Origin of the sequence: Micromonospora sonneratiae, from assembly GCF_042679305.1 — a bacterium.
GTDB classification, from domain to species: domain Bacteria; phylum Actinomycetota; class Actinomycetes; order Mycobacteriales; family Micromonosporaceae; genus Micromonospora_H; species Micromonospora_H sonneratiae.
The window spans coordinates 57,672-113,889 of the sequence record NZ_JBHTMP010000002.1; the positions used below are offsets into that span (position 1 = coordinate 57,672).

At 68.4% G+C, this 56,218-nt stretch carries 49 protein-coding genes, 1 tRNA gene and 1 pseudogene (2 of these 51 only partly in view); 31 read left to right on the plus strand and 20 right to left on the minus strand.

The window, feature by feature from the left end:
• A protein-coding gene (locus tag ACFQ4H_RS02175) for a PspC domain-containing protein (protein ID WP_377566324.1) crosses the window boundary here: on the minus strand, nt 1–171 show its 5' portion. 30 nt of this gene lie to the left of the window's left edge; 171 of the gene's 201 nt are visible here — the first part of the coding sequence; the start codon lies at nt 169–171; its stop codon lies beyond the left edge, outside the window.
• Between the two features lie 238 nt (nt 172–409).
• Here ACFQ4H_RS02175 and ACFQ4H_RS02180 point away from each other — a divergent pair, with 238 nt between their 5' ends.
• The 6 genes and pseudogenes from ACFQ4H_RS02180 to ACFQ4H_RS02205 all read left to right on the plus strand — a co-directional run bounded on the left by ACFQ4H_RS02180 (nt 410) and on the right by ACFQ4H_RS02205 (nt 10,229).
• Complete coding sequence (locus ACFQ4H_RS02180; RefSeq protein ID WP_377566326.1) at nt 410–1,864, plus strand: L-serine ammonia-lyase; 1,455 nt, start codon at nt 410–412, stop codon at nt 1,862–1,864.
• Between the two features lie 187 nt (nt 1,865–2,051).
• Complete coding sequence (locus ACFQ4H_RS02185) at nt 2,052–2,879, plus strand: ABC transporter permease (protein WP_377566328.1); 828 nt, start codon at nt 2,052–2,054, stop codon at nt 2,877–2,879.
• A complete protein-coding gene (locus tag ACFQ4H_RS02190) occupies nt 2,879–3,625 on the plus strand; it encodes an ABC transporter ATP-binding protein (RefSeq protein WP_377566330.1) in 747 nt (248 codons plus the stop codon). Before ACFQ4H_RS02185 ends, ACFQ4H_RS02190 begins: the two co-directional genes overlap by 1 nt.
• A pseudogene (locus tag ACFQ4H_RS02195) lies at nt 3,622–5,565 on the plus strand (DUF5941 domain-containing protein); the annotation flags it as partial. The gene ACFQ4H_RS02190 and the pseudogene ACFQ4H_RS02195, both read left to right, overlap by 4 nt.
• 134 nt (nt 5,566–5,699) lie before the next feature.
• Nucleotides 5,700–7,886, plus strand: a complete 2,187-nt coding sequence (locus ACFQ4H_RS02200; RefSeq protein ID WP_377566332.1) for a bifunctional glycosyltransferase/CDP-glycerol:glycerophosphate glycerophosphotransferase — start codon at nt 5,700–5,702, stop codon at nt 7,884–7,886.
• Between the two features lie 15 nt (nt 7,887–7,901).
• Nucleotides 7,902–10,229: a glycosyltransferase gene (locus ACFQ4H_RS02205; RefSeq protein ID WP_377566334.1), complete on the plus strand. Its 2,328-nt coding sequence runs from the start codon at nt 7,902–7,904 to the stop codon at nt 10,227–10,229.
• A gap of 111 nt (nt 10,230–10,340) precedes the next feature.
• Here ACFQ4H_RS02205 and ACFQ4H_RS02210 read toward each other — a convergent pair whose 3' ends face one another.
• Nucleotides 10,341–11,978, minus strand: a complete 1,638-nt coding sequence (locus ACFQ4H_RS02210) for a glycosyltransferase family 2 protein (RefSeq protein ID WP_377566336.1) — start codon at nt 11,976–11,978, stop codon at nt 10,341–10,343.
• A 376-nt stretch (nt 11,979–12,354) separates the two neighbouring features.
• Between ACFQ4H_RS02210 and ACFQ4H_RS02215 the strand changes: the two genes are divergently transcribed.
• From ACFQ4H_RS02215 to ACFQ4H_RS02225, 3 genes are all read left to right on the plus strand, one after another.
• Nucleotides 12,355–14,379 (plus strand): glycosyltransferase, encoded by a 2,025-nt coding sequence (locus ACFQ4H_RS02215; RefSeq protein WP_377566338.1) that lies wholly within the window; start codon nt 12,355–12,357, stop codon nt 14,377–14,379.
• 334 nt (nt 14,380–14,713) lie between these two features.
• On the plus strand, nt 14,714–16,018 hold the full coding sequence (locus ACFQ4H_RS02220) for an ABC transporter ATP-binding protein (protein WP_377566340.1): 1,305 nt from the start codon (nt 14,714–14,716) through the stop codon (nt 16,016–16,018).
• 92 nt (nt 16,019–16,110) lie between these two features.
• On the plus strand, nt 16,111–17,223 hold the full coding sequence (locus tag ACFQ4H_RS02225; RefSeq protein WP_377566342.1) for a hypothetical protein: 1,113 nt from the start codon (nt 16,111–16,113) through the stop codon (nt 17,221–17,223).
• Between the two features lie 163 nt (nt 17,224–17,386).
• Here ACFQ4H_RS02225 and ACFQ4H_RS02230 read toward each other — a convergent pair whose 3' ends face one another.
• Nucleotides 17,387–19,213 carry a serine hydrolase domain-containing protein gene (locus ACFQ4H_RS02230; RefSeq protein ID WP_377566344.1) on the minus strand — a complete coding sequence of 609 codons (1,827 nt, stop codon included), beginning with the start codon at nt 19,211–19,213 and terminating at the stop codon, nt 17,387–17,389.
• Nucleotides 19,214–19,377: 164 nt separating this feature from the next.
• Between ACFQ4H_RS02230 and ACFQ4H_RS02235 the strand changes: the two genes are divergently transcribed.
• The gene (locus ACFQ4H_RS02235) at nt 19,378–20,124 is read left to right on the plus strand and encodes an HAD family hydrolase (protein ID WP_377566346.1); all 747 of its coding nucleotides are present in this window, start codon (nt 19,378–19,380) and stop codon (nt 20,122–20,124) included.
• Nucleotides 20,125–20,195: 71 nt separating this feature from the next.
• A complete protein-coding gene (locus tag ACFQ4H_RS02240; RefSeq protein WP_377566348.1) occupies nt 20,196–22,577 on the plus strand; it encodes a glycoside hydrolase family 65 protein in 2,382 nt (793 codons plus the stop codon).
• Between the two features lie 72 nt (nt 22,578–22,649).
• On the opposite strand, the gene ACFQ4H_RS02245 is transcribed toward ACFQ4H_RS02240, so the two are convergent.
• The gene (locus ACFQ4H_RS02245) at nt 22,650–23,672 is read right to left on the minus strand and encodes a coiled-coil domain-containing protein (RefSeq protein ID WP_377566350.1); all 1,023 of its coding nucleotides are present in this window, start codon (nt 23,670–23,672) and stop codon (nt 22,650–22,652) included.
• Between the two features lie 207 nt (nt 23,673–23,879).
• Nucleotides 23,880–24,071, minus strand: coding sequence for a hypothetical protein (locus ACFQ4H_RS02250; protein WP_377566352.1), 192 nt, complete (start codon nt 24,069–24,071; stop codon nt 23,880–23,882).
• 237 nt (nt 24,072–24,308) lie between these two features.
• On the opposite strand from ACFQ4H_RS02250, the gene ACFQ4H_RS02255 reads away from it, so the two are divergent.
• The gene (locus ACFQ4H_RS02255; protein WP_377566354.1) at nt 24,309–24,995 is read left to right on the plus strand and encodes a dienelactone hydrolase family protein; all 687 of its coding nucleotides are present in this window, start codon (nt 24,309–24,311) and stop codon (nt 24,993–24,995) included.
• Nucleotides 24,996–25,221: 226 nt separating this feature from the next.
• Nucleotides 25,222–26,406, plus strand: coding sequence for a serine hydrolase domain-containing protein (locus ACFQ4H_RS02260; protein ID WP_377566356.1), 1,185 nt, complete (start codon nt 25,222–25,224; stop codon nt 26,404–26,406).
• Between the two features lie 108 nt (nt 26,407–26,514).
• On the opposite strand, the gene ACFQ4H_RS02265 is transcribed toward ACFQ4H_RS02260, so the two are convergent.
• From ACFQ4H_RS02265 to ACFQ4H_RS02275, 3 genes are read right to left on the minus strand one after another with little or no spacing between them, the layout of a single operon-like run.
• Nucleotides 26,515–27,696: a hypothetical protein gene (locus ACFQ4H_RS02265; RefSeq protein WP_377566358.1), complete on the minus strand. Its 1,182-nt coding sequence runs from the start codon at nt 27,694–27,696 to the stop codon at nt 26,515–26,517.
• A gap of 10 nt (nt 27,697–27,706) precedes the next feature.
• A complete protein-coding gene (locus tag ACFQ4H_RS02270; RefSeq protein WP_377566360.1) occupies nt 27,707–28,222 on the minus strand; it encodes a SigE family RNA polymerase sigma factor in 516 nt (171 codons plus the stop codon).
• Nucleotides 28,223–28,229: 7 nt separating this feature from the next.
• The gene (locus ACFQ4H_RS02275) at nt 28,230–28,490 is read right to left on the minus strand and encodes a hypothetical protein (protein WP_377566362.1); all 261 of its coding nucleotides are present in this window, start codon (nt 28,488–28,490) and stop codon (nt 28,230–28,232) included.
• Between the two features lie 151 nt (nt 28,491–28,641).
• Between ACFQ4H_RS02275 and ACFQ4H_RS02280 the strand changes: the two genes are divergently transcribed.
• Nucleotides 28,642–29,268 carry an NADPH-dependent F420 reductase gene (locus ACFQ4H_RS02280; RefSeq protein ID WP_377566364.1) on the plus strand — a complete coding sequence of 209 codons (627 nt, stop codon included), beginning with the start codon at nt 28,642–28,644 and terminating at the stop codon, nt 29,266–29,268.
• 86 nt (nt 29,269–29,354) lie between these two features.
• On the opposite strand, the gene ACFQ4H_RS02285 is transcribed toward ACFQ4H_RS02280, so the two are convergent.
• Genes ACFQ4H_RS02285 through ACFQ4H_RS02295 form a run of 3 tightly spaced genes read right to left on the minus strand, consistent with a single transcriptional unit; the run spans nt 29,355 to nt 30,689 of the window.
• The gene (locus ACFQ4H_RS02285; protein WP_377566366.1) at nt 29,355–30,209 is read right to left on the minus strand and encodes a helix-turn-helix domain-containing protein; all 855 of its coding nucleotides are present in this window, start codon (nt 30,207–30,209) and stop codon (nt 29,355–29,357) included.
• 31 nt (nt 30,210–30,240) lie between these two features.
• Nucleotides 30,241–30,483 carry a hypothetical protein gene (locus tag ACFQ4H_RS02290; RefSeq protein WP_377566368.1) on the minus strand — a complete coding sequence of 81 codons (243 nt, stop codon included), beginning with the start codon at nt 30,481–30,483 and terminating at the stop codon, nt 30,241–30,243.
• 2 nt (nt 30,484–30,485) lie between these two features.
• A complete protein-coding gene (locus ACFQ4H_RS02295) occupies nt 30,486–30,689 on the minus strand; it encodes a hypothetical protein (RefSeq protein WP_377566370.1) in 204 nt (67 codons plus the stop codon).
• 277 nt (nt 30,690–30,966) lie between these two features.
• Here ACFQ4H_RS02295 and ACFQ4H_RS02300 point away from each other — a divergent pair, with 277 nt between their 5' ends.
• Entirely contained in the window at nt 30,967–31,269 is a 303-nt protein-coding gene (locus ACFQ4H_RS02300) for a hypothetical protein (RefSeq protein ID WP_377566372.1), read from the plus strand.
• 211 nt (nt 31,270–31,480) lie between these two features.
• On the opposite strand, the gene ACFQ4H_RS02305 is transcribed toward ACFQ4H_RS02300, so the two are convergent.
• Nucleotides 31,481–32,026, minus strand: coding sequence for a hypothetical protein (locus ACFQ4H_RS02305; protein WP_377566374.1), 546 nt, complete (start codon nt 32,024–32,026; stop codon nt 31,481–31,483).
• Nucleotides 32,027–32,142: 116 nt separating this feature from the next.
• Here ACFQ4H_RS02305 and ACFQ4H_RS02310 point away from each other — a divergent pair, with 116 nt between their 5' ends.
• Nucleotides 32,143–33,321, plus strand: coding sequence for a serine hydrolase domain-containing protein (locus ACFQ4H_RS02310; RefSeq protein ID WP_377566375.1), 1,179 nt, complete (start codon nt 32,143–32,145; stop codon nt 33,319–33,321).
• A gap of 28 nt (nt 33,322–33,349) precedes the next feature.
• Here the strand turns inward: ACFQ4H_RS02310 and ACFQ4H_RS02315 are convergent, their stop codons facing one another.
• Nucleotides 33,350–34,543 (minus strand): glycosyltransferase, encoded by a 1,194-nt coding sequence (locus tag ACFQ4H_RS02315; RefSeq protein ID WP_377566378.1) that lies wholly within the window; start codon nt 34,541–34,543, stop codon nt 33,350–33,352.
• 120 nt (nt 34,544–34,663) lie between these two features.
• Between ACFQ4H_RS02315 and ACFQ4H_RS02320 the strand changes: the two genes are divergently transcribed.
• Both ACFQ4H_RS02320 and ACFQ4H_RS02325 read left to right on the plus strand, forming a co-directional pair.
• Nucleotides 34,664–35,047, plus strand: coding sequence for an ArsR/SmtB family transcription factor (locus ACFQ4H_RS02320; RefSeq protein WP_377566380.1), 384 nt, complete (start codon nt 34,664–34,666; stop codon nt 35,045–35,047).
• The gene (locus tag ACFQ4H_RS02325) at nt 34,980–35,486 is read left to right on the plus strand and encodes an SRPBCC domain-containing protein (RefSeq protein WP_377566382.1); all 507 of its coding nucleotides are present in this window, start codon (nt 34,980–34,982) and stop codon (nt 35,484–35,486) included. Before ACFQ4H_RS02320 ends, ACFQ4H_RS02325 begins: the two co-directional genes overlap by 68 nt.
• Nucleotides 35,487–35,659: 173 nt before the next feature.
• Here ACFQ4H_RS02325 and ACFQ4H_RS02330 read toward each other — a convergent pair whose 3' ends face one another.
• A complete protein-coding gene (locus ACFQ4H_RS02330; RefSeq protein ID WP_377566384.1) occupies nt 35,660–36,328 on the minus strand; it encodes an SRPBCC domain-containing protein in 669 nt (222 codons plus the stop codon).
• A 453-nt stretch (nt 36,329–36,781) separates the two neighbouring features.
• Here ACFQ4H_RS02330 and ACFQ4H_RS02335 point away from each other — a divergent pair, with 453 nt between their 5' ends.
• Together ACFQ4H_RS02335 and ACFQ4H_RS02340 are read left to right on the plus strand one after the other, a co-directional pair.
• Nucleotides 36,782–37,735: a DNA adenine methylase gene (locus ACFQ4H_RS02335; protein WP_377566386.1), complete on the plus strand. Its 954-nt coding sequence runs from the start codon at nt 36,782–36,784 to the stop codon at nt 37,733–37,735.
• A 136-nt stretch (nt 37,736–37,871) separates the two neighbouring features.
• Nucleotides 37,872–38,576 carry a S1 family peptidase gene (locus ACFQ4H_RS02340; protein ID WP_377566388.1) on the plus strand — a complete coding sequence of 235 codons (705 nt, stop codon included), beginning with the start codon at nt 37,872–37,874 and terminating at the stop codon, nt 38,574–38,576.
• Here ACFQ4H_RS02340 and ACFQ4H_RS02345 read toward each other — a convergent pair.
• Nucleotides 38,566–39,036, minus strand: a complete 471-nt coding sequence (locus ACFQ4H_RS02345; RefSeq protein WP_377566390.1) for a hypothetical protein — start codon at nt 39,034–39,036, stop codon at nt 38,566–38,568. The two genes, ACFQ4H_RS02340 and ACFQ4H_RS02345, sit on opposite strands and share 11 nt — an antisense overlap.
• A gap of 280 nt (nt 39,037–39,316) precedes the next feature.
• Between ACFQ4H_RS02345 and ACFQ4H_RS02350 the strand changes: the two genes are divergently transcribed.
• On the plus strand, nt 39,317–39,475 hold the full coding sequence (locus ACFQ4H_RS02350; protein WP_377566392.1) for a hypothetical protein: 159 nt from the start codon (nt 39,317–39,319) through the stop codon (nt 39,473–39,475).
• Between the two features lie 273 nt (nt 39,476–39,748).
• Here ACFQ4H_RS02350 and ACFQ4H_RS02355 read toward each other — a convergent pair whose 3' ends face one another.
• Nucleotides 39,749–40,402 carry a hypothetical protein gene (locus tag ACFQ4H_RS02355; protein WP_377566394.1) on the minus strand — a complete coding sequence of 218 codons (654 nt, stop codon included), beginning with the start codon at nt 40,400–40,402 and terminating at the stop codon, nt 39,749–39,751.
• Nucleotides 40,403–40,558: 156 nt separating this feature from the next.
• Here ACFQ4H_RS02355 and ACFQ4H_RS02360 point away from each other — a divergent pair, with 156 nt between their 5' ends.
• Nucleotides 40,559–41,101, plus strand: coding sequence for a hypothetical protein (locus tag ACFQ4H_RS02360; RefSeq protein WP_377566396.1), 543 nt, complete (start codon nt 40,559–40,561; stop codon nt 41,099–41,101).
• Here the strand turns inward: ACFQ4H_RS02360 and ACFQ4H_RS02365 are convergent.
• Nucleotides 41,053–41,607, minus strand: a complete 555-nt coding sequence (locus ACFQ4H_RS02365) for a hypothetical protein (RefSeq protein ID WP_377566398.1) — start codon at nt 41,605–41,607, stop codon at nt 41,053–41,055. The two genes, ACFQ4H_RS02360 and ACFQ4H_RS02365, sit on opposite strands and share 49 nt — an antisense overlap.
• Nucleotides 41,608–41,677: 70 nt before the next feature.
• Between ACFQ4H_RS02365 and ACFQ4H_RS02370 the strand changes: the two genes are divergently transcribed.
• Nucleotides 41,678–42,136: an SRPBCC family protein gene (locus tag ACFQ4H_RS02370; protein WP_377566400.1), complete on the plus strand. Its 459-nt coding sequence runs from the start codon at nt 41,678–41,680 to the stop codon at nt 42,134–42,136.
• Between the two features lie 1,091 nt (nt 42,137–43,227).
• On the opposite strand, the gene ACFQ4H_RS02375 is transcribed toward ACFQ4H_RS02370, so the two are convergent.
• Nucleotides 43,228–43,674, minus strand: coding sequence for a DUF6228 family protein (locus tag ACFQ4H_RS02375; protein WP_377566402.1), 447 nt, complete (start codon nt 43,672–43,674; stop codon nt 43,228–43,230).
• 87 nt (nt 43,675–43,761) lie between these two features.
• Between ACFQ4H_RS02375 and ACFQ4H_RS02380 the strand changes: the two genes are divergently transcribed.
• Together ACFQ4H_RS02380 and ACFQ4H_RS02385 are read left to right on the plus strand one after the other, a co-directional pair.
• Nucleotides 43,762–44,787 carry an ATP-binding cassette domain-containing protein gene (locus tag ACFQ4H_RS02380; protein ID WP_377566404.1) on the plus strand — a complete coding sequence of 342 codons (1,026 nt, stop codon included), beginning with the start codon at nt 43,762–43,764 and terminating at the stop codon, nt 44,785–44,787.
• Entirely contained in the window at nt 44,784–45,596 is an 813-nt protein-coding gene (locus ACFQ4H_RS02385) for an ABC transporter permease (protein ID WP_377566406.1), read from the plus strand. The genes ACFQ4H_RS02380 and ACFQ4H_RS02385 overlap by 4 nt, the downstream gene beginning before the upstream one ends.
• 46 nt (nt 45,597–45,642) lie before the next feature.
• Here the strand turns inward: ACFQ4H_RS02385 and ACFQ4H_RS02390 are convergent, their stop codons facing one another.
• Nucleotides 45,643–48,537, minus strand: coding sequence for a BTAD domain-containing putative transcriptional regulator (locus tag ACFQ4H_RS02390; RefSeq protein ID WP_377566409.1), 2,895 nt, complete (start codon nt 48,535–48,537; stop codon nt 45,643–45,645).
• A gap of 405 nt (nt 48,538–48,942) precedes the next feature.
• On the opposite strand from ACFQ4H_RS02390, the gene ACFQ4H_RS02395 reads away from it, so the two are divergent.
• The 4 genes from ACFQ4H_RS02395 (at nt 48,943) to ACFQ4H_RS02410 (ending at nt 51,721) form a co-directional block, all read left to right on the plus strand.
• Nucleotides 48,943–49,662 (plus strand): hypothetical protein, encoded by a 720-nt coding sequence (locus ACFQ4H_RS02395; RefSeq protein ID WP_377566411.1) that lies wholly within the window; start codon nt 48,943–48,945, stop codon nt 49,660–49,662.
• Nucleotides 49,663–50,251: 589 nt separating this feature from the next.
• Complete coding sequence (locus ACFQ4H_RS02400) at nt 50,252–50,815, plus strand: dihydrofolate reductase family protein (protein WP_377566413.1); 564 nt, start codon at nt 50,252–50,254, stop codon at nt 50,813–50,815.
• 84 nt (nt 50,816–50,899) lie between these two features.
• Complete coding sequence (locus ACFQ4H_RS02405; protein ID WP_377566415.1) at nt 50,900–51,499, plus strand: hypothetical protein; 600 nt, start codon at nt 50,900–50,902, stop codon at nt 51,497–51,499.
• 81 nt (nt 51,500–51,580) lie between these two features.
• Nucleotides 51,581–51,721, plus strand: coding sequence for a hypothetical protein (locus ACFQ4H_RS02410; protein WP_377566417.1), 141 nt, complete (start codon nt 51,581–51,583; stop codon nt 51,719–51,721).
• A gap of 198 nt (nt 51,722–51,919) precedes the next feature.
• On the opposite strand, the gene ACFQ4H_RS02415 is transcribed toward ACFQ4H_RS02410, so the two are convergent.
• Nucleotides 51,920–51,992 (minus strand) — tRNA-Arg (locus ACFQ4H_RS02415).
• A gap of 1,054 nt (nt 51,993–53,046) precedes the next feature.
• Between ACFQ4H_RS02415 and gltX the strand changes: the two genes are divergently transcribed.
• Both gltX and ACFQ4H_RS02425 read left to right on the plus strand, forming a co-directional pair.
• A complete protein-coding gene (gene gltX, locus ACFQ4H_RS02420; protein WP_377566419.1) occupies nt 53,047–54,450 on the plus strand; it encodes a glutamate--tRNA ligase in 1,404 nt (467 codons plus the stop codon).
• A 1,062-nt stretch (nt 54,451–55,512) separates the two neighbouring features.
• On the plus strand, nt 55,513–56,218 hold the 5' portion of the coding sequence (locus ACFQ4H_RS02425; protein WP_377566421.1) for a hypothetical protein. 20 nt of this gene lie beyond the right edge of the window; 706 of the gene's 726 nt are visible here — the first part of the coding sequence; it begins with the start codon at nt 55,513–55,515; its stop codon lies beyond the right edge, outside the window.

Consider the following 56,218-nt stretch of genomic DNA (forward strand, 5'->3'; position numbering starts at 1 on the left):
CATGATGATCCACAACGCCAGGTAGATGATCACCTGGCTGCCGGGAATCAGCAGGGAGAGCAGGAAGAGCAGCCGCACCAGACCGGTGGACATACCGAAGCGTCGGGCCAGCCCGACGCAGACCCCGGCGATCATCCGGCCATCACGGGGGCGTACCAGTTTGCGGCTCATGACATCTCTCCCAACTCTGCGGCATCCCGCCGCACCTGCAATCCACGTTAGGAGCGGCTGGTCGCTGCGCCCTCCGACGGCAGGGGGATTCGTCGCCCCGTTACCCGTAGGTGCCTACCCGGAACATCGAGCGACAATGTCAGTCAGGGCACCAGCCGGTAGGCTCGCCGGTCGGCAGCCGCCAGGCCGGTCCGGCGTAGAGCCCGGGGCCCGACCACGACGGCAAGGAGGCGCACTGATGATCAGCGTGTTTGACCTTTTCACCGTGGGGATCGGCCCGTCCAGTTCGCATACGGTGGGGCCGATGCGGGCCGCCCGTACCTTCGTGGCCGGGTTGAAGGCCGATGGCCTGCTCACCGACACGGTCCGGGTCCGGGCCGAGCTCTTCGGGTCCCTGGGGGCCACCGGACACGGTCACGGCAGCGACCGTGCGGTGCTGCTCGGGCTCGCTGGTGAGCTGCCGGAGACGGTCGACACCGACCGGGTCGCCGATCTGGTCGGCGAGGTCCGGACCACCGGCCGGATCGCCCTGCTCGGTACGCACGTGATCGACTTCGACGCGGACCGTGACCTGATGCTGCACCGGCGCCGATCGTTGCCCTTCCATCCCAATGGGATGATCTTTGCCGCGTACGACCGGCTCGGCGGCGAGGTACGCAGCCGTACCTACTACTCGGTGGGTGGCGGGTTCGTGGTGGACGAGGCGGCGGCCGGTGCCGACCGGATCAAGCCGGACACCACCCGGGTACGGTTCCCGTTCTCGACCGGGGTGGAACTGCTGAGCATGGCGACCGATGCCGGTCTGTCGATCAGCGACGTGATGCTGGCCAACGAACTCTCCCGGCGTAGCGAAGCCGATGTCCGGGCCGGCCTGCTGGAGATCTGGCGGGTGATGCGGGAGTGCGTCGAGCGCGGCTGTGAGCGCGACGGGGTGCTTCCGGGTGGGCTGCGGGTACGGCGGCGCGCGGCGGAACTGCGGCGCAGCCTGGAGGCGGACACCGGGCCGGATCTCTGGAGTGCCGACCGGCTGGATGTCGGCGGTGCGGCCGGACCGGACGCTCCGGGTGCGGCCGGGGTCGGTACGGGAGCCGGTGATCCGCTCCGGGTGATGGACTGGGTGACCCTCTTCGCGCTCGCGGTCAACGAGGAGAACGCCGCCGGCGGCCGGGTGGTGACCGCGCCCACGAACGGCGCGGCCGGCATCATTCCGGCGGTTTTGCACTACTACACCAGATTCGTCCCCTCGGCGTCGGAAGATGGAGTCGTCCGGTTCCTGCTGGCTGCGGCGGCGATCGGGGTGCTCTTCAAGGAGAACGCCTCCATCTCCGGCGCGGAGGTAGGTTGCCAGGGGGAGGTCGGGTCGGCCTGCTCGATGGCCGCCGCCGGACTGGCGGAGGCGATGGGGGGCACCCCGGCCCAGGTGGAGAACGCCGCGGAGATCGGTATGGAACACAATCTCGGCCTGACCTGCGATCCGGTGGGCGGTCTGGTGCAGATTCCGTGCATCGAGCGCAACGCCGTGGCCAGTATCAAGGCGATTACCGCTGCCCGACTGGCGCTACGCGGTGACGGGGTGCACGCCGTCTCCCTCGACAAGGTAATCAAGACGATGCGCGAGACCGGTGCCGATATGAAGGTCAAGTACAAGGAAACCGCGCGCGGTGGGCTCGCGGTGAATGTGATCGAGTGCTGAGCGTAGCCGCCTCGGGCGCTTACTTCCGTGCTTCACTGACTGCTAACCTATGGCGCGTCAGCGGCCCGCGTCGGCGAGTCAGCCGCCGCGACGCGTGTGCCGCCTTGGCCGCGCTTCGGCGGGGCCGTTCCCGACAGAGGTCACCAAACAGCTGGTGGTCTGACCCAATCCTGAGCTGGAGGCGGCTGTGACGTCTGGCGTCGGTGCGTTGTGGTCCTATCGCAATTCACTACGGTTGCTGGTCAGACGAGACCTTGCGGTCAAGTATCAGCAGTCGGTTCTCGGTTACTTCTGGTCACTGATCGAGCCGCTCGGCATGGGCGCGATCTACTTTTTCGTCTTCGGCCTTCTCTACCAGAACGCCACCAACAGGCACCTCGGTGACGCGGCGGAGTCGTACCCGCTCTTTCTGATCACGGGCATCTTCGCCTGGATGTGGACCAACTCGGCGATCAGCGAGGCCACCAACGCCCTCACCGGGCAGGCCCGGCTGATCACGACCATGCGGATGCCCCGAGAGGTGTTCCCGGTCGGTCGGGTCGCCGGTCGCTTCGCCGAGTACCTGGCCGGACTGCCGATCCTCGCCGTCCTGGCGATCGTCTACGCGGTCCAGGGGAAGATCAGCTTCGGTGTCTCCCTGCTGGCGCTGCCCCTGGCGGTGCTGATCCAGGCGGCGCTGCTGATCGGCGTCGCGCTGCTGCTCTCCTCGCTCAATGTGCTGATGCGTGACGTGGAGCGGCTGATGCGACTGGTCACCCGGGTACTCTTCTACGCAACCCCGATCATCTACCCGCTCAGCCTGGTTCGGGACTCGTCGATGCCCGAATGGGTCAAGGTGGCGTACGAGATCAACCCGTTGGTTGGCATCTTCCAGCTGCACCACGCGGTGTGGTACCCGAGCGAGTTCCCCGACGCCCGGCTGCTGGCCGTGTCGGTCGCCGGCAGCCTGCTGATGCTGGTCGGGGGCTGGTGGGTGTTCCGCCGGCTCGAACCCGCCGTACTCAAGGAGCTGTAGTGGGCAACCCCATCATCGAGGCGAACAACCTCGGCATCCGGTTCGTCCGCAACCGCCGTCGGCAGTTGCGGCTGCGGGAGATGTTCATCCACAAGGGCGGACGGCACCCCAACGCCGGGGAGTTCTGGCCGCTGCGGAACGTCTCCTTCCAGATCCAGCCGGGTGACGCCATGGGCATCATCGGCAAGAACGGCACCGGCAAGAGCACCCTGCTCCGACTGGTCGCCGGGGTGCTGATCCCGGACGAGGGCAACATCAAGGTGCACGGCGCGGTGGCGCCGCTGCTGGAGCTCTCCGCCGGGTTCTCCAACGACCTCACCGGCCGGGAGAACGTGCACCTGGTCGGCTCGCTGCACGGCCTCAGCCCCGCCTACCTCAAGCGGAACTTCGACGCGATCGTCTCGTTCGCCGGCGAACAGGTCGAACGGGCCATCGACACCCCGGTCCGGCACTACTCGTCCGGTATGAAGGTCCGACTGGGCTTCTCGGTGATCTCCCACCTACAGCACCCGATCCTGCTGATGGACGAGGTCATGGCGGTTGGTGACGCCGAGTTCCGGAAGAAGTGCTACGCCACCATCGAGCGGCTGTTGGCCGAGGGACGCACCCTGGTGCTGGTCTCGCACAACGAGGGCGACCTCACCCGGTTCTGCACGCGTGGCCTCTACTTCAACGCCGGCCGGTTGGAGATCGACGGGACGGTGCGTGAGGCGCTCGACGCGTACAACAACGTGGTCCGGACGTGACGCTGGCCGTACTGCTACCAGCCGACCCCGCCTCGGCACCGTTCACGCTGGCCAGCGGGGAGCCGCTGGCCGACCGGATCGCCGATCAACTTCGCCGGGCCGGTGCCCGCGAAGTGCGGGTGACCGCCGATCTCGCCGAGTTGGCGGAGTTGGCGGACACCGTCGGGGAACCGCTGCTGCTGTGCGGTGACGATCTGGTCGCTCACGCCGCCGTGCTGCGGCACCTGGCCACCAGCCCGGTGGGGCAGACCGGTGCCCTGATCCTCACGAGCCCGCCCGCCGGAGCCGACCAGCCCGCCGGAGCCGGTCAGCCCGCCGTGATCGAGGACCGGGGGCAGGTGGTCGCGGCGGGTTCCGCCGCAACAGCGAACGGCATACCGACCGGCAGCTTCGGCGGGGCGCTACGGGTCGGGGTCGAGGACCTGCCGGCGTTGGCCGGTGCCGCGCGGGTGGCCGCCGGGACGACCGATGGCACAACCGCGCTGGACCGGCTGTTCGCCGCCTTCTCCCGGACCGATACCAGGATCTTCGCCCACCGGGTACGCCTGCTGGTCGCCCACCGGGTCGCCGACCAGCCATCCGCCTTCGCCGCCGAGGCAGCCGTTGCCGAGGTCCACGAGGACCGGGCGGAACTGCGGCTGTCGGTCAAGGAAAAGGACGACTTCTTCACCACGTACGCGGTCAGCACCTGGTCGCCGTACGTGACCCGGCTGGCCGCCCGGATCGGTCTCGGACCGACCGGAGTGACCGCGATCTCGGTGCTCTTCGCCGTGGCAGCGGCGGCACTGTTCGGATACGGCGGCCGGCCCGCGCTGGTGGCCGGTGCGATCCTGCTCTACCTCGGCTTTGTGCTCGACTGCGTCGACGGTCAGTTGGCCCGGTACACCCGGCAGTTCAGCGCCTGGGGCGGGTGGCTGGACACCATGGCCGACCGGGCCAAGGAGTACGTGGTCTACGCCGGTCTGGCCGTCGGGGTCGAACGGTCCGGGCTGGCCGACGGCTGGGGCTGGCCGCTGGCGATCGCGGCGATCACCCTCCAGACCGTGCGGCACATGACCGACACCTGGTACGGCGCACTCCACGACGAGGCGGCCCGCCGCCCGAAACCGGCTGCTGCAGCGGGCGGGCTCGGTGCCCGGCTCAGCCAGGCCTCGACCCGGGTGCAGGCCGACACCGGCTCGCTGTCGTACTGGCTCAAACGCACCGTGGTCTTCCCGATCGGTGAGCGGTGGGCGCTGATCGCGCTGGCCGTGGCCCTGTTCAACCCGCTGGTCGCCCTGGTCGCGGTGCTGGCCTGGGGAGCGCTGGCGTTCGCGTACACCGGCGCGCTGCGTACCCTGCGGGCCCGGTCGATGCGGGTCTCCGTGCTCGACACGGTCGACACCACGCTCTACCGCGACGACGGTCCGTTGGCCAGCTGGCTGGCCCTGGCCGGTCGCCGGCTGCCCGGTCTCCCGGGACCACTGATCCTCGCCGTCCTGGCGGCCATCGCCAGCGCCGCACTGCTCGGGGCGGGCGTCGCCGGTTTTCGGGTGGCCGACCTGCGCTGGTGGCTGATCGGCGTGGTGCTGGTCGTGCTGCTGGCCGGACTGCCGGCCGCCAGGCCGCACACCGGCGCGCTGGACTGGCTGGTGCCGGCGGCGCTACGGGCCGCCGAGTACCTGTTCGTCATCGCCGTCGGTGTGATCGCCGACGTGCCGTCGCCGGTGACCTTCGCGCTGCTGTTCGTCCTGGCCCTGCACCACTACGACCTGACCGCCCGGTTGGAGAAGCGGGAACGTCCGCCACTGCTGCACTCGTTCGGGCTCGGTTGGGACGGGCGGCTGGCGTTCCTGACCGCTGCGGTCGTGGTGGGGGCCGGGAGTCTGGCGGCCATCGGTACGGGAGAGCTTGCCGCGTACCTCTTCCTGGTGTTCGCCGTGAATGCGGTCGGTGGCTGGACCTCGGTCTCGGTTGGCAGCCGGCGACGCTCCGACGATAGTGTCAAAGTGCCCGATAACCGGATAGGTCCGCCAGACGTGGCAGACCGACGAGAGGCAGCGGCGACCCCCGGGGCAGCCGAGGAACGGAACACATGACCCTGATCAGCTTTGTCGTGCCGGTCTACGGGGTGCAGGGCTACCTGCGGGAGTGCCTGGACTCGATCCTCAACCAGTCGTTCACCGATCTCGAAGTGATCGCGATCGACGACTGCTCGCCGGACAGCAGTGGCGAGATCCTCGCGGAGTACGCCGCTCACGACGCCCGGCTGCGGGTCATCACACTCGACCAGAACGAGGGGCAGGGACCGGCCCGTAACCGGGGTGTCGCCGAGGCAACCGGCAGGTACGTCTGGTTCCTCGACAGCGACGACTGGCTGGCCGACGGGGCGGTACGGGCGGTGGCCGACCGCCTCCGGGAGACCGACGCCGAGGTGCTGATCGTCGACCACGCCCGGGTCTACTGGGACAACCTGGTCGATCCCAGCGTGATCGGTCCCAGGTTTCACGAGGCGCCAACGGTCTTCGCGCTGCGCGACTGGCCCACGGCCATCGACATCCTGCACGTCCCGTGGAACAAGGTCATCCGACGTGACCTGCTGGACCGGCTCAACTTCAAGTTCCGCTCCGGCTGGTACGAGGATGTCCCGTTCACCTACGGGCTGCTGATGGCCACCGAGCGGATCACCCTGCTGGACCGGATCTGCGTCTACTACCGGCAGCGCCGGGCCGGGGCCGCGACCCGTACGGCCGGCGACGGCCACTTCGCGATCTTCCCGAACTGGGCCCAGGTCTTCGACACCTTCGACGACTCCCGGCCCGGGGCGGAGCAGTTGCGCAAACTGCTGTTCCGCCGGATGATCTGGCATTTCCTGATCGTGCGGGGCAACGACGAACGGATGCCCCCGGAGCTGCGCGGCCGGTTCTTCGCCGAGATGACCCGGCACTATCGCCGCTACCTGCCCCCGGGTGGCTACCCCGTACCGGGCGGGTCGGAGGGCCTGAAGCACCGGCTGGTCGCCGATGGTCGTAACGGGATGTTCCAGGCGCTGCGTCTCGGCTTCCGGGTCGCCGAAACCGGCCGCAAGGTCGCCCGCGCGGTTGCCGGGCGCGGAATTCGTACCGCGCGCTCGACGGTCCGGCTGGCCCGCGAGGCGGTCTTCCGCAGCTACTACCGGTTGCAGTTGCGACTGCCGATGGACCAGTCCCTCGCGGTGTACGCCGCCTACTGGTACCGCGGCTACGCCTGCAACCCGGCCGCGATCTACGACAAGGCCCGGGAGTTGTCGCCCGGCGTACGGGGGGTCTTCGTGGTCCGCCGGGACCGGGTCGGCACGATCCCGCCCGGGGTCGACCACGTGGTGGCCGGTTCGCTGCGCTACTACCGTACGTTGGCCCGCGCCAAGTGGTTGATCAACAATGTGAACTGGCCCAACAACGTGGTCAAGCGGCCCGGGTCGGTGCACGTGATGACCCACCACGGCACACCGCTGAAGGTGATGGGCCTGGACCAGCAGGCCTACCCGGGAGGCGTGCAGGACGACGACTTCGCCGGCCAGATGCGCCGGGCCGACCGGTGGGACTACAGCATCACCGCCAACACCTTCACCACCCAGATGTGGGAGCGGGCCTACCCGTGCCGGTACGAGACGCTGGAGACCGGCTATCCCCGTAACGACCAGTTGGCCACCGCCACCGCTGAGGACGTCGCCCGGATCCGGGCCAAGCTGGGCCTCGCCCCTGAGGATCGGGTCGTGCTCTACGCGCCGACCCACCGGGAGCACCACCCCGGCTACCACCCGCCGTTCGAGCCGACCGAACTGCTCGACGCGATCGGTCCGAACGGGCGACTGCTGATGCGCAGCCACTACTTCCACGACCGGGCCCACGCACCGGGAACCGCCCGACTGGCCGACCGGGCCCGGGACGTCTCGGCGTACCCGAGCGTGGAGGAGCTCTATCTGGCCGCTGACGTGCTGGTCACCGACTATTCGTCAGTCATGTTCGACTACGCCATCCTGGACCGCCCGATCGTCGTCTACGCTCCTGACTGGCAGGCTTACCGGCTCGTGCGGGGCGTCTACTTCGACGTCACCACCGAGCCGCCCGGGGCGGTCGTCACGACCTTCCCGGACCTGCTGGATCTGTTCCGCACCGGGGCCGTCGACAACGACGCCGCGGCAAAGGCCCGTGCCCAGTTCCGGCGTAAGTTCTGTGCGCTGGCCGACGGCCGGTCGGCGGAGCGGGTCGTCCGAAAGGTGTTCCTCGGCGAGTCCGGCTAGCAGATGGGGGCAGGTATGGGGTCGGTCATCACCGTCGTCGTGCCGATCTACAACGTCGAACGCTACCTGCCCGAATGCCTTGCCTCGCTGGCCGGCCAGACGTATCCGGACCTGGACATCATCCTGGTCGACGACGGGTCGACGGACGGCAGCGCCGCGCTGGCACAGCAACAGGTGGCCGGTGATCCCCGGTTCCGGTTGATCCGTCAACCCAACCGGGGACTGGGCGCGGCCCGGAACGTGGGCATCGACTTCGGCACCGGCGACTATCTGACCTTTGTGGACAGCGACGACGTACTGCCGCCGTACGCCCTGGAGGTCCTGGTCGGCGCGTTGGAGCAGACCGGCTCCGACTTCGCCTCCGGCAACGTCGCGCTGATGACCTCACGTGGGCTGCGCCAGTCGCCGCTGCACCGGGGCACCCACCGGGACACCAGGCTGCACATCAAGCTCAGCGACCAGCGCAACCTGGTGTACGACCGGCTGGCCTGCAACAAGGTGTTCCGCCGATCGTTCTGGGAACAGCACGGCCTGCGGTTCCCGGAGGGCGTGCGCTACGAGGACATCCCGGTCACCATCCCGGCGTACGCGTTGGCGGAGGCCGTCGACGTCATCGACCTGCCGGTCTACTACTGGCGGCAGCGGGAGGCCGGCGAGGCGTCGATCAGCCAGCGCCAGACCGAGGTGCGCAACCTGGTCGACCGGTTCGCCGCCGTGGACAGCGCCAGCCGGTCGCTGGCCAGCTACGGCGACCGCAAGCTCAAGGACTGGTACGACGAGACCGCGCTACAGAGCGATCTGCGGATGTTCCTCGACCTGCTGCCCGACGTCGATCACGCCTACCGGGTGCGGTTCCTCGACCTGACCGCCGACTTCCTCAGTCGGGTCGACGAACGGGTGATCGACCGGCTGGTGCCCCGGTTGCGCATCGCCTGGCGGCTGGCAATGGCCCGGGCCCTGTCCGAGCTGGTCGCGGTCGTGGCCGCCGGCCGTAACGGTGCCACCCCACCCCTGGTCCGCCGGGGCCGGGGCCACTACGTACAGCTGCCACTGCTCGACGACCAGCACCCGGCGGCACCGCGCCACCTCTTCCAGGCGCCGGAGGGTATCCGTACCGAGGTGCACGAGGCCCGCTGGACGGGCGGCCGGCTGCACGTGCGCGGGCTGGCCTACGACGTGGTACGGGGAGCGGACCGGCCCTGGCAGTCGGTGCGCATGCTGTGGCTGCGGGAGAACGCCGGTCGACGGCGGATGGTGCCGTTGCCGACCCGTCCCCGCCACGTCGCACAGGGGCCGAGTTCCGTGCCGTACGGCTGGGCCGGCTTCTCGGTGCTCGTCGATCCGGCACGGCTGCGTGGCCGGGACGGTTGGCGGACGGGCGAGTGGACCTTCAACGTGGCGCTGTTCGGGGCCAGCCGTCCCCAGCGGCGGATCCTGGGGCAGGGGGAGGCCCGACCGGCGCTGCCGGCCAGGTGGGTCGCCGACGGGGTGCGGGTCGTGCCGTTCGTACGGTCCGGCCAGTTGCGCCTACGCGTGGAACGCCCGCCGTACTGGATCACCTCGACCCGGATCGACGGCGACGCGTTCCTGATCGAGGGCGGGGCGTCGACCCGCCCGGCAACGGCGATGCTGCGGCTCACCCGGGTGTCGGGTGTGGTGTGGCGGTCGTATCCGGTGGACCTGCCGGAGCACGGTTCGACCTGGTCGGCCCGTATTCCCCTGGCCGACCTGGTCGCCGGCAGCGGCCTGGGCGGGCGGCCGGTGCTGGTCGGGGAGGCCGGGGCGGCCTGGCGGGTGGCCCTCGCCGACGCCAACGGTACGACGCAGGACCTGCCCGTCCCGGCCGACTACCCCGGCGTACGGCATGTCGTCGACGAGGTGGAACTGGTGGCCCGGCCGGCGGACGACGAGGTGCTGTGGCTGCGCGCCCTGCCCCCCGGTCCGGTGGTCGACGGGGCGGACCTTACCGACGGGGTGCTGTCGTTCACCGGGGACCTGCCGGCGGGACAGCCAGGTTGGGGAGAGCTGCGGATCGCGCTGCGGCGACGGGAGGGCAACGATCCGTCCGAGGTCCCGCCGGCCGACATCGAGGTGCTGGCCGAGGTGGCCGACGGTCGGTGGACGGTACGGATTCCACTGGTCGGCGAGGCCGCGCCGCCCGACGGGGACTGGCTGCCGCTGTACCGGCGGGATGCCGACACCGCAGCACTCGACCTGCCCTTCGACACCGTGGCCCGGCGTGCGTTGCCCCGGGACGTGGAGGTACGCCATCGGCGGCTGGAGCTGCTGCCGGAACGCGGTCGCGAGACCCTGCGGATGGGACCGACCGTCGGCCGACGCTGACCCGGCCGGCGGCGGGGTGTCGAAGAGCTGCGCGTCGACGAGTCGATACGCAGCTCAGGAGCGACGGACGTACGGCTCAGGAGCGACGGACGTACGGCTCGGACGTACAGCTCAGGAGCGATGCATGCGCCGCTTTACCTCGCGGGCGGCCCCGCCGGCGTACCGCCGGGCGACGAAGCGGGTGGCGTTGGCCAGGGACCGGATGCCGCCGACCGGGATGGTGTTCCCGGTCACGGTCTGTCCCTGCTTCCTGCCGGCCTGGACCAGGCGCGGCTTGGGGGAGACCAGTGCCTTCTCCGGCAGTGAGGTCAGGTCCACGACGCTGAAGTCGTCACCGCTGACCCAACGTTCCCCGGCCACCTCGGTGACCACCCGGTCCAGCGGCTCGCCGGGGCGTTGCACCCGCAGTGCCCGGCTGACCGCGGAGGTACGCCACAGGGCCAGCGCCTCGTGTGGTGACTTGGCCCCTACGGGCAGCAGGCGGACTAGGCCGACCTGCCACTCGTCGGCGACCTGTAGCAGCCGCCGTACGGTGTTGACGTCGACGCCCAGGCGGGACGGGATCTGGAGCAGGTAGGGCGACGGGAAGGCGCTGACCGGGGCGGACTCCACCATGTCGACCCGGGGCTCCGAGCGGTAGGTGGCGGCCAGCAGCCGGCGGTCGAGGATCGGATCTTCCAGGATCTTCCGACGGTGGTCGGTGATCTCGCCCCAGTTGGCGACCAGCTTGACCCGTAGGTCGGTCTGGTCGCTGGCCAGCAGCCGGTCCACGCAGGTACGGACGAGTTCGAGGCTGCCGTCGGCCGGGACGACCGCGGTGACCAGCGGAACCGCCCAGGAACGGTTGGCCGACGGGCGCAGGTAGCGGGGTTGGGGCATCAGGTCGGCGAGGTGCGGATGGTTGTACCGCCGTAGCGCGTCGCCCTTGGTCATCATGTGCGATGCGCCCATGTGCCAGCTTCCCGCCAGGGGTTCGGGGACGAAGACGGCACCGGCCTGGGCCAGCCGGTAACCGAACTCGGTGTCCTCGCCGAGCCGCAGGTCGGTGTTGAAGCCCCCGGCCGCCTCGTAGAGCGACCGGGGCAGCGCGGCGGTGGCGCTGACGTGGGCACGGAAGTTGAGGTGGTCACCCTGCCGGAGTTGGCCGCTGTCGTTGATCAGCTTTTCGATGTACTCGTGGGGCTCGGTGTCCTCGATCCGGAAGAGCGTGTCGATGGTGCCGGCGGCGCAGTGCTCGGAGATCTCCTCCGGCGTGGACCAGCCGTTGCCGACGAACCGCTTGTAGCCCAGGGTGACCGCCTCGTCGCAGACGTGGTGCCAGCGGACCTGGGCCTCGATGTGCTGTGGGAAGACGACCATGTCGGAGTCCAGCCAGTGCAGGATCTCCCCGGTGCTGACAATCGCTCCGACATGCCGGGCACTGGCGCTGCCCCAGCCGGTGGAGTGGTCGGAGGTCCGGACGAGCCGGCAGTTGGCGGGACGGATCTTCGGCAGCTCGATCGGCGGTTCGCTGCCGTCGTCGACCACGACCACCTCGAGCAGTTCGGCCGGGTAGGTCTGGTGGCTCAGCGAGGCCAGGGTGAGGTCGAGCTTCTCCTGGCAGTTGTAGGCGGCGACGATCACCGAAACGGACCTGGTCGGCCGCCACTGCCCGATTTCGGGGGGTGTGAGCCGGCTCCAGTCGTTACGGAACAGCCTGATCTGCTCAGAGTACGTTCCCGATACGGCGGCGCTATTCCAGCTCGACACGAAACACAGTGTATCGAGAGGTCTGGCGAATGCCTGGTCGGTGCTGAGGCAAGGTACGGCCGGACATGGCGGGTACGCTCACCGGCCGACCGGTGGCCACGCCGAAACTCCCGGCCCGGGAGTTGGCTGGGCGCTGGGCGGTGTGGTCGGCCCGGTGGTAAATGTCGACACGTAGGCTTGGAGCGCCACTCCCGTACCCGGACACCTGACGGGCACGGGCTTGGGAAAACTGTGCCCGGACACCTGACGGGCACGGGCTGGAGCCTGCACGGTCAGATCTTCGCGACGGTCACATCTCCCGACGGGCGCGGCACCGCGTTCCCGACGGGCGCGGCATCGCGGCGATGGTCAGCACCAGACGTAGAGAGGGATCGGGTTGTCGAGCCAGGACACGACGCAGAGGTACCTCCGCTGGCGGGTGGTCGTCGGCGACCGGAACGGCCGGTGGCGTCGCCGCGGCCCGGTCAGCCTGTTGGGCGCGGGGGTGACCCAGGTGCCCGCTCAGGGGTCCCGCAGGTCCGGGCCACGACCCGGTGACCGGGTCTATCGGATGGTGGTGGCGGCCCAGTCGGTCGACTGGTTGCGACACCTGCTGACCGACCCGGCGTCACTGGTCGAGGTCACCCGGGTGTCGATCATCGTCGAGTCCTGGTCCATCCCGCAGGGCGGCTGGTCGGGACGGCTCGGCCCGCTCACCCACGTGCTCTTCCACCGGCTCCGGCTGCCCCGGGTGGGTCAGGGGCGGGCGGTCGTGGAGATCGGGCTGGAATGGCCCCGGCAGCTTCGCAAGGTCATCACCGCGGTCCTTCCGTTGCTGACCCCGGTCCGCCCGATGCCCCATCCGGCCAGCGCGGACATCACCGCCCAGGACGTGATTCCGGACTGGCTCGGTACCGCGCAGAACGACGCCGTGGTCACCGGTGCGCTGACCCCGAACGAGGACGTCCGGCCGTACGACATCGTGCTCACCGCCACGGGCGCGCCGCAGCCACCGGTCGAGCCGGACCAGCCCGCCGAGGCGGAGCAGGCCGCTTCCGCCGTCGACTACGGCACGATTCTCGCCGCCGACGCGTACGGTGCCGGCTTCGGGGCCCGACCGGAGACCGTACTGGTCGATCTCGAACACGTCACGGTGGGTGGCCGCTACGGACCATTCGGTCCGTCGGCCGGTCGCGCCCAACTCGCCTTCACCAACACGGCCGACGGACGGGGCTGGCAGATCACCGGTCCCAAGGGGGTGCTCTGCTCCGGCCGGATCGACCGGCCCTGGCTGTCGCCGGAGGCGCGGGCGGCACTGGACGAGATCGGGACGGTGCACTGCGCCGCCGTACCGGCCAGGTATCCGATCGAGGAAGCTGCCTTCCTGGTCCACCTGGTGCTGAGCGGTGTCCTGGTGCACGTGCCGGACCTGCCGCCGGCCGTCTCGGCCTACCTGGCCGACGAGGTACGGGACCTGGTCACCGCACCCCTGCCCGACCAGGCAAAGGGGGACCTGGAGTGGGAGATCCGTACGGTGGCGCAGCGGCGGGCGGCGATGCGTCAGCACGCCACCGGTCTGGTGCTGCCCCGGCTGGCCTCGGCGGCCTTCCCCGCGCTGGCCGAGCCGCCCTCGGTGAGCGTCGTGCTGGTCACCAAGCGGTTCGAGTACATCTTCGACGTGCTGGACGCCATCGAGGCGCAGACCTACCCGAATCTGGAGATCGTGCTCTGCCTGCACGGGGTGGAACCGTCCCCGTCGTTGCAGGCCCGGGTCGCCCGGTCACCACGCCCGATCGAGCTGGTTTCCCTGCCCGCCGGGCACGGCTTCGGTGAGGCGATCGGGGTGGCCACCGCCAGGTCGCGGGGCACCCTGGTGACCAAGTTCGACGACGACGACACCTACGGCCCGGAGCACGTCTGGGACCTGGTCCTGGCCCGGCACCACTCCGGTGCGGCGCTGGTCGGCAAGGGTGCCGAGTTCGTCTATCTCCAGGCGCTGGACACGACGGTACGCCGCGACGTCGGCCGCACCGAGGTCTACGTCTCGGTGGTGGCCGGCGGCACGATGCTGATCAGTCGGGGTGACCTGGAACAGGTCGGGGGCTGGCGGCCGGTGTCCCGCTCCATCGACCGTGGTCTGATCGACCGGATCCGGCGGTCCGGTGGGTTGATCTACCGGACCCACCCGCTCGGCTACGTCTACCACCGGCGATCGGATGGCCACACCTGGGATCCCGGGTCGGAGTACTTCCTCCGGGGCACCGGGGTGCAGTGGACCGGGCTGCCCCGGCACTACGAGTTCGGCACCGCACCCGCATCCAGTGGACGGCCCGGCGATGCGTTCCTGATCGGCGGCACCGGTTCGTCCGCCGTGTCGCTGGCCGGCTCGCTACCGGCCGGACGCACCGAGTTCGGAGCCTGAGGCCCACCTTCCGGACCTCACCCCGGAGATTCCGGACCTCACCCCGGAGAGCGTCGTCTTCACCCGTGGTGCTCGGCATCGCGACCCCGCCCAGGCCGGCGTCTGTCCGGACGCCAGCCTGGTACGTCGAGTGGGCCGGTCCACCGGGTGGACGGCGGCGGCTGTCCGGGGTGGTTCGGCTGCGGCAATTGGGCTGACTGGTCGGAGCACATCCCCCTTGCCGGCACGTTACCGGCTAATCACGGTTTGAACATGGAACGTTTACCCGATGTGCGAGGTGGATGATCCTGGCCACAGTCATGTCCTGGATCGCGACCGAGCTGGGGAGGTGACGGTGAGTACCGTCGCGCTCAAAGACGTCACGAAGGTTTTCCCGGATGGGACAGTGGCGGTCGACAACATAAGTCTCGACGTCAACGACGGCGAGTTCATGGTGTTGCTCGGTCCTTCGGGATGTGGGAAGTCCACGGTCCTGCGGATGGTGGCGGGGTTGGAGCAGCCGAGCAGGGGGGCGATCCTGCTCGACAACGAGCTGGCCAACGACCTGCCGCCCCGGGACCGTCGGATCGCGATGGTCTTCCAGGACTTCGCGCTGTACCCACACATGACGGTGGGCGACAACATCGCATTTCCGCTGCGACTGTCCGGCATGGAGCAGGAGCAACGTACCGAGCGGGTCGCGGACGTGGCCAACGCGCTGGGTATCGGCGACGTACTGGGCCGCAAGCCCAGCCAGCTCTCCGGTGGCCAGCGCCAGCGGGTGGCGATGGGACGGGCGATCATCCGCCGTCCCGGCCTGTTCCTGATGGACGAGCCATTGTCCAATCTGGACAGTGGCCTGCGGGCCGAACTGCGGGCCGAGATCTCCGCGCTGGTCCGCGAGCTGGGTGTCAGCACGATCTACGTGACCCATGACCAGGCAGAGGCGCTGACCATGGCCGATCGCGTGGCGATCATGCGGAAGGGCGTCCTCCAGGACGTGGGCACGCCCACCCAGGTGTACGGGCGGCCGGCGACCCTGTACGTCGCGGCGTTCCTCGGCAGTCCCCGGATGAACCTGTTGGAATCGTCGGTGTACGTACATCTCGACCGGTACGTGGCGCTGCACCTCGGTGACCAGGCGCTCTATCTGCCCTGGGACGACATCCGGTCGCGGGCCGTCGCGCACTACCACGGTGAGCGGATCGTGGTCGGCATGCGGGCCGAGGCGCTGACCCCGGTCGCCCCGGACACGCCGGGGGCGGTGCTACAGGGACGTATCCGCTATCTCGAGCACCACGGTCACGAGTCGCTGGCCTTCGTCGACATCGGGGCGACCGCGATCGTCGTCGACGAGATGGGAACCCCGGTGGCCGACGGGGAGTCCGACCGGGGACGTCGGTCGGGGCGGCTCGGCAAGGTCATGCAGCGGTTCGCCGGGCGTGCCGGCGTACTGCCGGCCGACGCGGACACCATCGGCGGGCAGTCGGGCGTGCTGACCGAACTCGGTCGGCACCGCCGTCGTCCGGCGGAACTGGCCGTACGCCTCGCGCCCTATCCCGCCGTCTCGGCCGGACACCCGATGGCCATCTCGGTACGCCTCGACGCCCTGCACTTCTTCGACGAGCGCGGCAACCGTATCGACGTGGGGTGGCGGTAGCAATCGACGTGGACTAGGGTCAGCGGCCTGCCCGCACTCCGTCTATTTCGGACAGACGATCGGGTGCGGATCCCCTCCAGAAGGGACACGTCGTGTCGACCAACGGCCCTGGTCTGCTCGTCATAGAGCGCATCCTGCGCGATCGACAGAGCATCTGGCAGCAGATCGTCGAAGAGCGTGACCTCAACCGGCTGACCGGACAGATGCTGGCCAGCTCCGCGATCGCCCTGGCCGGCTACGGTGCCGTGCTCGGTGCGTTCCACAGCGTGCTGATGGCACTCACCTCGGCGGTCAAGCTGCCCCTGCTGTTCCTGATCACGCTGGCCATCTGCCTGCCCACGCTCTATCTGTTCAACCTGGTCTTCGGGGCACGGCTGTCGGTACGCCAGGCGCTGTCCCTGGTGATGGTGGCGGTGACGGTCACCGCCATGCTGGCCGTGGCGTTCGCGCCGATCAGCCTGTTCTTCCTGATCACCGCACCGGACTACGCCTTCTTCAAGCTGCTCAACGTGGCGATCCTGACCCTGTCGGCCACGGTCGGCCTGCGGTTCCTGACCGGAGGCATGCAGGCGCTCAACGCGCACGGGCTGTTGGCGCCGGTGTCGGCCCGATCCGTTCCGGCCGCACAGCCCGTCGCGGTGCCGGTCGCAGCGGCCCAGCCGGCGCCGGTAGCTGCCCCGGCGGCGGCGCAGGCGGTGCCGGCCGACGGTGAGGTGCCCACCCCGGCGAACGGTGACGCTCCCGCGCCGGCATCCGGCGAGTCCGCTGCTCCAGCGGCTGCGCCGGCGTCGAACGGTGTCCCGGCCGTGGGTGCCCCGGTGCCGGTACTCGTCGCCGCTGCGCCAGCGGTTCCCATGCCGGTGGGGATGGCGGGTCCGGGCATGCCCGGACCGGGTGGCATGCCCGGACCGGGTGGCATGCCGCCGGGTGGTGTGCCCGGGCCCGGTATGCCGCCGGGGCACCAGCCGATCCATGCGTGGAACCGGACGCTCGGTCCCCGGCCCGCACCGCAGCCCAGTGCGGAGCGGCCAGCCAGCATGACCCTGCTCTACATCTGGATCCTGCTCTTCGGCTTCGTCGGCACCCAACTGGCCTGGACCCTGCGGCCCTTCTTCGGCAGCCCGGGCGAGGGTTTCGCCCTGTTCCGCAGCATCGAGGGCAACTTCTACGCCGAGATCGTACGCACCCTGGGGGATCTCTTCTGAGTACCGGACGGGCGGGCCGGGGATGGCCACCCGCACAACCTCCGGCCGGTCGTCCGGTGGCGGTGCCGCCGGCAGCCACCAGCATCACCACGGCTGACCCGGCCGGCTCGGCCCCTTCCGCGACACGGAAGGGGCCGAACGGTTCCGCCCACCGGCGGCACGGCTACCAGACGATCAGGTTGTAGGTCGCCCCGACGGCGAGGAGCGAGACCGCAGCGGCGGCGGTGGCCGTGTATCCGATGCGACCGGCCCGGCTCCACCAGCGGCGTACCCAGGCGACGATCGTCCCGGTGAGCATGCCGAAGGTGGTGACCGCCGCGACCAGGAACAGCACCAGCGCCACCGTCAACGGCACCGAGTCGTCGAGGAAGATGTGGTCGTTGAGCGCGGCGCCGTCACCGAGGACCACGGCCAGCAGCACGGTGAACCCCAGGAACGAAGCGGCGGTCAGCCAGCCGGTCAGGGTGGTCAGTCGGGCGGCGGCGCTCGATACCGCCCGACGGCGGCGCACCGCGGCGATCGGCCACCAGAACAGCCCGACCAGCAGCGCCAGCAGGGCGACCATGGCCACCACCAGGTGCAGCGTCGGTGTGGCGTACCACGGGAGTTTCTCGTACGCCACGCTCGGGCTGACGGTACTGAACAGGAGCCCGTCCCGGAACAGGATCTTCTGCGTACCGTCGGTGAAGAGGCCCGGTGAGATCTGCCGCCAGCGTTGGGTGGGGTTGTTCGGGTCGTCGGACAGGCCGGTCGTGGTCAGCCCACCGTCGGCGACACCCACCGTCACCGCCGAGGTCAACGTGGCGAACTTCGTGAAGTCCCGGTGGCTGTAGCGGGTGGTGCGGTAGGTGCCGGTGAAGGCGTCGAGACCGGTGCCGGCCGTGGTCGGCACCGCAGCCTGGTTCGGGTAGAGCCGGTCGATGATCCGGTTGGCCAGATCGTGTCCGGCGAAGGTGGCCGAGCCGTCGCTGCCGTCGCCGTCGTAGGCGACGTAGATCCCGATTCCGGCGTCCGGCAACAGTACGAGGTTGTCGTGGTAGCCGGGCACGTCACCGTCCTTGGCCACCACCCGCTGGCCGGAGCGCACGTGGTGCTCGTAGGCGTAGCCGATGCCGGGCAGTCGCGGATCGTGGGTGAACCGCTCGGCCGTGAGCGGGTTACCGGGCCGCAGTTGGGCCAGCATGAACCTGCCCATGTCAGTCGCCGTCGTTACCGCACCGGCACCGGTAGGCGCCATCGCTCCGTACTGGCCACGGGCCTCGACACCATCGGCGCGGTAGCCCCGGGCCAGCTTCGCCGCCACCGGAGCGGGGGATGGTTGAGCGAAGGAGGTGCTGGTCATGCCGAGTGGTCGAAGGATGTGCTGGTCGACGTAGTCGGGGAAGGACTGTCCGGAGACCGTCTCGACGAGGTGGCCGGCGAGGGCGAAGCCGTAGTTGTCGTACGACGCGAGGGTCCCGGGCGGGCGGACCCGGGGCGGTTGATGTCTGCGGAGCCAGGTGCCGAGCGGTTCCACCTCGGCAGGGTGGGCGACCGCGACGCCGAGTGCGGTGTCGGAGAACCCCGCCGTGTGGGTCAGCAGATGGTGCGTGGTGATCGGGTGACCGGGATGGGTGTCCCTGATCCGGAAGCCGGTGAGGTACCGGTTGACGTCGGCATGCAGATCGATCTTTCCCTGGGTGGCGAGCTGGTTGACCGCCTCGGCGGTGAACAGCTTGGCGACCGAGCCCATGAAGAAGCCGGTGTCGGGCGTGACCGGGGTCCGGGTGGCGAGGTCGGCGACACCGTACCCCTTGGCGAAGAGTTGCCGGCCACCGGCGACGACGACCACCGCGGCGCCCGGTATGTCGTAGTCATCCAGCTGTCGGGTGATCACCTCGTCCGATACGGCGGTGACGGCTGAGGTCGGGTCGTCGGCGCGGGCCGGGGCGTCGAGGAGCATCGCTGCGACCAGGGCTGTCAGGGATGCCGCCAGTAGGCGTCGGAACATGTCGCCAACGCTATTTCTGCACCTTGCGACAGGCGATCCGGTAGACCGGAGAGTGCATGGGAGGGTTGGCCCTACCGGTCGGGTTTCGCCTGCTCGGGGCAACCCGCTGTCGACAATCGGCGAAATGCCGTTTGCCTGAGGGGCGCCCTGGATAGGTTGAGGTGATGTTGGGCCTACCCGATCAGGTGACCGCGTGTCTCTTCGACCTGGATGGAGTGCTGACCCAGACCGCCCTGGTGCACAACGCGGCCTGGGCACAGACCTTCGACGCCTTCCTGATGGACCGGGCAGCGATCACCGGCGAACTGTTCCGCCCCTTCGACCCGGGACCGGACTACCACCGGTACGTGGACGGCCGGGCCCGGGCCGACGGGGTCCGGTCGTTCCTGGCCTCGCGCGACATCGAACTGCCCGAGGGCACGCCGGACGACCCGCCGGACGTCGACACCGTCCACGGCCTCGGCAACCGTAAGAACGTCGTCCTGCTTCGACTGCTGGACCAGAACGGGGTTCAGGTCTACGAGGGTTCGGTGGTGTATCTGCGTGAGGCGCAGCGGGCCGGACTGCGCCGGGCGGTGGTGTCGGCCAGCGCCAACTGTGCCGCGGTAGTCGCCGCCGCCGGGCTCGAAGATCTGCTGGAGGTACGGATCGACGGGGTGGTCGCGCGGGAACGCGGACTACGAGGCAAGCCACACCCCGACACGTTCCTGGCCGCTGCCCAGTTGTTCGGAGTGGAGCCCGACCGGGCCGTCGTGTTCGAGGATGCCATCGCCGGCGTCGAGGCGGGCCGGGCCGGTGGGTTCGGTTACGTCGTCGGCGTGGACCGGGTCGGTCAGGCGGACGAGTTGTTGGCCCATGGGGCCGACGTCGTCGTGCGTGACCTGGCAGAACTACTAGTGACGAAGGGGTAGACCGTGAGCGTGTCGGCCCTGCGGTCGCGAACGAAGAGGGAAAAGGCAGTGAGTGACTCGACGGTGTCCCGGTGATCCGGGAACGCGCGTACCCGGTCGAGCCGTGGTGCGTCCGGGAGACCCGGCTCGACCTCGACGTGTTGGCTCAGTCGGAGTCGGTGTTCGCCCTGTCCAACGGCCACGTCGGCCTGCGTGGCAATCTCGACGAGGGTGATCCACATGGTCTGCCCGGCACCTATCTCAACTCGTTCTTCGAGCTGCGACCGTTGCCGTACGCCGAGGCCGGCTACGGGTTCCCCGAGTCGGGCCAGACCATCGTCAACGTCACCAACGGCAAGATCATCCGCCTGATCGTCGACGACGAGCCGTTCGACGTGCGATACGGCGACCTGATCTCCCACGAACGGCAGCTCGACCTGCGGGCCGGCGTCCTGCACCGGTCGGCACAGTGGCGTTCCCCGGACGGCCGGGGCGTACGGATCCAGAGCACCCGGATGGTGTCCTTCCGGCAGCGGGCCATCGCCGCGATCAGCTACGAGGTGGAGCCCCTCGACGTACCGCTGCGCCTGATCATCCAGTCCGAACTGGTCGCCAACGAGGAACTGCCGAAGCACGGTGGGGACCCCCGGGTGGCGGCGGTGCTGGAGCAGCCGCTACAGGCCGAGGAACGCCTGGTCCAGGACGCCGGTGGCCTCCTCATCCACCGCACCAAGGCCAGCGGGCTACGGGTGGCCGTGGCGATGACCCACGATGTCGAAGGGCCGGAACGGACCCGGATCGGCACCGAGGCGTACGAGGACTGGGCGCGGACCAGCGTCGCCTGCGAGCTGAAACCGGGCGAGCGGCTGCGGGTGACCAAGCTGATGGCGTACGGCTGGTCCAGTAGCCGGTCGTTGCCGGCGCTGCGTGACCAGGTCAGCGGCGCGTTGGCCGGCGCCCAGCTTTCCGGCTGGGATGGACTCCTGGTCGAGCAGCGGGAGTACCTGGACGAGTTCTGGGACAACTCCGACGTCCGGCTCGAAGGTGATCCGGAGGTGCAGCAGGCGGTCCGGTTCGGCCTGTTCCACGTGCTCCAGGCGGGTGCCCGCGCCGAGGCGCGGCCGATCGCGGCCAAGGGGCTGACCGGCCCGGGCTACGACGGCCACATCTTCTGGGACACCGAGTCCTTCGTGCTTCCGGTGCTCACCTACACCAACCCGTCGGCCGTCGCGCCCGCCCTGCGCTGGCGCCACTCCACCCTCGACCTGGCCCAGGACCGGGCACGGACGCTCGACCTGCGCGGTGCCGCCTTCCCGTGGCGGACGATCCAGGGACAGGAGTGTTCGGCGTACTGGCCGGCGGGCACGGCCGGCTTCCACATCGCCGCCGACATCGCCGACGCGGTACGGCGCTACGTGATGGTCAGCGGGGACCAGACCTTCGAGCGTGAGGTGGGCCTGGATCTGCTGGTGGAGACCGCCCGGTTGTGGCACTCGCTCGGGCACCACGACCGGAACGGGCGGTTCCACCTGGACGGGCTGACCGGGCCGGACGAGTACACCGCCGTCAAGGACGACAACGTCTACACCAACCTGATGGCCCAGCGGAACCTCGAGGCGGCTGCCGACGCCGCCACCAAGTACCGCGAGGAGGCGTGGCGACTGGGGGTCGACGAGGAGGAGATGGCCGCGTGGCGCGACGCCGCCCGCGACATGTACATCCCGTACGACGAGGACCTGGGTGTGCATCCACAGGTGGAGGGGTTCACCCGGCTACAGGAGTGGGACTTCGCCAACACCCCGCAGGACAAGTACCCGCTGCTGCTCAACTACCCGTACGTCGACCTGTACCGCAAGCAGGTGGTCAAGCAGGCCGACCTGGTGCTGGCGATGCACTGGCGCGGGGACTACTTCACCCCCGAGGAGAAGGCCCGTAACTTCGCGTACTACGAGCGACGGACGGTACGGGACTCCTCCCTGTCCGCCTGTACGCAGGCCGTGCTCGCCGCCGAGGTGGGATTCCTCGAACTCGCCCACGACTATCTGGGCGAGGCGGCGTTGATGGATCTGCACGACCTCAACCAGAACACCCGGGACGGGGTGCACGTGGCGTCGTTGGCGGGGGCCTGGATCGCGCTGGTGGCGGGCTTCGGCGGGCTACGTGACCACGACGGCACCCTCTCGTTCGCGCCCCAACTGCCGAGCCGGCTTGACCGTCTGGAGTTCTCGCTCCGGTGGCGCGGCCACCGCCTACACGTCGACGTACGACGCAACGAGACCACGTACGCGATCCGTGACGGTGACGCCGGGGTGAGCATCCAGTTGCGTCACCACGGGGAGACCGTACGGGTCGACGCCGGTAAGCCGGTGACGCTGCCGGTGCCGCCGCCGCATCCGGTCGGCCCGCAGCCGCAACAGCCACCCGGCCGGGCGCCGGCCCGCAGGGCCACCGAGACCGGAGCCCAGGGCAGCTGAGCACGGCCGGCTCCAGCACGGCCGGTCCTGCCGGCTGACCGCACGGTGTGGTGAGGGACGGCGACGCCCCGGTCAGAGCATCGACAGGTGCACGTGGTTGGTGTGGTCGCTGGACGGGTCGCCGTTCGCCCCGCTGTACGACTTCCAACCGGTGGCGGGGAACCAGACCTGCCGATACCAGATGACGTACAGGATGCCGAGTTGGTCCGCGTTGCGGACCAGGAACGCGGCGAGGTTGTTGCCGTAGATCTTGTCCGCTCCCGTGGCGTCGCCGCCGAAGCCGCGTTGCTGCATGGAGAAGTCGCAGGCCCGGCCCTTGGGGTGCTCGTACGGGCCACTCGGCCGGAAGCAGGCGACGTACCGGGTGAAGCCGACCCGCTGGGCTTCCTGCAACGCATGCAGCATCCGGGGTGTGATGCAACCGGAGGTGGTCGGGTCGTTCTGGCTGCACGACTGCCGGGGCCAGGAGCCGTCCCGGCCGCGTGGTGCCGGTCGGGCCACCGGTGAGGTGGCGCTCACCCAGCCGCCGGTGGTCCTGCCGCCGACGAGGGCGAACGCGCGTTCGGCTTCCTGCCGGCGCTTCATCATGATCTGGAACTGCTTCTGTTCCTCAGCGAGTTCGGCGTCGATCGCGGCCTTCGCCTGGGTGGCCCGGGCGTGGGCGAGACTGAGTTCGTGCAGGCGACTGTTGTCCCGTATCGCCAGTTGGTCCAGGGTTTCGGCCCGCCTCAGGTAGATGTCCGGTGATCCGCTGCTCACCAGCACCGCCACCGGTGCGAGGCGGCCGATGCGGTAGGCGTTGGCGGCGATCCGGGCCGCCTCCGGCCCCAGGTCGGTAATGCGCTGTTCGATCATCCGTAGTTCGGCGGCCAGTCGTTCCTGGCGCTGTTTCGACCTCGCCACCAGGTTCTTCGCCTCCACGTAGCCGCGCCCGGTCGATTCGAGCACGTCACGCAACATGGGGCTGCCGCCCTCGTCGCCGGGTGTCGGCGCGGCCGACCCGGTCCCGGGAGCCAGCGTGACGCCGGCCAGCAGGATCGCGGCACAGAACAGCGCCCGGGCCAGCGGGAACCGGAGACGTTCGCGTAACGCCATACGTGGTCCTCCCGTCGGCCGCCCGGCAGGGCCAGGTGCCCCTGCTCGCCCTCGCCGAGGTCGCCCTCGCAGGAAGGACCGGACGGCAGCCACCGCTGCTGGGCGAGAAGACGCCCACGGGCGACGACCGCAGGTCAGAGTATCGGACCGGTTACGCTGAGCGCTGGGAAATGAAGAGGAATGAGTGGTCCGGAAGAGAGTCGGAGGTCAGAGCGGCTCACCCTGGGACGGGGTGCCGGACCGATCCCGAGGGGCCACCGCCCGTGGATCGTCCGCCGTACGGGCCTGGGCGGCCTCGTCGGCCCAGTCCTGCCGCTCGGCACGTTCCTGGACCGGATCCTTCTCCGGCTTGGTGCGGGTCGTGGTCGAGTCGGCTCGGTTGGACTTCTTGCTGGCCATCGGCGTCCCTCACGATCATCGACGGGTACGGCCGGACGCGTCGGCCCCGCGTCCCCCGGGTGCCGATCGTCTCCTCCGTACGGTCCTGCCCGGCTTCCCGTCGCGGGCGGTGGCCAAACCCGGCGGGCGTCGTAGGCGCGGCCCGCCCGGCAGGACTGGCTCCGGTGCCAACGGGTAGTCCGCCCGCAAGCAGGAAGAAGCACGTTTTCCAGGCCGGCGGATGCGGGGGTGCTGAAAATGGGTGCTGGTTCGACCGAGACGGTTTCGACCGAGACCATGATTCCGACCGCCGGGGTACGGCTACCGGCGGACCTGACGACACCGGCGATGGCGGAGGGAACCGTGCTGTTCGCCCACGGGAGCGGCAGTTCCCGGCACAGCCCCCGCAACGTAGCGGTGGCCGAGAAACTCAACCAGAACGCCCTGGGTACCGTGCTGGTCGACCTCCTGACACCGGAGGAGGAACTGCTGGACGAGCAGACGGCCGAGCTTCGTTTCGACATCGGACTGCTCTCCGATCGTCTCGTCGGGATCGTCGACTGGCTCCGGTCCGGACAGGAGATGGCACCGCTGCCGATCGGACTCTTCGGGGCCAGCACCGGCGCGGCTGCCGCCCTGGTGGCCGCTGCCGCCCGTCCCGACGACGTACCGGCCGTGGTGTCCCGGGGCGGACGTCCGGACCTGGCCGGTCCGGACCTTCCCGAGGTACGAGCCGCGACCCTGTTGCTGGTCGGTGGCTGGGACGAGCAGGTACTGGAACTCAACGAGCGGGCCTGCGAGGCGCTGGGTGGCGTCGCGGAACTGCATGTGGTGCCGGGCGCGACGCACCTGTTCGAGGAACCGGGAAAGCTGGAGCAGGTGGCCGACGAGGCCGCAGGCTGGTTCGCCGAACACCTCCCACCCGGTCCGCCGTCCCGTCGGTAGACCCCCCGTGACGGCCGGGGCCGGCGGTGACGGCCACGGACCCGGCTGACGGTGTCCAGGCCCATGGCTGACGGGTGTCACGCCCATGGCTGACGGGCGTCACGCCCATGGCTGACGGTGCCACGGCCTACGGTGTCCACTCAGGGCGATCCCGGGAGGATGATCAGGGTAGGAACGGGCGGATTCCCGGATGTCCGGCGGGGCGACGCCCGGCAGGCTGAAGATCATGAAAACGCCCCGCCGTACCCTCGCCGTACTGGCCGCGACCACGGTCGCCACCCTCTCCCTCGCCGCGCCAGCGGCGGCCGAGCCGAGAGCCCGCTGCTCGACCACCCCGTCCGCGCCGACCAGCCTGCCTCCACTGTCCGCAGCGAAGCTGTCCGGGGCGATCGACAACCTGCCCGACGACGAGGTCACCGGCGCGTTGGTGCAGGTACGCGGCTCGGCCGGCTGCTGGCAGGGCACCTCCGGGGTGGCGGACCTGCGTACCGGACGGCCGGTACCGCAGGACGGGCGGTTCCGGATCGGCTCGATGACGAAGGTCTTCACCGCCGTCGTCGCCCTGCAACTGGTCGCCGAGGGGCAACTCGACCTCGACCAGTCGGTGCAGCACTACCTGCCCGGGTTCCTGCCGGCCGACTATCCGGTGATCAAGGTACGGCACGTCCTGAACTACACCAGTGGGATCAACGGTGTCGGCGTACCGCACAAGGACCCGGCCTGGTTCTTCGTGCACCGCTACGACCACTGGGCGCCGGGTAGCCAGCTCGACCTGACCCGGCCGCTGGCGTTCGAACCCGGCACGAAGCAGCGGTACGGCAACGCCGACTACTGGCTGGCCGGTCTGCTGATCGAGAAGGTCACCGGGAACACGTGGGAGCGGGAGGTCACCAACCGCATCATCCGCCCGCTGCGCCTGACCGGCACCACCGCTCCGGGTGCCGACCCGAAGATCCACGGCCCGCACGCCCGGGGGTACGAGGCGGTGGAGACTGCCGAGGGCACCCGCTGGGTGGACATCACCGAGGCGAACCCGTCGTTGCAGTGGTCGGCCGCCTCGATCGTCTCCACGGCGGCGGACCTCGACCGGTTCCTGGTCGCGCTCTTCGAGGGCCGGTTGGTGCCAGCGCCGCAGTTGGAACTGATGTTCACCGTTCCGGACGTGCCGCTGTACGACGGTGACGACGACCCGACCAACGACCAGCCGGCCGCGCACAGCTTCGGGCTCAGCCGGATCCCACTCGGCCCGTTGACGCTGTGGGGCAAGAGCGGCGACCGGCCGGGCTACAACAACGGAATGGGCGCGACCCGGGACCTGTCCCGGCGCCTGGTCTACTCGGTCAACACGATCCACATGGGTGGTGAGATGCCCGCCGCCGCGCAACGGATCATCGGCGCGACGTTCTCCTGAACTTTCCCGACCTGCGCGGTGAAGCGCTGCTGAGACGTACCAGGGGGTAGGGGGTGTGATGGCCCGCCGGTGTCACCCGGCGGGCCATCACCGTGTTTGTCAATCGGTTCAGTTCTTCAGATGGCTGGACCAGTTCGCCGGATCTTCGACCAACTTCAGATTCCGGTACGCGGTCAGCGCCCCGTCCGGCCCGAGCTGTCCGAGCATCGAGTCGTCAGTGGTCACTTCGACCAGAACGCCTCCGCTCTTGCCGATCCGAACGGTCGTGGCGGGACCCTGGAGGGGGAACAGGTAGGCCGGCTGCCCGTCGACGGCCGTGTTCGGTGCCGGAGCCATCCTCTCCCTGTCGCTCCGATCCTGTTCCTCCTTGTACGGGGAGACGCTGACGTCGACCGTGTTCGTGAACGCCCGCGCCGGGTCGATCGTCGGGCTCAGCGTGACGGAGACATGCCAGGAGCGGGGGGTCCGTACGGAGTCGGAGAGGTTGACGTTGATCGGCTTGAGACCGGCCGGCAACGAGGCCGCCTGGACTGGCAGCGGGACCTGCTCGCTGCTGCTCAGCTTCATCGAACTGGCGATCCGGCGTGCGGTGGCCTTGACGTCCAGACTCGGGTCGCTGCCCATGAAGCGGAGTTGGGCCCAGCCGTCGGGAGCGTACCGCCAGCGTAGGAACGTTTCCTGCCCCTCGCCTCCGCTGTAGGTGATCCACGAGGCGGCGTTGTCGTTCACCGACCTGGCGGCGGTGGCATCGAGTTCGATGCCGCGGCTAGCGTCGTCACGCTGGGGCGCATCCGGGGTCACCCCCCTGGGATAGAGGGTGACCGAGAAGTTCCCCCTGGTGGAGTTGGCATCCCGGTCCTGATCCGCCGACAGGTAGGCGACCGAGCCGGTCCGGCCGGGAACGAACCCCGCCTGGTATTGCCGGTGGTCGTAGCCGTCGGGCAACCACCCGAACTTGAGGTACAGCCCCATCGGGTCGATCACGGCCGGGGCCTCGGGCAGGGTGGCCAACCCGGACGACTCCGCAGCCAGCACCGTGTAGCTACCCACCACGAGCATGTTCGGGCCGCCATCTCTGGCGGGTTCGTTCCCGAACTGACCGGGTACGACGGCCCCGCCGACGGCGAGGGCGGCAACCAGCGCGGCGGCACCGGCGGTAGGGCCGTACCAGCGTTGGCGGCGGCCGGTACGCATCGCCCGGTCCACGTCCAGGAACTTTGAGCGAGGTGCCTCGATCGCCTCGATGTCGACGTGCATGAGACGCGCGATGTCCCTGTCTTCTTCGATCATGTCTGGCTCCTCAGCGCGCGTTGACCGGTGAAGGAAGTAGGCGGCGCAGTTTTTCCAGGCCTTTCAGGGTCTGGCTCTTGACCGTGCCGGGTGAGCAGTTCAACGTCCTAGCCGTTTCCTCGACCGACAGATCGTGGAAGTAGCGCAGTACCAGGACCGCGCGTTGCCGGGGGGCCACCTTCCGCAGTGCGGCCACCAGGTCCAGCCGGTCGGTGGGATCCGGCTCAGTCGCCGCGACCCGCTCCGGTAAGTCGGTGCCGAGCCGGACCCGGGCCCACCCGAGCCGCCGCCCGTCGATGAATCGACGCACCAGCATGGTGCGGACGAGTGCGTCGACGCTGTCCGCCTGCCGCGCTCGGCTCCACTTGCGATAAAGCTCGGTCAGCACCTGCTGTAGGACGTCGTCCCCCCGGTCCCAGTCACCGGTCAGCAGGTACGCCACCCGACGCCAGCGGTCCATCGTGGTGCGGACGTACTCGGTGTACTCCTCGTCAGCCGCTACCTTGTCGCTCTTTCGGAACAGCATCCGTGGGTCATCCCTTCAGTCGGTACGCATCCGGGCCGGGCTCCACGGAGAAGCTGCCGATGCGTACCCGTACCCGTGCACGTACGCGGTCGCCGGTCAGCCATGTCACGGTCCGCCCGCCGGGAACTGCGCCCGCCGCCAGGCGGAGGACCCTCGGGTCGTCGCCCGCCTGGGGGGTGGCAGCCGCCGGCACGGTACCGCCCATCGCCAGGGACAGTGCCAGCGTGGGAACCGACCCGCACCGGACCGTCCGTCTTCCTCTCGTCATCCATCTCTCCCTACCGAAGGGGCGTTCGAGAGAGGGTCGATGTCGGGACCGGGTCGCGTTGCCCGGTGCGTCGATGGAATTCTGACCGGAGCGGATCGCGTGATCCGCTCGGCGTGCGGTTTGCCGTACGGAGGACCGGGTAGGCGGACCCATGCGGATCGGCATCATCGGCGCCGGCCATGTCGGCGGCACCCTGGCCCAGTTGCTGGCTAAGCACGGCCACGAGGTCATGGTCGCCAACTCACGGGGCCCGCAGACCCTGCACGGGTTGGTCGACCGGATCAGTGGTGAGGTCAGTGCCGGCACCGCCGCAGAGGCTGCCGAGTTCGGCGACGTGGTCGTCACCTCCGTGCCGTTCGGGCGCTATCCCGAGTTGCCCACCGGAGGGCTGGCCGACAAGACGGTCGTCGACACCACGAACTACTACCCGGAGCGGGACGGGCACTACCCGGACCTCGACCAGGGCAGTACCACCTCCAGCGAGCTGGTCCAGGCCCACCTGGCCGGGGCTCACCTGGTCAAGGCCTTCAACACCATGTACTGGGAGCATCTACGCGACTACGGTCGCCAGTCCTCGGCCCAGTTCCGCTATGCGCTGCCGGTCTCGGGCGACGACGACCAGGCGAAACGTACGGTGCAGGACCTCGTCGAGCAGCTCGGATTCGAACCGGTCGACACCGGTACGCTGGCCGACGGTGGCCGCCGCCAGCAGCCCGGTTCGCCGATCTACGGCGCCGACCTGAGCGGTGACGAGCTGCGGAGCCGCATCCGCCACTGAGCAGAGGCGGGTCTTGCACCGGGGTACCGTGGACCGTCCCGGCCACCGGTGGAGTGGGTGCTACCGGGTCCCAGGCTCCTGCCGGATCAGGCCGGCGCGCGCAGGTGGGTGAGCGCGTCGAGGATGATCTGACGCGCCCCTTCGCCGTGCCGCGCGATCCCGCTGAGTCGGTTGAAGATGCCCCGGAACCGGTTGGCGTCGGCGGGCGTCTGGAGCAGCTGCTCCTCAGCCCAGGTGGCGATGGTGATCGAGTCATCGAACATCACGAAACCGTGCAACGGGGCGACCGGCATCAACGCACCGGTGGGAATGACGCCCAGGTCCACGTTTCCCATACCGATGAGGGTGGCCAGGCGGTCGAGTTGGCCCCGCATCACCTCGACCGGACAGAGCAGCATCCGTAGGACGGACTCGGTCACCACGAACTGGAACCGCTTGGTCGAGTCGTAGAGCACCTGCTGCCGCTGTAGGCGGCGGAGGAGGTTGTCCTCCAGGGCCTCGTCGGGGATCCGGTCCGACCCGACGTCCTCGGCGAGGCGTACCCGGGCGTAGTCGGCGGTCTGTAGCAGTCCGGGCACCACGCCGACCTCGAAGTTCCTGACCAGCGTCGCGTCGGCTGCCAGCTCCAGCATGGAGGGTGCCGCGCCGGTACGGACCGGGTCGCTGGCCCGCCGACGCCAGGGTACGTGTGCCGTACGGAGGATCCGGAGCTGGTCCAGCAGTTCGTCGACGGTGGAGTCGTCGGTGTTCGTCGCCGCGCCCCAGGCCCGGATGTCCAGGTCGGTGGGGACCTGTCGGCCGGTTTCGATGCGGGACACCTTGGACTGGACCCAGCGTAACTCGGCGGCCAACGACACGCCGGACATGCCTTCGCGGGCACGCAGCGCCCGTAGCCTGGCCCCGAGTGCTGCTCGACCCCCGCTGGTTTGATTCCCGGACATCGCCTGCTCCTAGGCCGCCGTCAGCTAGGCGTCACGGTACATCCCAATAGACATCGATTTCTGTACCCCAATTGGCTGAACCTCTCTGGCTGAACCTGTTGCCAACGGCCGGCTCCACAGTATCCAGGAGCAGGTTGATCGGCTCACCGGCCAGGACATGGCGCACGGTTTCCCGCTTTCGGTGGCGTCCGCCGCCGGATTCGAGCTGGAAAGAGGTGTGCCGGTACGACGCAAACAGTTGCTCGCACTCCTGATCGGTGAGCCGATCAGCCATTGTTACAGCGACTTTGCGATCTCGATCAGGACGTCGGTCGGGACCTCGACCACAGTTTCGTGCGAGGGGATGTCGAGCTGGGCCAGCGCCTCCGGGTCCGACACACGCCATCCCTGCACGACGAATGTGTCACGATCCGTACGGTAGAGCGACGGGCAGTTGTTGACCTGAGACAACGCTGTCTTACGGACGAAGGTGAGCTTCATGGCTCCACCTTTCACTTCTCGGATGTCGCTTTTGGCCCAATGCCTGGCGACCTGTGTTGCATTATGCAGCGCATTGGCGATTGCGTGGTGCAAGCAACCGCAAGACACGGGCATAAAGCGAATCGTGTCGCCGCTATTCCTAATCTGTTTCACATTCCATGCGTGATCTATGTTGGTAGCCATGATCAATTTCGGGCGGCTGTCGGTGGCCGTCCGGCGCGGTGCGTCGCCGGGGTGGCGGCTGGATTTCGTACATGTGTTCGATTAGAATCTCGGCGTGAGCAGTAGAGGAGAACTGGCCGACCGGCGGGCCGCCGTCGCGGAGCTTCACGGGATCGCCGCTGGTCACGCCGGGGGTTATCGCGAGGGACTGCTCCGCGCGGAGGCGCTGACCGAACTCGCCACCGTGTCCACCGACCCCGACCTGCTGGCCGAGGCGGCGGCCATGCATGCCGTCGCCGACAACTGGTACGCCATAATCGCGGTCGACCTGCTCATCGAGGCCGGCGCGGACCGGTCGCTGATCGACTGGCACATCAACGAACGCGGGCCTTGTCAGGCTGAGGCGACCCGGATGTGAATCCGCCCGGCGTAATCGAATTTCCTTCGCGTCACGGTGAATTTTCCGCCGCCGGATAATCCCATTGGCCGACGTGGCCGATGTGGCCGATGTGGCCGGCGGACGGCGGACGGCGGACGGCAGGTGGCACGTGCAGTGGGATGCATGCAGCGAGGTGCGTCGGCGTGCCGTGGCCCGGTCCGCGACGGGCGTCTGCGTCCGTATCGGATCGTCAGTCGGGCGATGTCCTACGTACAGCGGCATTGAAACGTTCGTGGGCCGACTGCTTGGTGATGCCCAGTGCCGTACCGATCTCGGACCAGGAGGCGCCGGCTTCCCGGGCGGCCACGACGGCCCGTTCGATCAGTGGTTTCTGCCAGCGCTCGACCTCGGCCAGTACGCCGAGCGCCTGTAGCGGCCAGGTCGTCGTCAGGTCGGCCACGCTGTCGCGGAGGGTGTCGGACCGGTTCAGTAGCCAGGCCGGCGCAGCCGCGGCCCACAGCGGCTTCATGTGCTGGCTCCACTCGGAGGTGACCGACCAGGTTCCCTCCTCGGTCGGCGGATGGTCACGACTCCCGGTCCACCCGCACGAGCACATCGCGCGGTAGGCGGTCGGTGTCGGCGCATGCTCGTCGGTGGCTGCCCCGGTCCGCCCGGTGCGTGGTGTGTCGGCCGGCTCGTCGGGTTGCGCCTCAGGGGCAACAGTCAGCGACCCGTCCGGCATCCGCAGCCCGACGAGGCCCTCGTGTCCGGGCAGGTCTTCGAGCCGAATCCGCATCCGGCCAGGATAGTTCGTCAGGGTTGCCTGACATATTGCGTCTGGATATCCTGACGGCCCTGCCGGGCGTACGGGAGAGCCGTCCCGATGGCCCGCGCTGCCGCGAAGGAGAAGTGATGGCCGAGATCGTCGGCACGGTGCTGCCCGGATTCGAACCGGTACGTGACGCGTTCCTGACGAACATGCGCAGCGGCGCCGAGATCGGCGCGGCGGTCTGCGTCTACCACCACGGACGGAAGGTGGTCGACCTGTGGGGCGGGACGGCCGACCCGACCGTCGGCCGGGACTGGGAACAGGACACGCTGCAACTCGTCTACTCGTGCACCAAGAGCATCCCCGCAGCCTGTGCACATCTGCTGGTGCAGCGTGGTCAACTCCGGCTCGACGCGCCGGTCGCCGACTACTGGCCGGAGTTCGCCGCTGCGGGCAAGGAACGCATCCCGGTCCGCTGGCTGCTGTCCCACCAGGCCGGTCTCCCGGTGCTCGACCAGCCGATGTCGACGGCCGACGTGCTGGCCTGGGAGCCGGTGGTCGCCGCCCTGGCCGCGCAGTCGCCGGTCTGGGTGCCCGGCAGCCAGCACGGATACCACTCGCTCACCTACGGTTGGCTGGTCGGCGAGGTGGTCCGACGGGTCTCCGGCCGTAGCCTGGGCAGCTTCTTCGCTCAGGAGATCGCCGAGCCGCTCGGGCTGGACCTCTGGATCGGACTGCCGCTGGCCGAGCGACCCCGGGTCAGCCGCATCGTCGAGCCACCGGCCATCTCGGCCGACGACATCGACCTTGCTGCACTGCCCGAGGAGATCCGGGAGGCGCTCGCGCCGTACCTGGACCCGACCTCGCTGGTGATGCGATCGGTGACGGTGACGACCACCCCGTTGGACATGAACGATCCGGCGGTGTGGGCGGCGGAGATACCGGCGGTGAACGGGATCTGCACCGCACGGGCGCTGGCCCGCTTCTACGCCGGCCTGATCGGCGAGGTCGACGGCGTACGGATCCTCGACGCCGACACCCTCGCCGCCGCGACCGCCGAACAGGCCAACGGCATCGACCGGGTGCTGCGGACCCCGACCCGTCCGGCGCTCGGGTTCGGCCTGCCGCTGCCCGACATGGCCTGGTGGAGCCCGGCCGCGTTCGGGTTTCCCGGACATGGCGGGTCGCTCGGCTACGCCGACCCGGCCACCGGGATCGCCTTCGGCTACCTGATGAACCGGATCGAGCCGGCACCGGCGGACCGGCGGGCGGCGAGTCTCGTCGAGGCGCTGCACGTGTCGCTGGCGAGCACCACCCGATGATCACCCACGGCACGGCCCTCCACCTGCACTAACCGGCGGCCGACTCACCCGCCACCCGGACCGGACCGTGCTCGGCCGACAGTCGTTCCAGCAGCGTCACCGCGTACTCCGGTCCGGGCAGGTCCGCGATCTCGGCCTGGACGACGGCCGCCGCCTGCCGGTACGCGGGATCGGCCAGTACGGCGGCCACCGCCGTACCGGCCTGCTCGGGCGTGACCCGTACGGCGTCGAGCACCTGCGCGACGCCGAGGTCGGCGCAGCGGACCGCATTCGAGGGCTGGTCAGCACCCATCGGCACCAGGACCATGGGTACGCCGTGCGCCAGTGCGCCGAGCACGCTGCCCGATCCACCGTGCGAGACGACCAGGTCGCAGTACGGCAGGATCGACGCCTGCGGCACGTACCGTTCGATGCGTACGTTCTCGGGTTGTGGCCCGAACTCCTCTGGATCGATGTGCGGGCCGACCGTGACGAGCAGGTCGACGTCCAGTTCGCGTACCCCGGTGAGAATGCGGGTGAAGAGGTCCCCGGATTCCAGGTTGAACACCGTGCCGAGCGTGAAGTAGACCTTCGGCCGGTCGGTACGCCGGTTGAGCCAGTCGACGATGCGACCGTCATCGTCGGACGGGGCGGGCAGCAACGGACGAAGCGAGTGGGCGGTGGCCGGCAGCGGATACGCGGGGTCGCGGAAGCTGGCCGGACCGGGGGACAGGACCAGGTGGCGGCTGAGCATCGTCAGCTCGGGATCGGGCGGCAGGTCGTGGTCGGCGCGGAGCCGGTTCAACGTGTCGGCGAGGAGTTCCCGGCGGGCGAACGAGCCCGCGACCAGTACGAGCACCGTGGCGTACGGCAGTCCCAGGCGTTCGGCGGCCACCACCGCCCCGTAGTCGGCCTCGTCGCACACCAGCAGGTCCGGCTGCCAGGTGGCGCAGAGGTCGAGTACACCCGTGGCTCTGACCCGGGCCATTTGATCGGCGAAGCCGTCCCGCAGGTCACGTTCCTCCCGGTCGGCGTCCAGTTCCAGTAGTGGCCTCCGGACGGGTGCGCCACCCTGCTCGACCTGCGTGACGAAGGCGGTGAAGCCTTCAGCCTCGACCACGGAGACCATCGAACTCCGGCAACCGACGGCGACGACGTGCCCCGCGACCTCGGCGGCTCGGGCGATCGGAACCAGGGGGTGGAAGTGGCCACTGCCACCGGCGAACGTGAAGAGGATGCGCACCGGGACATCCTGCCGGCGTTCCGCCCGGCCACCAACCGAGATTGGCACGTACCCGTCCCGTGGGGTGTGGATGGCTGGCCTTCCTTGACATGTGACCTTTTGGTCACCTATTTTTGCCTGGTGACGGACGACGACCGCGTGTTCAAGGCGCTCGCGGATCCGACTCGACGGTTCCTGCTCGACCTGCTCTTCGCCCGGGACGGCAGAACGCTGACCGAGCTCGAATCCGAGTTGGAGATGACCCGCTTCGGTGTGATGAAGCACCTGCGCGTCCTCGAGGACGCGGGTCTCGTGGTCACCCGTCGGTCCGGCCGGGAGAAGTTGCACCACCTGAACCCCGTGCCGATTCGACTCATCCACGACCGGTGGATCGACAAGTACACCGAACACCACGTCACGGCGCTGACCAATCTCAAGACCGAACTGGAGACAGGACATGACGAGCACGACGCAGAGCGGACCGACGGTCCAGGTCTACCGGGTGTACATCAAGGCGACGCCTGAGGCGATCTGGGAGGCGATCACCCAGCCGGGCTGGACCGAGCAGTACCTCTACGGATCGCGGGCGCGGTACGACCTGCGCCCCGGCGGGGCCTACCAGGCGCACGGTCTCGCCTGCCAGGGGGACGAGGCGGGGGTCGCCGACGAGGCCGCCGAGGTGGTGGTCGACGGCGAGGTCATCGAGGTGGACCCGCCGCGCAAGCTGGTCCAGACCTGGCGCGCCCTCTGGACGGGGGAGGGCTTCACCCGGCTGACCTGGGAGCTCAAGGAGATCGAGGGCGGTGTCACGGCGCTGACCGTGACCCATGACGTCGCCGGTGCGCCCGGTACGGCAGCCCAGGTCGGCGGCCTGCTGGAGGACACCGGTGCCGGTGGTGGCTGGGCCGAGGTGCTCAGCAGCCTGAAGACCCTGGTGGAGACCGGTAAGCCGCTCCGGAGTTGATCGCCGGACCGGGACGGACCCGGGACGGAACCTGGGGCGGTGGGGATTCCTCAGCGGGAATCGCCGCCGGCCCCGGTTCCACACCGGCGGGCGGTACGGCTGTGGCCCTGCCGGCGGTATGGCTGTGGGCTGCCGGCGGCCCGGCTGCGCGGGTTGCCGGTACGCCGACCCGGTCAGTGCCCGGCATCCCCGCCCTGGGCGGCGGCCAGGTCGGGAACGTAGAAGCCGGTGGTGTTCCCGACCGCGCTGGCCACCTCGGCATCGGTCGCGCCGGCGGCGGCGTACGCGGCACCCCACGCCTGGCTGCTGCGGGTCATGAACTCCCTGGCTTCGGCGGTCTCGCCCCACGTATCGGGCTCCTCGATCGAGCCGCCCCGCAGGTGCAGACCGAGGCCGAGCAGGGTCAGGTCCCAGCCGACTCCGGTTGCCCCCGGGCCGTACTGTGCCCACTGCTCCTCCGGTACGACCGCGGAGTGCACCAGTTCGAAGTCGGTCACATCACCGGTGCCGGTGGACAGTCGTACCTCGACCTCGCTGATGTCAGTTGCGGCCGGGTCGTCGCCGCAGTACCAGCTCACCTTCAGCAGGTGGGGTGGGTCGCAGTGCAGGATCTCGCCCTGCGCGTTGCCCTTGAGTCGGAAGCTGCCGCCCAACCGGAGGTCACCACTGATCGGAAGGAACCACCGGTTGATCCGATCGGCGTCGGTGATCGCGTCCCAGACATCTCCGATCGGTGCGTTGTACGTCCGACGCAATACGACGGTACGCCCCTCACCTGCGGGAATCCGCCGGTGCCCGGTCTCTCGACGAACGGCGCTGAGCGCGTCGACGATGTCGTTCATGGAAAAGTTACCCCTCGTGTTTGGCTGTCGCCCGTATCGAAATCGGGCCGTGTTACCAATAGGGCGCTTGGTGGTCGCCAAGTTGTCTGTGGAGTTTCCTCGTACGGGCCACATGTCGTCGAGGACGCGGGATCAACTGCGTACCGGTGATGGGTGCACAACTCGATCGGCCGATCGGCGACATTGAGTGCGTACCCGGATCATCTTCTCGGCCGAGCTTATATAAGTCAAGCCTGAATTTTATTGACGTGGTGTCAGTGCGCCGGCTGCCCTGCCGGAACGATCGCTGGCAGGTGTCGCCCACGGTCCCGCCGCAGCCCCGCTCGCAGTCCGGCCGTAGACCGTCCCGGCAGCCCGTGGGTCGTCCGCGGCCTGCCCATGGATCGTCCGGCCTGGCCGTGGGTCGTGCGGGCCGCCGCAGGCCCTACGGTGTGGTGCGGCAGACTGTTCGACATGACACCGGCTCCGATAGCTCCGCGGAGATTGGCATCCCTCAACCGCGTACCACATGCCATTCCCTATCAGGGCAGCAAACGGCGGTTGGCGCACGCCATTGTTCCGCTTCTCCCGAAGGAGACCGAGAGTCTGCTGGAACCGTTCGCCGGATCGGCGGCCATTTCCATTGCCGCCACCCACCTGTCGATACCGAAAATGGCCGTGATCAGTGACATCAACGAGCCGCTGATGGCCCTCTGGCAACGCATCCTCGACGGGCCGACCGCCCTGGCGGACGATTACGAACTCCTGTGGGAAGCGCAGCACGCCGACCCCCGTCGGTACTACGACGAGGTGAGAGCGAAGTTCAACGCCACCCGTGAACCCCACTTCCTGCTGTATCTGCTGGCCCGGTGCGTGAAGTCGTCCGTTCGGTACAACCGTCAGGGAGAGTTCAACCAGGGGGCGGACAACAGGCGGTTGGGTGCGAGACCGCAGATCATGCGGAGGCGGCTGGAAGGGACGTCGAAGACCCTCGCCGGGTCCACCGCTCTTACCCGGGACTACCGCGCAGCTCTGGAAACGGCAGGGGTCGACGACGTCGTCTATCTGGATCCGCCGTACGAGGGGGTCTCGAAGGCGCGGGACCACCGTTACATGGCCGGTCTTTCCCGCGCCGAATTCGTCGAATGCCTGCGGGGTGCCATCGAACGTAGCGTCTCGTTCATCCTTTCCTACGATGGGACCACCGGCACCAAGCGGTACGGAAATCCACTGACGGAAACGTTGGACCTGACCCACCTGCACCTGTACGCGGGAAAGTCGTCGCAGGCCACGCTGAACGGCAGGACCGCCCACACCGTCGAATCCCTCTATCTGTCGCCGGCACTCGTCACCAGACTCGGGGGCACCGACGCGGTGACGGCGCTGCTGGGTCCGACGCCGGCCGACGCCCCACCGGCCCGAGCCTGACCGCCCTGCCCCTCGATACGGAAGGCGGACAGCCGCCCTGCCCCCTCGACGGGGAAGGCGGACAGTCGACCGGGGGCGGTCGGTATGACCCGAACTGCATGTACCGCCATCGATTCGGACTGGCTACGCTCGCGCCATGTCGCGCAGGTCCGTCACCGTCCTCGTATCACTGCTGCTTGCCCTGGTCGCGGTGACACCGGGTGGCCCGGCTGTGGCCGCCGAGCAGGACCAGCCGGACCCCGGCCGGGCCGGGCCGGCCACCGCAGGCGTGGTACGCGGTGGCGACGTCTTCCGCTCGCCGCTCGGCGGAACGTGCCTGGTCAGCTTCACCGTCCGGGCCGCCGACTACGACGGCTTCGTCACCGCCGGCCGATGCGGACAGGTCGGCGCGCCCGCGTACACGGTGGACGGCGTCCTGCTCGGCACGTTCCATCGGGTCACGTTCCCCAACAGCGACTACGCCGTGGTACGGCTCGCCCCGGGTTGGGTGCCGGTCGGCGAGGTACGGACCAGCCCGAACGCCACGATGGCCGTCAAGGGGTCGACCGAGGTGCCGCTCGGCGGCAGCGTCTGCAAGTACGGACCGCAGACCTACCTGCGGTGCGGCGTGGCCCAGGCCAAACAGCAGACGCTCTACTTCGGCACCTATGTCCTGTATGGCCTCACCCGGACCAACATCTGTCCCGGCTACAACGAGGTCGGTGCCCCGATCATGGCCGGCGACCAGGCCCAGGGCATCACGATCATCGGCTCCGGGGACTGCACCTACGGCGGGACGACCTACTTCCAGCCGGTGAACAAGGTGCTGACGGCGTACGGCCTCACCCTCATCACGTCGTAGAACGGTTCCTGTCGGGACAGTCAGCCTCGGCCCAGGACGCCTCCAGATCGCGACAGGCGATCAGTACCGTTCCGGCGAGGCAGTCGATCTCATGGGTGCAGCCGCCGGGCGCGGGCAGGATCTCGTCCAGAACCACCTCGCGGAGCAGCCGCCAGTTCGGCTCGTTCTCCGGTAGGTCCAGGGTGAAGCTCCGGATGCCCTGGTAGCGGATGGTCAGATCCTCCTCGTGCTTCCAGCAGTTGTGCCGGAACCCGAGCAGGAGGTCGACCTCGCCACCGTTGTCCGTGAACTCCACCCGGTCGAGGAGCAGGTCCTTGACGCACCGGCGGCTGAAGAAGTCATAGTGGTCCGGGTCGGTAGCGAACGCCCGCGCCCCGGCCGGCAGGGACTGGGCGATGGTGGGGAGGCGCTTTACGTACGCCGTGGGGTCGAGGTTGTTGCCGTATTCGTCCTGGGTCACGCTGACGTACCGCACGAGTGGGCCTTCCTGGGAGAGCGGGGGCGGGCCTCCACCCCGGCGGCTGCCCGCCACAGCAGAGTGCCGACGTGGTCTGTCAGGCACGGCAACGGGGTGCCGAGAGCGTGGCGACGCCAACACCGGCGCCGGAACCGAACAGCTCGTCAATTCCTGGTCCAAGGGGGCAGCCGCCGCCGACCGGCCGGGTGCCGACGCGGAGGGTACGAGCGGGAAGCACTGTTCGGGACAGCGCCCGCCCACCCCGCCGGCCTAGGGTTGAGGCATGACTTCCGGCAGCACATTCCCTGCCCTGTTCTTCAGTTTTGCCGTCACGTGTGCACTGTCAGCGATCATGTTCGGGGTGCTCTACTGGGTCGTACGCCTGGCCGTACGCCATGCGATCGAGGATGCCGACCGCCGCCGCGCCAGCGAACACAGATGACGCGGTCCGGGCCTGGCCCGATCACCATCGGCTGACGTGTTGCGGCCGGTAGACCCGACGAGTAGTTTTCCAGGCACGCCGTCGAGCTGGGAGGAGGTCAGAACCGTGTCCGATGTTCTGCGCCCCCTCCGCGTTCCGGCGTCTACGCGGATCTGACCCGGGGCGCCCGCTGTCCGGAGGGTCAACCCATGACCGACCTGGTCATCCGTCCGCTCGTCGCGGGCGAGGAAAGCCTTTTCGAGCCCGCCGCCAGTTCACCGTCCGGTTCGGCCGTCACGGCTGACTCCGACGGGGCCGCAGGATCACCTCCGAGCCGATCGGGGTGAATCCCGTGGCGAGGAACGCGCGTAGCGATCGGGCGTTACCCGGGGAGACAGCAGCGAAGACGGGCTCGCCTTCCGCAACGAGGGTGAGCGCGTCGGAGATGAGGGAGCGTCCGTGTCCCCGGCTGCCGTTCTGCGGGTGGTGCAGTTCGATGCTGAGCTCGGTACGTCCAGCCAGCCCGGCTGCGAGGGTGACGAGACCCCGTTCGTCGCCGAAGACCCGTACCCGGGTGCGTAGCTCTCGCGCGTGCTGAACGCGAGGATGATCGTCGGCACTGGTCACCGGTCGTAGGCGCGGAGGGCCGCCGACACCACGGTGGGCGAGGGTGGCGTCGATGACACCGATCCATCCGGTGGGGCCGGCGAGGTACCGCAGGAAGTCCGGGGCCAACGACCCGCCGAAGCCGTCGGGCTGGCAGGCGTGAGCGTCTACGGCGGGCAGTGCGGTGGCGACGAGCGCGTGCCCGGTGAAGGCGACCGAACATTCCAGACCACCGGGTAGGGCCGGTACGAGTGTGACGGCACCGTCGTCGGGTGGAAACCTTCCGTGTACGGCGTCGAGGAAGTAGCCGAGGAGCGGATGCGGGTCGACAGCTGTTGGCACGGCCCCGACTCTATTCGGCATACTCGGCGATCCCCTCAGATGACGGTCGTGGGTGCGGCCCGCGCCGGATGCGGACCGGCCCACAGCCGAGCATTACGAACGACCGTCCTAACCGGACGTGGAAAACTCGTTTTGCGCCGGTGAGACCATGCCCACATGAACAAGATTCCCACGGTGTTCCGCCGCGACCCGGACGACCGGAAGCGCATCCTGCCCGAGGCCAATCCCGTCTGCCAGTGGGTCCTCGACGGTGAGGGAACACCGACGCGGAAGTACGACGGCACCTGCGTGATGCTCGATGAGAACGGCACCTGGTGGGCACGGCGCGAGGTCCGCCCGGGCCGTCCGCGACCGGTCGACTACCGGCCGGTGATGACCGACGAGGTCACCGGCAAGACCGTGGGCTGGGAACCGATCGAACAGTCGCCGTACGCGAGGTACCACGCCGAGGCCCTCGCCAACTCGGACGAACAGCGGCGCGTCGGCACGTACGAGCTGATCGGCCCGAAAGTCAACGGGAACCCCGAGGGCGTGCAGCGCCACGAACTCGTACCACACGACGACGCCGAGCAGCTGGAGGTGCCACGTGACCTGGACGGGCTGCGTGACTGGCTACTGGCGCATCCTCGGTACGAGGGCATCGTCTGGCATCACCCGGACGGTCGGCGGGCCAAGTTGAAGTATCGCGACTTCGCCTGAGCCGGCGGCCCTTCGGCCGGGGACGTAGGGCTGTTCAGCCAACCGATGAGCGACAGGTACGGCCGGAGTTCGTCCGGGATCGGCCCCGGTTGGCAGATCCATTCGTCGGCCAGGGTCGCGACGAGCAGTTCGGTCCGCTCGAAGCGGAACAGGACCCCGCCGACAGTCGGAAGCGTGCTGTACCCCTGGATCAGGCCAACGTCGACGAGGCACTGCCCAACCACCTCGCCGAGCAGGTCGGTGGGGTGGACCGGTCCGACCACGGTCCGTCCGTACTCCTGCATGTCGTACGACGGGTAGGGCTCTTCCTCGGTGAGCATCAGCAGCTCACCGCAGCCGTGGGCCATGATGGCTGGCGCTCCCTCGAAGTGCAGCCAGAAATGCAGTAGGCCGGGAATTCCCGGCACTGGCCGCTCGTCGAACCAGTGCCGTGCCTCGGTCACCGCGAGTAGGCGTCGACCCGGGAGCGGGCGCAGCAGTGCGGCGGTGGTCACGGGGTCCGACACCTGCGCACCATAGCAACGCCGCACCGCCAGGTTGGAAGATCGTGATCGGTGGCCGATTACGCTGCTTGCCGTGCCTCGTATCGACCTGGTCACGGTGGTCCCCGCCAGCCCGGACTCCGTGTTCGCGGCCTGCCTCGATGTCGGCGTGCACACCGTGTCCATGGGCACCAGCGGCGAACGGGCGATCGATGGAGTCACCAGCGGCTGCCTCGGCCCCGGCCAGACGGTGACCTGGCAGGCACGGCACTTCGGCCTCCCGTGGCGGATGACCGTGCAGATCACCGAGTACGAGGCACCGCACCGGTTCGTCGACGAGCAGGTCGACGGGCCCTTCCGTCGCTGGCGTCACGAACACATGCTCAACCCTGACCCGGACGATCCGACCAAGACGGTGATGCATGACGTCGTCGACTTTGCCGCGCCGGGCGGTCCGGCCGGTGCCCTTGTCGCGGCGGTGGTCCTGCGCCCGTACCTTCAGCGGCTGATCGGACGCAGGAACCGCTTCCTCGCCCACAGCCTCGCCGGCTGAGACCTGCGACGAGCCTCGCTGGCACCCTGTTGCACTCTTACCTGCGATCACCCACCCTTTGCGGAGCGGACCGGCTACGGGGCGTACGGCGTCCGAGCGAATGCGGACCTCATCGTCCAGCAGTCGGGGGGACCGTCCGGGGCCGGAGCTTCCGATCAGGATCCCCGGCGGGCTGAGCCCAGAGCCGTCCCACGAACACTGATCTGGATCATGCACGTACCTCGTTCCGGACCGAGGTAAGCGTGATCGATCCTGATGTCCGTGTCGGCAATGCCAGCGGCCCAGAAGTCACGGTAGGTCGGCCGAGAGCGTGGCGGCAGATCAACGCCAAGATCAGCCAGGCCCCGCCACGCCTGAGCCACTGCGGCAACCCGGTCATCGGCCGACCCCAGTAGGACCCAGTCTTCGTCGTGCTGCTCCTTAAGGCGCCGTCCAATCTCCGCCAGACGCTTCCGTTTATTGCTCCTGCCCACGTTGCGACTGTCGTCCATCGCACGGGCAGAAACAAGAACGATGCGCGCCGCCAGCTTCGCGGTCTGTTCAGGCTGACCTGCCGGTAGCGCCTGGCCAGCGCGGTGTGCCGGTGCCCGTTACCTCCCCCTAGGCTGGGCGGCCGTACGACCTGCGGCACGCGGCGGTGTCGCTCTGGCAGAACTCCGGTCTTCCGGCAACGGACGTTGCCGTGCCTGCCGACCACTCGGTCGTGCGCCGGTCGAGCTCGGGCTACTTTTGCGCGGTGGTCGACGACTTCACGATCAAGCTGACCCGGGATCAGGCACTGGTCCTCGCCGACTGGCTCGACAGGGTGATCGGCACAGAGCGGTTCGATGCCATAGCTGACGAAGATGTCGCTGTGTGGTCAGCGCTGCACAGGATCAGCGGCACCCTGGACAAGTCGCTGGCGGAGGTCTTCATGCCGGACTACGCGGCACGTTTGACCGCTGCCCGTGCGCGTCTCCTCGCTGACCTCGGCGACTACTTCGTGCAGGAGCGAGCGGCACAGCGGAACGTCGGGCACCACGACAGCAGCCACCGCGACGAATCCAGAATTACGGCCTTCGACAACGCCCCGGCACGGTCAGGGACAGCTCCTAGCCGGGCTGCGGCCGGAGGAAGTACGTCAGGTCGGCAGCCAGACGCGTCATCTCCTCACCGGCCTCAAGCTTGAAGACGGTTCGCGCAGACCAGCGAGTGTCGTCCAGGTCGAGGCCCGATGCTCGGAGTGTCACCCCGAGCGATACGTAGCCCCGCCCGTCGTGGCGTGCGTCGAGTTCGAGTTCCTCTTCGAGCGACCACCAACGGCGGACCCCGTCCCAGCCGGACCAGCCGGCCGCGAGCGCTTCGACGAACTTCGCCATGTTGACATGGTGCTGCCCGACGAACAGACCCTCGAACTTCGCGACGGTCGAGGCCTTCATGTCGTCATCGTGCAGCTCGGTCGCGGCGGCGTAGACGTACCCGTCGCCGTACAAGTCCTCAAGCGGGTGAATGACCCATCGCGGACCGCTGGGCGGTGCGAGGACGAAGGGTTCGCTCATAGCGAGGAATATCGCCGGTTTGCGGATGAAGGCCCGTGAAACCGGTGTGATGCCGGGGTGAAGGCGGGGTGCGCCAAAGTTTTGGCCATGAACCTCACTCAGGCCATCGCCCGCCCGGCCATCGCCACGGAAGCCTCCCCGCCCGGGGCCGATCTGGCCGTCGAGGCCAGCGGACTCGTCAAGCGTTTCGGCGACGTCGCCGCCGTCGACGGCATCGACCTCACCGTCCGTACCGGGGAGGTCTTCGGCGTACTCGGGCCCAACGGGGCGGGTAAGACCACGATGCTGCGCATGTTGACGACGTTGCTGCCGATCGACGGTGGCCAGGCCAGCATCTTCGGCGTCGATGTGGCGTCGAAGCCCCACCAGATCCGGCAGCTCGTCGGCGTCACCGGGCAGTACGCCTCGGTCGACGATAACCTCACCGCAGCCGAGAACCTCTGGCTGTTCGGTCGTCTGCTCGGCCTGCGGTCGAAGGCAGCGAAGGCGCGCGCCACCGATCTGCTCGGCCGGTTCGGCCTGGAAGACGCCGCCGGCCGTCAGATCAAGACCTTCTCCGGCGGTATGCGGCGCCGGCTCGACCTGGCCGCGTCGCTCATCTCCCAGCCACCGCTGATCTTCCTCGACGAGCCGACGACCGGGCTCGACCCCCGCACCCGCGGGCAGATGTGGGACACCATCCGCGACCTGATCCGTGACGGTGCCACGGTGCTGCTCACCACTCAGTACCTGGACGAGGCGGACCAGCTTGCCGACCGGGTGGCGGTCATCGACCGTGGTCGCAAGGTGGCGGAGGGCACACCGAACGAGCTCAAGGCCGGCGTCGGCAACTCCACTCTCTACGTCCAGCTCACCGACGCCAGGCGTACGGCGGAGGCGGCGGGGCTGGCGGCGCAGATCCTCCACGAGACTCCAGCGCTCACGCCCGAGGCGGGCGGCCTGTCCATCGCCCTGCCCGACCCGAACCGCGCCGCCGACGTGCTGATCGCGCTGCGTACGGCCGAGATCGGCATCTCGACCGCGTCCGTCCGCCAACCCACCCTCGACGAGGTCTTCCTCGCCATCACCGGCCACTACACCGAAACCAACTCTGACGCGCAGGAGTCCCGATGAGCACGCTGATCATCCCCGCGGCGGGACGCCGCCTGAACCCGTACACGTCTCTGCGCGAGACGGCCAGCCACACCTTCTCCATGGCCTGGCGCGCGCTGAAGAAGATGCAACGCAATCCGGAGCAGTTCTTCGACGTCGTCGTCCAGCCGCTGCTCTTCACGGCGATGTTCACGTACATCTTCGGCGGCGCGATCGCGGGAGACGTGAAGAGCTACCTGCCCACGATCATCACGGGCATCCTTGCCCAGACGTCGCTGACCGCCTGCATGGCCACCGGCACCCAGATGCGGGAGGACATGGAGAAGGGCGTCTTCGACCGGTTCCGGTCACTGCCGATGGCGCGTATCGCGCCCCTGGCCGGGCCCATGGCCGCCGACCTGCTGCGGTACGGCATCGCCGCGACGTTGACCATCATCACCGGCCTGCTGATGGGTTACCGTCCCGGCGGCGGGTTCGTCGGCGTCGCGGCGGGGTGGACCCTCGTGGTCATCGCCGGATGGTCCCTGTCCTGGATCTTCGCGTGGCTCGGCACGGTGCTGCGGACGGCCCAGGCAGTACAGGGGGCCGGCATGATGATCATGTTTCCGCTGACCTTCCTGTCCAATGCGTTCGTTCCGGCTGACACCCTGCCCGGCTGGCTACAGGCCTTCGTGAAGGTCAACCCGGTTTCGCTGGTCATCAACGCTATCCGTGACCTCATGAACGACGGCACCCTCACCCGTGACGTCGCCTGGGCACTGCTGGGCTGTGCCGTGGTTGTCGCGGTCTTCGCACCGCTGGCCGTACGGTCGTACAACCGCAAGGTCTAGCTGTACTGACCACCGCAAGGTCTTGCCCGTCGTACCACCGCAAGGTCTAGGCCAGGCCCCGGAGCAGGGCCTGAAGTGGCTCGCGCAGTTGGACCGGATCGCCGGGTGCGATCTGGGCCGGCTGCGCGAGCGAGGTCGCCCACGACCAGTCGAAACTCGGCAGCATCCGGTTGAACGCGAACCGGTCGGCGTAGGCGAGTAGCGTCGCGCCGGCACCCCGGTCACCGAAGGTGAGTTCCCACACCGAAAGGGCAAAAAGGACACCACCGAGCACCGGTACGTCTAGAAAGCCCTCCTGCCCGAGGACGGCCCGGGCGTCACGGACGAGTGTGTCGCGGTCGCCGCGCGCGGACCGCCCGTACCGGGCAAAGGCCGTGACCAACGCGGCCCGGGAGAACATCACCCACGGTGCGAAGGCGACGGCCTGCAGGCCCGGCATCGCGCGTTCGCTGATCGCTGTCACCGCCGCCGCGTACGCCGCCAGCCCGGCCTCCGTCTCCCCCCGGGCGAGCAGCAACTCGGCCCGGCCACACATCAGTTCCATCGCACCGCTGAACAGGGCCTGTGCCCCGTCCTCGCTCGCGACCTCGTCGAAGATCCGCTCAGCCTCGTCGAGCCGGCCCTCGTGCAGGGCCAGCATCGCCAGACCGGCCCGGATCTGCGCATGGTCCTCATAGGCACCCAGCGCCCTCAACACCGGCAGCGCCGCCCGGGCGTAAGCCCCGGCCTCGACGAGATCACCGGTCTGGAGCGCCAGGCCGCTGACCGTCGCCGACAGGGTGCCGCGCATCCACGGCCCGTTGGCGTCGTCGCACAGGTCGAGCGCCCGCCGGGCGGCGGAGCGGGCAGCGGCAAGATTGCCGAGGTTCTCGTAGGCGTGCGAAGACCAGAGCAGGGCCAGCCGCGCGACGGTCGGGTCAGGGTCATCGCCCAACGCCGCCAACCGCTCGGCCTGCTGGTCCGCAGTGACACCGAACTCCACCAGTAACCGGACCATCGACGCGACCTGTGGCTCCGGGCCCGGGCCGAGCTCGCGGAGACGGTTCAGCACGGGCTCGCTTATCGCCCGGCGAAGGATCATCTCGTTGGTTCCCGCGATGCCCAGGCATACCCGGGTACCGGCAACGAGCTCCGGCGGAGTCGGCGCCGACAGCAACAGTTCCACGACAGCGGAGCCGAGGCTCAGCACCTTCGCATGCGAACCCTCGATCACCCAGAAACCGGCCAGCACCCCGTACAGCACCGTTACGGTCGGAACGTCACGCTCGGCGAGACTGCGGCGCAGGACGTCGACGAGATTGCCCTCCTCCTCCCGTACCCGGGCCATCGTCTCGACCTGGTCGGGGGTGTGCAGCCGGTGACCGGCCTGCGATGCCAGCTCGGCCGCCCACGCCGTCAGCGCCCGGTCCGCCAACGCGTCGTCACCGGCGTCGACAAGTTGCATACGGCCGAACTCGCGCACCGTCTCCAGCAGCCGGTATCGCACCGTCGAGGTCTCCCGGACCACCACCAGCGAGTGCTCCACCAACCCGGCGACGACCTCACGAGCATCGTGTCCCAGCACCGCCGTGGCCCCGTCCAGGGAGAATCCGTCCCGGAAGACGGCCAACCGCCGCAGCGCGACGCGTTCCTCCTCGGTGAGCAGATTCCACGACCAGTCGATGACCGCCAGCAGGGTCTGGTGGCGCTCGGGAGCGGTCCGGCTGCCACCGCGCAGCAGGGCGAAACGGTTGTCCAGCCGCCGGGTGATCTCGGCGACGCTCATCGATCGGACTTTCGCCGCCGCCAACTCCAGCGCGAGCGGCAGCCCGTCGAGCCTGACCACCAGGTCGTGGACCTCGGCCGGGTGCAGAACCACCCCGGGCCGGGCCGCGGTGGCCCGCTCGGCGAACAGCACGGCCGCCTCGTCCGGGGGGAGCTCCGGCAGCGGGTACGTGCGTTCCGAGGGCAGGCCGAGCGGGATCCGGCTCGTGGCCAGCACCGTCAGGTTGGGGGTACGGGTCACCAGCGCGGACACGAGGTCGGCGGCGGCCTCCACCAGGTGCTCACAGTTGTCCAGCACCAGCAGCCCCGGTACGGTCCCGACCGCGTCGACCAGACGGGTCAGCAGGTCGGCTGGACGCATCGTGACCGCCCGGCCGGATGCCGTGTCGCGTACGCCGAGCGCGTCGGCCACCTCGATCGCGACCCCCTCCGGCGAGGTGACGCCGGCGAGTTCGACGAAGTGGACGACGGGCTGCTCTGCCAACCGGGCGACCAGATGGGCCAGCCGTGTCTTGCCGAGGCCGCCCGAGCCGACGATCGAGACCACCCGGTGGGTACGAACCAGGACGCGCAATGCGGCGGTATCGGCCTCCCGACCCACCAACCGGTCGGCGTCGAAACGCAACCCGTTGCGCACCGGCCGATCGGAGGCCAGCAGTTCGGCGTGTAATGCCCGCAGCTCGGGCGACGGATCGATCCCGAGCGTGTCAGCCAGCCGCCTCCGGTACTCCTCGAAGTGGGTCAGCGCGGCGGGCACACCCCGTACTCCCGCGAGGGCTCGTAGCAGGGCGGTGACGACCTCGGTGTCGTCGTCGCGGACCGCCCGTTCCAGAAGCGGCAGGGCGTCGGCATATCGGCCCTCGGCGGCCAGCCGCAGCCCCTCCGGCCGCAGCGCCCAGGCGTCGACCTCACTCGCGGCGAGACTGAGCCGGTAGCCGCTCCGGGTGCGCTCGATGACGTCACCCGAAGTTGCGGACCGTGCTCGCGATACCACTACCTGCAATGCTTTGCGGGGGTTCGCTGGGACACCGTCGTCCCACACCTGGTCGACCAACGCGTCCTCGCTGAGCCCACCGGGCCCGGCACCGACAAGCGCCCGCAACAATGCGGCCGTACGGTCACCTGGGAGCTTTCGGCCCTCCCAGGCCACCTCGTCCAGAACGGTCAGACGGCTCATCTCGCACAGCACCCCCCGTCGCCTCACCCAAGCGTAGAGCCCGGTCCGGGGGCCTCGGCGGTTCGCGTGGTCGACACCTCCGTCTTACCGGTACCCCCCGGCCAGCCAGGGCGTCCTTCTCGGCGTCGTAGGCATGTATCCAGCCGAAACAAGCCCCGTGGTCGCAAGAAGGCGGGGCGGCCGTACGACCTGGGCGTCTCGCTCTGGCTAAACGGTGGCCTCCCGGCTCCGGACGTCGCGGAGTGGGCGGGGCACTCGGTCGATGTGCTGCTCAAGGTGTACGCGAAGTGCCTTGACGGGGACCCTGGCCGGATGAACGAGCGGATCGAGGTGGCGCTGAGCCAATGATGATCACGGGTAGGGCGCGGAGGTCATGGCTGATGCGTGGACATGGATCATGAACGCATGCGACACATCTTGGATGATCCGACAGGGCTGTCTGAGCGGGCACAGCGGTTTCTGGCCGATCGGGCCGACAGAGTGCCGTTTGATGTAGCGGAGGGGCCGACTGACGCCGAGCTTAGGTCGACGCTTGGCGGGCTGCCGGGAGTGGACGTCGAGCCGGCTCTGGAGTTGCTCCGACGAATTCAGGCACGGTACGGAGGGCTGCGGTTCCGTAGTGTCGCATGGTCTTTCGACGAGGTAGTCACGCTGGGGCCGTGGCCGTGGGATGCGGGTGACTATGACTCGGACGATGTGGGGCCGATGTCGGATCTCCTAGAACACAGCGTGGCGCACCCGCACCAGGTCTGGCTTCGGGGCAGTGGCGAGGTTTCGTATTTTGCATACGACTTCACCGCTTCTGATGTGCCCGTGTTCCCATCGGTCGATGCGTTACTTGAGGCCGAGGCCATCTACCAGGAGTGCACCGCGTGGATGCGCGTGCGGCCTGACGAGCTTGTGTCTGTGGATGCGATCGAAGCGGGCACAGCCGGGTTGACCCTGTTGTCGGAGGCGTCCGGGCATACGGAGCAGTGGTGGGAGCAGGAGGGGTTCAGAGTGCACGTCTGGCACACGTTCGCTGCTGTCTATAAAGGTGCTGCTCGCAGCCGTTGGGGCATTTGGGCCAAGGATCAAGCCGGGGAACAGGCTGCGCGGAAGTTCCTGGCCACGATTGCCGAGTGAGCGAGCGGATCGAGGTGGCACTGAGCCGATGACGATTACAGGTAGGGTGCGGGAGGTCGTGGCTGACGCTGCGGCCTCGTTGCATTTGTGTCGTCTGACCTGCGGAAACTCGACCAAGATCGTTGCATGTGTTTTGCATGACTGGCGACAAGCGGCGGCTGAGGGCGGCCTACGGCTGCCTACAAGGTCAAATCGACTGGGAAGCTGATCCGCTGGTCAGGTGGCGTTTTGCTGATCTTCGAGGTGCCCCCGGCAGGATTCGAACCTGCGACACACGGTTTAGGAATAAAGTACGGCTCTGCCGATGCGTGGCCTCTGACCTGCTGAAACGGCAGCTTGGGAAATCGAGCGAAGTCATCATGAAGGCATCTTCGCCGCGGGTAAGTGCCTCGACCAATGCTCGCGAGTGACCGTGGTTTACCCGCCCTAATGGCAGGCTAATGGCACGAACAAGGTGTACGGGACGAGCGGCTTGGAAGTCTTGAGCGAGGGTCAGCAGCCGGTCCGTACGAACAGATTGCGCGCCGATCAGTTTCCTCCGCTCGATTGGTCTAGTCTTCCGAGACCGACTGACGGAAGGCATGGCGCTATGCGGAAACTGATCTACGGCATGAACCTGACCCTGGACGGCTACATTTCCGCGCCCGGCGACGACCTCGGCTGGGGCGAGCCGAACGATGAGCTGTTCCAGTGGTGGCTCGATCAGGAGCGGGTGATCAGCCTGTTTCTGTATGGGCGCCAACTGTGGGAGAACATGAGCGCCTACTGGCCGACCGGCGACCAGCAGCCGGGCGCCACCCCGGCGCAGATCGAGTTCGCGCGGAACTGGCGGGACACGCCGAAGGTGGTGTTCTCCTCAACGATCGACAAGGTCGACTGGAACGCTCGCCTGGTCACCGGCGACGCGATCGCCGAGATCACCCGGCTCAAGGCCGAGGACGGCGGGCCGATGAGGGTCGGTGGCGCAACGCTCGCCGGGGCAGCCATGCGGGCCGGGCTGATCGACGAGTACGAGATCGTCACCCATCCGGTCCTCGTGGGCGGCGGCACGCCCTTCTTCAGTGCGCTGGACGGCTGGGTGAACCTGAACCTGGTGGAGACGCGGACGTTTCCCGGCGGCGTGATCCTGACCAGGTACGAGACGAAGCGCTGAGCGCGACCGAGGTGGGCCAAACGGCCACGGTACGGAAAGCGCTGGACGCCGCTGGCGTTGAAACTCGATGGCCTGTTGGCGGCTGTGACGACGGTTCGGCGTAAGCGGTCGGTGTTCTACAACGTTTTTCAGTACGCGGTGGAGCTGGGCGCGTTGGAGTTCAATCCGGTCGACAAGATCCGGGTACCGGCGCAGCGAACGAAGGTCGCCGAGTCGGTTGATCGGCGGGTGGTGCTCAACCGTCGTCAGGCGCGGGAGTTGTTGACCGCTGTTTCGTACGTGGGGGAGCGGGGTCGGGTCGGTCGGGGTGTGCGCCTGGTGGCGTTCTTCGCCTGTCTGTACTTCGCCGCGTTGCGGCCCAGTGAGGCGCTGGCGTTGCGGGAGCAGGACTGCCACCTTCCGGCAACCGGGTGGGGTCGGCTGACGCTGGTCGACAACCGGCCCCAGTTGGGCAAGCGGTGGACGGACAGTGGTGAGGTGCACGACCGGCGGGGCTTGAAGCATCGGGCTGCGGCGGAGCCTCGGGGCGTACGATTCCGCCGGAACTGGTCGGCATGCTGCGGCAGCACATTGACCGGTTCGAGGTCGCTGAGGATGGGCGGCTGTTCCGCCGTGAGCGCGGCAGCATGGTGGCCTCGTCGACGTACTCGCGGGCGCGGAAGGCGGCACGGAAGCTGGCGCTGACTCCGGCGCAGGTGACGTAGCCACTGGCCGGGCGTCCGTACGACCTGCGGCACGCGGCGGTGTCGCTCTGGCTGAACTCCGGTGTTCCGGCAAACCGACGTCGCGGCACGTGCCGGCCACTTGGTCGACGTGCTGTTGAAGGTGTACGCGAAGTGCATCGACGGCCAGGAGGCGACGGCCAACCAGCGGATCGAGGACGCGTTGGGCGGTCCGGATACGTAGCCTCGCTGATGCCGTCACTAATCCGGATCTTGGCCGGAACAGCGGGTGCGACCTGGGAAAACGTCTTCAAGATCAATCCGTGAATAGTCCGTGGATGGAGACAAACGGCGGCTTCGGGTGGCATCTGACTGCACAGGTCGACCGATTGACGCGAGAGCGTATTTGCTGGTCAGGTGGCGTTTTTGCTGATCTTCGAGGTGCCCCCGGCAGGAATCGAACCTGCGACACACGGTTTAGGAAACCGTTGCTCTATCCCCTGAGCTACGAGGGCGCGAGTGCCCAGCTTACCTGCCAGCGGTTACCCGCGAGCGCCCAGGAGTGCCCTCCCGTGCCCACCGATTTTCGTCGCCGCTGCTCCGACCGGCGGAGCACACATCGGGCAGCCAGCGATGCTTGGGTACGCACGAGTACCCGCTCCTACCTATAGCTGCCTATCTGTGTCCACGACTCACCGAGCAGCTTTCAAGCGGACGCGCCCCACTTCCATCCCGACCAGAGGGTGTCTGATTCACGTTGTTTGTGAGCGATGTGCATTTAGGTGTCTCGCCAGGTTGGGGGCGGTTTCGTCGGTGAGGCGCTTCGGCAAGGTTGTTGGTCATGGCGAAGGTGATCATGCTGGCGGAGTTGTCGGACCGGGCTTCCTAGTCGCGCACGAGCCAGCGGTGCTGCATGAGCCAGCCCAGCGCGCGCTCGATGCTTGACGACGCCGAAGTCCTTGACCGTCTTTGGTGGCGATCTCGATGTCGACTCAAGGATTCGCAACCATGCACGAGGTCGTTAGACAAGAGGTCCTTTGTTGTCCTGACCAGTGCGCGATCAGCGCGGGTGCGATCGGGCCACCGCAGTTGCCGCAGCCGCGCCCAGCATCGATTCGGCGACCAGGTAGTGCATTGGCCGGCTGACGCGGTCCGGGGCCGCATCGACTGGAAATACCTGTTGGATAGCTCAGCGATTGCGCACTGTCACTGCGGGCCACGACGAACAGGGCGTCAAACACGCGGATCGCGACCAGATAGATCAGTTGGAACACCATGACCACGTTGATCTGGTCAAGGTGCGATGCACGCGACGTGGTACTCACGTGCGACCTGCGGATCGTTCGCGAGCGTCAGCCTCGGTGCCCGGGGCGGACGAATTCGTCCTGTCACTGTCGGTGAAGGGTCTGAAGGCGATCGGCAGGACCAATCGCGGTCCCGGCTGTGGGCATTTGAGCTGGTGAGAAGAACGAGATCGAGGATGGGGAGCCATTTGGTTGTGACTTGATTGAAAGCCTCGACGTCGATATTGCCAGGCATGATCATCTGACAGTCGGTAGGCTGCGTTGTGTGACTAGCTCCAGCATCCGAGTTCGATTCGCACCATCACCTACGGGTATGTTCCACGTTGGTAACGCCCGATCGGTCCTGTTTAACTGGGTGCTGGCCCGACAGTCGGGCGGAACGATGGTGCTGCGGATCGAGGACACGGACGCGGCGCGGAACCGCCCGGAGTGGGTTCAGGGCATCCTCGATGCGATGGAGTGGCTTGGCATCGGCCCGAGTGAGTACGAGGGTCCGCTGTTCCAGTCCGACTATGCCCAGCACCACCGCGAGGCCATCGGCCGGCTTTTCGCTGCCGGGCGTGCCTACTACTGCGACTGCATTCGGGATCAGGTCATTGCGCGTACGGGCAGCGAGCACAAGGGCTACGACGGCTTCTGCCGGGACCGCGGCCTGCCCGCTGGGGAAGGCCGGGCGTTGCGGTTCCGTACGCCGGACGACGGCTCGACTGTGATTGTCGACCTGGTACGCGGTAAGCCAACATTCGACAACGCGCTGATCGAGGACTTCGTGATCGCCCGTGGCGACGGGTCGCCGGTGTTCCTGCTGGCAAACGTGGTTGACGACATGGTCATGGGCATCACCCACGTGATCCGGGCTGAGGAGCATCTGCCCAACGCGCCGAAGCAGCAGTTGCTGTGGGATGCGTTGGGTGCTGAGCCGCCGGTGTGGGTGCACGCGCCAATTCTGGTCAACGAGAAGCGGCAGAAGCTGTCCAAGCGCCGGGACCGGGTGGCCCTGGAGGACTTCCGCGCTGAGGGGTACCTCGCTGAGGCGATGCGGAACTACCTGATGTTGCTCGGGTGGGCGCCGTCCGGTGATCGGGAGATCCTGCCCTGGGGTGACATCGTGGCGGAGTTCCGGCTGGAGGACGTCAACCCCTCGCCAGCGTTCTTCGACGTGAAGAAGCTCCGGGCCTTCAACGGGGACTACATCCGGGCGTTGTCGGTGGAGGCGTTTGTCGAGGCGTGCCAGCCGTGGCTGAGCGGTGAGACTGCACTGTGGCGGCCGGAGGCGTACGACGCCAGCGCGTTTGCTGCTGTCGCTGAGCTGGCGCAGACCCGGATCGCGGTGCTTTCCGAGATTGTTCCGATGGTCGACTTCCTGTTCCTCGATGAGCCGGCCGCCGATGAGGCAGCGTGGGCGAAAGCCATGAACGCTGACGCCCCGGCCCTGCTGGCCGCCGTGGTCGAGGCGTATGAAACGTGCGAGTGGCAGGCCGAGGTGCTCAAGTCGACGCTGGAGACGATCGGCGTCGAGCGGGGGCTCAAGCTTGGCAAGGCGCAGGCACCGGTACGGGTCGCGGTGACCGGCCGCACCGTCGGGCTGCCGCTGTTCGAGTCGATCGAGATCCTCGGACGTGAGCGAACCTTGGCTCGCCTGCGAGCCGCACTCGACCGCCTGAGCTGACACCCCTTTGCGACCGGCGGATCGATCCGTCGGTCAACCTGGTCGTCGATCGATCCGCTCCCCGAGCGTTTTCCGGAAGATCCGCCTCCCTGTTCGGGGCGGATCGGCATCTGTGGAAGATGGCGTCATCCCGGCTCCACGTACCCGTCTCTCGGCGGCCGATCCACGTCCCGATGCAGAAAGACCCGAGGGGCAGAGCAGTTAGCTGGAAGGCGGGATGTGGTAGGGGCCGAGGGCTTGGCTCATTTTGCGAACGCGCTGCCAGGACGAGTTGATCAGCGGACGTGGCGTTCTAATTTATTGAAGAGGACTACGAGGGCACCTTGGCCAGATTGCAGGACGTGCGCGGCCCGTAACGGTATCCAGAAGCACGCAAAGCGGGTGGGGTCCTGCTCGCCGGTGCGGTCGGGCAGGATGTCGATCGGCGTCAACAGCAGCTGCCTGCGGCGGACGTTCGTCGAGCAGGTACTCGGGCTGACCCGCAGGCATGCCCGTCACGCGGTCCTGGCCGCGGGTGACTTGGAAGCCGTCGCGGTGACGCGTCGCATCAGCTCCGTCGACCTCCCGCATCAGGTTCGGTGGTCCGGCGTCAGGTTCCTTGAGTTAGGACACATGGGCAGTCGAACCCGTCGAATCTTTACGCTGTCTAGACATCATATAAGCGGAATTTAGATGTACGCATCAATATAGGTAGTTCGGACAGCTTGCGTCAGGGCCGGCTATCGCCAGGGCGGTGAGGATTTCGGGGGCAGATGTGAGGATGCCCCGACGGGCCACGCTGGCCGCAAGGCTCGACCGGTGACGTCATGCTGTCGGGGTGAGCGCCAGTGGTGAGACTGACGGGCAACGGAACCGGTTGGACTGGCGGGGCCGGCTCTCCAGTGTGTTCCTTGTCGCGGGCCGGCGGCATGGGCATCAACGTCCTGAGCAACGATGTCGACTACCTGGACGCGCCGACCGACGTGCTACGCATGTTCGTGCAGGCGATCAAGGTTAGCTACATGACGACCCTGAACGATGTCCGGACGGCAACGTCAACCTTGAGCTATGGACCGGAGCCCCATGAGACAGCCGCCACGTCAGTTGACCGCCCAAGACGACAGCTTATCGCCCATCGCCGTCGAGCAGGCCGGGGCGGCGTTCGCCACCCTCGTGGCTTTTCTGCGCACCAGACCATTCACCACCACCGTCAGCACACTGGAACACGCCCTGCTCGGCACCGACCGCAACACTGCCACAGCCGCAACTACCGCCGCTGGTTTGACTGAGCAGTTGTTGCACGCCGCCCTGGCGGTGCGCCGCGACGTAGGGCGTGTCAGTGACGTCATCCACGCCACCGTCATCTCCCTCGCCCTCCCGCAGATCCTCGAAGAAGGCGAGACCATCATCAACCGTCCCTCGCTGGGACCTGGTAACGACTCGTCACGCCCGTTCGACCTGGAAACCGACCGGCGCATCGCCGAGTTCAAAGTCGCCGTATGGTCCGGCGGAGACCGGATGCGCCAACGCGGGGTGACCGCCGACCTCGTACACCTTGCGATGGACCACTCCGGTCGACGGCCCGAGTTGTGGGTAGCAGGAACCGCGCCGCTGCGGTTTCTGCAGACCAGCACCAGCACAGTCAATGACCTGCTGTCGCGCTCATCGCAGCATCTGCGCGATCGCTTCAAAGCCAGGTACGGCGCGAACGATATACCGCTGCGGACCTTCACCGCACAGCACGCCGCCCACGTCCGCCTGCACAACATCGCCGAGACCTTGCCGGCTG

What these genes read in the sequence shown, in the direction of transcription:
- ACFQ4H_RS02180 (WP_377566326.1), top strand. Translation starts at nt 410, where the DNA reads ATGATCAGCGTGTTTGACCTTTTCACCGTGGGGATCGGCCCGTCCAGT.
- ACFQ4H_RS02200 (WP_377566332.1), top strand. Translation starts at nt 5,700, where the DNA reads ATGACCCTGATCAGCTTTGTCGTGCCGGTCTACGGGGTGCAGGGCTAC.
- ACFQ4H_RS02205 (WP_377566334.1), top strand. Translation starts at nt 7,902, where the DNA reads ATGGGGTCGGTCATCACCGTCGTCGTGCCGATCTACAACGTCGAACGC.
- ACFQ4H_RS02230 (WP_377566344.1), bottom strand. Translation starts at nt 19,213, where the DNA reads ATGTTCCGACGCCTACTGGCGGCATCCCTGACAGCCCTGGTCGCAGCG.
- ACFQ4H_RS02235 (WP_377566346.1), top strand. Translation starts at nt 19,378, where the DNA reads ATGTTGGGCCTACCCGATCAGGTGACCGCGTGTCTCTTCGACCTGGAT.
- ACFQ4H_RS02245 (WP_377566350.1), bottom strand. Translation starts at nt 23,672, where the DNA reads ATGGCGTTACGCGAACGTCTCCGGTTCCCGCTGGCCCGGGCGCTGTTC.
- ACFQ4H_RS02250 (WP_377566352.1), bottom strand. Translation starts at nt 24,071, where the DNA reads ATGGCCAGCAAGAAGTCCAACCGAGCCGACTCGACCACGACCCGCACC.
- ACFQ4H_RS02255 (WP_377566354.1), top strand. Translation starts at nt 24,309, where the DNA reads ATGGGTGCTGGTTCGACCGAGACGGTTTCGACCGAGACCATGATTCCG.
- ACFQ4H_RS02260 (WP_377566356.1), top strand. Translation starts at nt 25,222, where the DNA reads ATGAAAACGCCCCGCCGTACCCTCGCCGTACTGGCCGCGACCACGGTC.
- ACFQ4H_RS02265 (WP_377566358.1), bottom strand. Translation starts at nt 27,696, where the DNA reads ATGATCGAAGAAGACAGGGACATCGCGCGTCTCATGCACGTCGACATC.
- ACFQ4H_RS02270 (WP_377566360.1), bottom strand. Translation starts at nt 28,222, where the DNA reads ATGCTGTTCCGAAAGAGCGACAAGGTAGCGGCTGACGAGGAGTACACC.
- ACFQ4H_RS02275 (WP_377566362.1), bottom strand. Translation starts at nt 28,490, where the DNA reads ATGACGAGAGGAAGACGGACGGTCCGGTGCGGGTCGGTTCCCACGCTG.
- ACFQ4H_RS02280 (WP_377566364.1), top strand. Translation starts at nt 28,642, where the DNA reads ATGCGGATCGGCATCATCGGCGCCGGCCATGTCGGCGGCACCCTGGCC.
- ACFQ4H_RS02285 (WP_377566366.1), bottom strand. Translation starts at nt 30,209, where the DNA reads ATGTCCGGGAATCAAACCAGCGGGGGTCGAGCAGCACTCGGGGCCAGG.
- ACFQ4H_RS02290 (WP_377566368.1), bottom strand. Translation starts at nt 30,483, where the DNA reads ATGGCTGATCGGCTCACCGATCAGGAGTGCGAGCAACTGTTTGCGTCG.
- ACFQ4H_RS02295 (WP_377566370.1), bottom strand. Translation starts at nt 30,689, where the DNA reads ATGAAGCTCACCTTCGTCCGTAAGACAGCGTTGTCTCAGGTCAACAAC.
- ACFQ4H_RS02305 (WP_377566374.1), bottom strand. Translation starts at nt 32,026, where the DNA reads ATGCGGATTCGGCTCGAAGACCTGCCCGGACACGAGGGCCTCGTCGGG.
- ACFQ4H_RS02310 (WP_377566375.1), top strand. Translation starts at nt 32,143, where the DNA reads ATGGCCGAGATCGTCGGCACGGTGCTGCCCGGATTCGAACCGGTACGT.
- ACFQ4H_RS02325 (WP_377566382.1), top strand. Translation starts at nt 34,980, where the DNA reads ATGACGAGCACGACGCAGAGCGGACCGACGGTCCAGGTCTACCGGGTG.
- ACFQ4H_RS02330 (WP_377566384.1), bottom strand. Translation starts at nt 36,328, where the DNA reads ATGAACGACATCGTCGACGCGCTCAGCGCCGTTCGTCGAGAGACCGGG.
- ACFQ4H_RS02335 (WP_377566386.1), top strand. Translation starts at nt 36,782, where the DNA reads ATGACACCGGCTCCGATAGCTCCGCGGAGATTGGCATCCCTCAACCGC.
- ACFQ4H_RS02340 (WP_377566388.1), top strand. Translation starts at nt 37,872, where the DNA reads ATGTCGCGCAGGTCCGTCACCGTCCTCGTATCACTGCTGCTTGCCCTG.
- ACFQ4H_RS02350 (WP_377566392.1), top strand. Translation starts at nt 39,317, where the DNA reads ATGACTTCCGGCAGCACATTCCCTGCCCTGTTCTTCAGTTTTGCCGTC.
- ACFQ4H_RS02360 (WP_377566396.1), top strand. Translation starts at nt 40,559, where the DNA reads ATGAACAAGATTCCCACGGTGTTCCGCCGCGACCCGGACGACCGGAAG.
- ACFQ4H_RS02375 (WP_377566402.1), bottom strand. Translation starts at nt 43,674, where the DNA reads ATGAGCGAACCCTTCGTCCTCGCACCGCCCAGCGGTCCGCGATGGGTC.
- ACFQ4H_RS02380 (WP_377566404.1), top strand. Translation starts at nt 43,762, where the DNA reads ATGAACCTCACTCAGGCCATCGCCCGCCCGGCCATCGCCACGGAAGCC.
- ACFQ4H_RS02385 (WP_377566406.1), top strand. Translation starts at nt 44,784, where the DNA reads ATGAGCACGCTGATCATCCCCGCGGCGGGACGCCGCCTGAACCCGTAC.
- ACFQ4H_RS02390 (WP_377566409.1), bottom strand. Translation starts at nt 48,537, where the DNA reads ATGAGCCGTCTGACCGTTCTGGACGAGGTGGCCTGGGAGGGCCGAAAG.
- ACFQ4H_RS02395 (WP_377566411.1), top strand. Translation starts at nt 48,943, where the DNA reads ATGCGACACATCTTGGATGATCCGACAGGGCTGTCTGAGCGGGCACAG.
- ACFQ4H_RS02400 (WP_377566413.1), top strand. Translation starts at nt 50,252, where the DNA reads ATGCGGAAACTGATCTACGGCATGAACCTGACCCTGGACGGCTACATT.